This is a genomic window from Pseudomonas fluorescens (assembly GCF_000967965.1).
In the GTDB taxonomy this organism is placed as follows: domain Bacteria; phylum Pseudomonadota; class Gammaproteobacteria; order Pseudomonadales; family Pseudomonadaceae; genus Aquipseudomonas; species Aquipseudomonas grandcourensis.
Map to the genome: position 1 here is coordinate 1 of NZ_LACC01000013.1, position 56,715 is coordinate 56,715.

The window sequence follows — 56,715 nt, forward strand, 5'->3', positions numbered from 1 at the left end:
CCATTGCCTGAGCGTGCATTTCGGGATCGACCCTACGTTCTCCCATCATGACTTCTACGGGGTCGCCCGGGATCATGCGAATCAACGCGAAAGTCAGCAAGGTGATGCCGAAGAACGTGGGGATCAGTAACCCCAGTCGGCGGGCAATAAAACTAAACATCGTGTGTTGTACCTCATCAGCCGGTTAGGCGTGCCCGGCATGCCTGGGTCAGGAATGCCGGGAGTTTTCTTATTACTTCACCTGGGTGGTGGCGAAGTTATTCGTGGTGAGGGGGCTAATGTGATAGCCCTCTACGTTGTTGCGCATTGCGGTAAACATTCTAGTGTGTGCCATGCTGATCCACGGCTGGTCCTGGTTAAAAATAACCTGGGCCTGTTCGTAGAGCGCTGCACGCTCGGCCGGGTCGGTTTTTTCGCGAGCCTGGTCGATCAGCGCCTGGAACTTGTCATTGCACCAGCGGGCGTAGTTTTCTCCGTTCTTGGCGGCTTCACAACTGAGCATAGGCGTCAGGAAGTTATCCGGGTCGCCGTTATCGCCCGCCCATCCGGCGGAAACCATGTCGTGCTCGCCGTTTTTGGCGCGTTTGAGCATTTCGCCCCATTCCATCACGCGAATGTCGATCTTGATCCCGACCTTGGCCAGGTCGGCTTGCATCATCTGCGCGCCGAGCATCGGGTTCGGGTTGGTCGGACCGCCACCGTTACGGGTGAACAGGGTGAAGGTGGTGCCTTCCGGTACGCCGGCTTCCTTGAGCAGGGCGCGAGCCTTGTCCAGGTCATGGGCCGGGTTCTTCAGGCTGTGGTTGTAGCCCAGCAGGGTGTCCGGGTACGGGTTGACCGCGGCGGTTGCATTGCCCTTGCCGAACAACGCATTGACGTACGCCTCTTTGTCGAAGGCGATGTCGATGGCTTTGCGCACCCGCACATCACTCATGTACTTGTGCGTGGTGTTCATGGCGACGTAGGAAACGGTCATCGCGTTCAGTTCATCGACTTTCAGCTTGTCGTCTTTCTTGATGCTCGGGATGTCATCCGGTTTTGGATACAGCGCGACCTGGCACTCGTTGGCCTTGAGCTTCTGCAGGCGCACGTTGTTGTCGGTGGCGATGGCCAGGATCAGCGAGTCTGCCGGTGGCTTGCCACGGAAGTACTCCGGGTTGGCCTTGAAGCGTACCTGGGCGTCCTTGTTGTAGCGCTGGAAGACGAACGGGCCGGTGCCGACTGGCTTGTTGTTCAGGTCGCCGGTTTTGTTGGCCTTGAGCAACTGATCGGCGTACTCGGCGGAGTAGATCGAGGAGAAGGCCATGGCAATGTCGGCCAGGAAAGGCGCTTCACGGCGGGTCAGGGTGAACTTGACCGTGTTGTCGTCGACTTTCTCGACGCTCTTGAGCAGCTCCTTGAAGCCCATGCTTTCAAAGTACGGGAAGCCTACGCTCGACAGCTTGTGCCACGGATGATTCGGGTCCAGCTGGCGCTGGAAGCTCCAGACCACGTCGTCGGCATTCATGTCGCGGGTCGGCTTGAAGTAGTCGGTGGTGTGGAACTTGACGCCTTTACGCAGATGGAAGGTGTAGCTCAGGCCGTCTTCGCTGATGTCCCAGGAATCGGCCAGTGCCGGAATCACGTCGGTGGTTCCGGGCTTGAAGTCTGCCAGGCGGTTGAAGATGGTTTCGGCCACGGCATCGGCGGTGACTGCAGTCGTGTACTGGACCATGTCGAAGCCTTCGGGGCTGGCCTCGGTGCAAACCACCAGGGGCTTGGCCGAAACGCCGACAGCGACACTGAGCAACGCGGCCGCGATGGCCGCACGTAGGGGAAGCATTTTCATCAAGAACCCTCTGCAATCAGTTAAAGGACAAAAGCCGAACGGCCGATTCGTCATTGAATCAGCCGTCAGGCGCGTGCATTACAGGATGTTGAACGGAACCGTGGTCACGAGACGGAACTCGTTGATGCTGCCGTCAGCCTGGTTTTCGCTGGCACGGTGAGCGGTGTAGGTGCCGCGGATCGTGGTGGCCTTGAGCGGGCCGCTCTGCACGGCGTAGGTCGCGCCGATGCCGTATTCATAGTGGGTTTCGCCATCCTGGGACTGGATGCCGTCGTAACCCTTGCCTGCCACGCCGCCGTTGCCGGTGTAGTGAGTACCGTCGATACCCCAGCCGCGAGCCTGGTAGATGTTGAACTTCAGGCCTGGCACGCCGTATTCGGCCATGTTCAGACCGTAGGCAACCTGGAACGATTTTTCGTTCGGGCCGTTGAAGTCCGACAGCAGGGAGTTGGCCAGGTAGATGCCGTTGGTTTCGTGCAGGTAGTCGAAGTACTCGTTACCGTTCACTTCCTGGTACGAGAAGGTCAGGGTGTGGGCCTGGTGGGTCAGGCCGAACGACAGGGAGTAGGTGTCGTTGTCGATATCGCCGATCAGGGCTTTACCGGTTTCCTTGGTTTTGTAGTAGTTCAGGCCGGTGGTCAGGCTCAGTACCTGGCTGTCGCCCAGTACGTGAGAGGCGCCGAAATAGTACTGGTTCCAGATGTCTTCAGCCTGGGTCGCCCAGAGGCTGGTGGTCAGGCTGGCGAGCGGGTTGTAGGTGATACCGCCGGTGTAGATGTGGTCGGTTTCGACGATGCCGTTGGCGTATTCGGTGCGGAATTTGCGCTGGCTTTCTTCGGTACGCGGTGAGTTGCGGTCGAAGGTGGCGAGGTCGAAGGCCAGGTTGTTCAGCTCTTCGCTGTGGATGGCCACACCTTCGAAGCTCGAAGGCAGTGCACGGTTACCGATCACGTCGACCATCGGGCTGCTGAAGTTCATGCGGCCGGCGGTCAGGGTGCTGTTGGAAATACGGGCCTTGACGTTGGCCAGGCCCAGTTTGCTCCACTGGCCTTGAGCGTCGCCGCCTTCCTTGGTCAGGGTACGGTTGTTGCCCGCGCCAGGACGAGAGCCCGGTGCTCCGCCGTTGTTGGACGCAAGGTCTTTGCGGTCCCGGTCCAGGGCAACGGCATTGTAGGCGGCGACTTCAGTGCTGAAACCGACAGTGCCTTCGGTGAAGCCCGAGTTGTACTTGAGGATGGTGCCCTGGACCCAGTTGATCCGGCGATCGGTCGGGGTCGAAACGCCGTCCTTCTTGTAGGCGAACTTGGCGCCGCGTTGCAGTTGCTCGTTGGCGTACCAGTTACGCGTGGTGCCGGTGATCGACTGGCCTTCGACAAAGCCGGTGGCTTCGCTTTGGGCGCTTTTCTCGTTCACGGTAACCGGGGTGAAAGCCTGGCTTTGGGTTTCTGCGTAAGCCGTGGCGGTTACGCTGCTTATGGCCAAGGCCAATAACGCGGTGCTGCTCAGTTTCATGGGTAAAGCTCCTTACTTTCTTTTTTTATGCCGGTCTTTTTTTGTGATCCGGCTATTGGTTTAGAACTCATTCACGGCATCGCAAACGTTTGCTGTCAGCCAAATTGGCAAAAGACGGCAAAGCGTCTGCGTGAGGGCGGAAAATCCGCCCCCCGGCATTTCTGGCTAATCGGCTATTTTTCTATGCTGACACCCGAGAAAACGTTGCGACCGAACGGGCTCACCTTGAACCCTTCGATTTTGGCGCTCAGCGGCTGGTTGACCGTTGAGTGGGCGACTGGCGTGATCGGCACTTGCTGCTTGAGCAACTGCTGCGCCTGTTTGTAGAGCAGGGTGCGCTGGTCGCGGTCGGTGACGACCTTGGCCTGCTTGATCAGCTTGTCGTAAGCCGGATCACACCACATCGAGTAGTTGTTACCGCCAATGGCGTCGCAGCTATAGAGCGTGCCCAGCCAGTTGTCCGGATCACCGTTGTCACCGGTCCAGCCAATCAGGCTGATGTCGTGTTCGCCATTCTTGGTGCGCTTGATGTACTCGCCCCACTCATAGCTGACGATCTTGACCTTGAGGCCGATTTTCGCCCAGTCAGCCTGGAGCATCTCGGCCATCAACTTGGCGTTGGGGTTGTACGGACGCTGGACCGGCATGGCCCAGAGGGTGATTTCGGTGCCTTCCTTGACGCCGGCAGCCTTGAGCAACTCCTTGGCTTTTTCCGGGTTGTAGGCGGCGTCCTTGATGGTCTCGTCGTAGGACCATTGGGTCGGCGGCATGGCGTTGACCGCCAGTTGCCCCGCGCCCTGGTAGACGGCATTGAGAATGCCTTGTTTGTTCACCGCCATGTCCAGCGCCTGGCGTACTTCGAGCTGGTCGAAGGGTTTGTGGCGCACGTTGTAGGCGATGTAGCCGAGGTTGAAACCAGGCTTCTCGATCAGTTGCAGGGCCGGGTCGCTCTTCAGTGCGGTTACATCGGCAGGGCGTGGATGCAAGGTGATCTGACACTCGCCGGCCTTGAGTTTCTGCACGCGCACCGAGGCGTCGGTGTTGATGGCGAAAATCAGGTTGTCGAGCTTGACCCGGCTCGGGTCCCAGTAATGCTTGTTGCCGGTGTAACGGATGTTCGAGTCTTTCTGGTAGCTCTTGAACACGAACGGCCCGGTGCCGATCGGCTTCTGGTTGATGTCGCTCGGCTTGCCTTCGGCCAGCAGCTTGTCGGCGTACTCGGCCGAAAGGATGGCGGCGAAGCTCATGGCGATGTTCTGGATGAACGCGGCGTCCACACTATTGAGCGTAAAGACCACGGTCAGCGGCCCGGTCTTTTCGACCTTGGCGATGTTCTTGTTCAGGCTCATGCCGTTGAAGTACGGAAACTCTGTCGGATAAGCCTTACGGAAGGGGTGTTGCGGATCGAGCATGCGATTGAAGGTGAACAGCACGTCATCGGCGTTGAAGTCGCGGGTCGGCGTGAAGTATTTGGTGGTATGAAACTTTACCCCTTCGCGCAGGTGAAACGTGTATTTGAGGCCGTCCTCGGAAATATCCCAGCTCATGGCCAGGCCCGGTACGACGTTGGTCGCGCCTTTTTCAAACTCTGCCAACCGGTTGTACAGCGGCTCGGCGGCGTCGTTGTCGGTCGCAGTGGTGTACTGCGCCGTGTCGAAACCGGCGGGGCTGCCTTCGGAGCAGAACACCAGGCTGTTGTTGGCGGCCTGGGTGATGGAAGTGGCGGCCAACAGGCCGGTGCCCAGCAATGCGGATAAAACCAAGGTATGGCGCATAACGCTCCCTCTTTTCTCAAAGTGTTGTCAATGAGCCGCCGTCCCGTCCGCGGACGTAGGGGCATCACTGATTTCAAGCCATGCACACAGCAGTAACCGATGACCCACGCGTGCACTGGTCAGATCCCGACGGTATGAGCCATGGGTCCGGCAGTAAATGCGTAGAGTCCTAAAGACTCGTAGGAAATGGCAACGCGTCCTCGCCCGATGCTGTAGTCAGCTGCGGATTAGGATGTAGGCGAATTCCTGCTTTCTCGGAAGATAAAGCAACGGCGACGTCAGGAACGCCGCCGTTGCAAAACCTTATTTGCTGACGCTGACGCCGTAGAAGGAGTTCAAGCCAAATGGGCTGATCTTGAAGTCCTGCACGTTGGCGCGCATGGGTTGGAACACCGTCGAGTGAGCGATAGGTGTCATAGGCACAGCGTCTTTGAGGACGTGTTGCGCCTGTTTGTACAGTTCGGTGCGTTTGCCTTGGTCCGAAGTGCGCTTGGCTTGCTTGACGATGTCGTCAAACTTCTTGTCGCACCATTTGGAGAAGTTGTTGCCTTCCAGCGAGTCGCAGCCGAACAGTACGTTCAGCCAGTTGTCCGGATCACCATTGTCACCGCTCCAGCCAATCAGCATCGCCTGGTTCTCGCCACCTTTGGAGCGCTTGATGTACTCGCCCCACTCGTAGCTCTGGATCTTGACCTTGAGGCCGATCTTGGACCAGTCGGACTGCAGCATTTCTGCCATCAGCTTGGCGTTCGGGTTGTATGGACGCTGTACCGGCATCGCCCATAGAACGATTTCGGTGCCCTCTTTCACGCCGGCTTCCTTGAGCAGCTCTTTGGCTTTCTCAGGGTTGTACGGCGCATCCTTGATGGTGGTGTCGTAGGACCACTGGGTCGGAGGCATGGCGTTGACGGCCAGCTGGCCGGCGCCCTGATACACGGAGTCGATGATCTGTTGCTTGTTGACCGCCATGTCCATTGCCTGGCGTACCTTCAGGTCAGCCAACGGGTTCGCATCCGTTTGCCCCTTGACCTTGGGCATCACGTTGTAGGCGATGTAACCGAGGTTGAAACCAGCCTGGTCAGGCAGTTTCAAGTCCTTGTCTTCCTTGAGCGCCTTCAGGTCGGCCGGACGAGGGAACAGGGTGACCTGGCACTCGTTCTTCTTCAGCTTCTGGATACGTACCGACGGGTCGGTGGTGATGGCGAAGATCAGGTTGTCGATCTTCACGTCGTCAGGCTTCCAGTAGTCCTTGTTCCCGGTGTAGCGGATGTTGGAGTCTTTCTGGTAGCTCTTGAACACGAACGGGCCGGTGCCGATCGGCTTCTGGTTGATGTCGGCAGTCTTGCCTTCCTTGAGCAGTTGGGCAGCGTACTCGGCGGACTGGATCGAGGCGAAGCTCATGGCCATGTTCTGGATGAACGCGGCATCAACGTCTTTGAGGGTGAACTTGACCGTGTGGTCGTCGACTTTATCGATCTTGGTGATGTTGGTATCCATCCCCATGTCGGTGAAGTACGGGAATTCGGTCGGGTACGCTTTGCGGAACGGGTCATCCTTGTTAATCATGCGATTAAAGGTGAACAGCACGTCGTCGGCGTTGAACTCACGAGTCGGCTTGAAATACGGGGTAGTGTGGAACTTGACGCCTTCACGCAGGTGGAAGGTGTAGCTCAGGCCGTCATCGGAGATGTCCCACTTGGTCGCCAGCCCAGGAATAACGGCGGTGCCGCCGCGCTCGAACTGGGTGAGGCGGTTGAACATGGTTTCTGCAGAGGCGTCGAAGTCGGTTCCGGTGGTGTATTGACCTGGATCGAAACCGGCCGGGCTCCCTTCGGAGCAGAACACCAGGTTAGTCGCTGCTTGGGCGAACGGTGCGCTGGCTAACAAGCTTGCGCCAACTAAGAACGGAATGACCGCGTGTTTAAGCATGGTGGCCTCATGATTTGTTGTCATTTTTGGAATTAGAGGACGACCTCGTGAGTCGTGCCTGCGGATACTTATGCAGGGGCCATACCCAATGCAAGATCCAGAGTGACTACAAGCCTTAAACGGTGGCACGAACGTACCTTAATGTCGCATTTGTGTAATTCCTGACGTATTTGACCGTTTGCGCGGCGTTTTTACGGTGCAAATGACGCACTTTCAAGGTGCATCCCGAACGCTGAGTGCTCCCGATCAGGGCGAGGTGTTACTTATTTATACCCCGTTTTGGGCGGTGGGTATGGCGTGAATAAGAGTGGTTATTGTTGCACCGATGGTGGCCAATCAATTTCAGTTGCACCCGGTGCAACTGCCGGCTTTTTCCGGTGGTCTCTCCAGTTATAGCTCATGCCTGAAAACTGCCCAAAAAAAACGGCGATCATCTGAGTGATCGCCGTCTTTTGTTTACGGGCTATCGATTCAAGGCATCAGCACTTCAATCGAGCCATCCGCGGTCATGCTGACCTGGCTGGTGCCGGCCTCGACATCCGGCGTCACCGGGGCGCTATCCATGGCGGCGGCTTTCATCATCATTGGAGCGCGCAGGTAAGGCTGTGGATAACCGTTGCTGTTGAGGTTCAGGTTGACGATTTTGTAGCTCTTGCCGCCCAGGGCGTCGGTGGCCAGTTGGGCGCGGGCCTTGAAGGCGGTCACGGCGTCCTTGAGCAGGGCGTCTTCGCTGGCCTTGCGCGTCGGGGTGGCGATGGCGAAGTCCATGCCACCCATTTTCAGGTCGGTGAGCAGTTCGCCGGTCAGCTTCGACAGCGCGGCGAAGTCCGAACTCTCCAGGCGCAATTCGGCGCGCTCGCGCCAACCAGTGATTTTCTGGCCCTTGGTGTCGTAGATCGGATAGCTGTTACGGCTGCCCTGGCGCAGGGTGATGTTCTTGACTTGCTTGGCCTGGGCCAGTGCCTTGTTCATGGTGGTGCTGACATCGGCGGCGAGTTTGGCAGGGTCGGTGTTCTGTTCTTCGGTGTAGAGGGTCACGATCATCAGGTCGCGGGCCACTTCCTGACTGACTTCGGCGCGCAGGGAAATCTGGTTGTAATGTAGCTCGTCGGCGGCCAGGGCCGGGAGGCTGGCGACGGTGCCAACGCTCAGGGCGAGGAGGGCGGCGCTGCGGCGGAATGTGTGCATGAAGGCTCCTTGAAAGGTGCGCAGGGGTATGATCCGGGCCTGCGTGAAACCATCAGACTCTATGGAGCAGCCGCAAGTTTCAAGCTGCAAGCCACAAGTAAAAGCTTGCGGCTTGCAGCTGCTTCACTGTGGCCGTTTGCCGCACTTTTGCCTGTCAGCCCCCGCGCTTGGTTATACTCCCTGCGATCCGCCTGGAGCGCTCATCAGGAGAGCTCATGCTCGCCCCCGTTCAAATCACTTCCGCCACTCGCCAGAACCTCTGGCGGCTGACGTTCATCCGCACGTTGGTGCTGGCCGCCCAGGCCGGTTCTGTTGGCCTGGCCTACTGGCTCGAATTGCTGCCACTGCCCTGGTTTCAATTGGCGGCGACGCTCGCATGTTCAATGCTGCTGTGCGTGTTCACGGCGATTCGCCTGCGCACCTCGTGGCCGGTGACCGAGCTCGAATACGCCGTGCAACTGGCCTGCGACCTGTTTATCCACAGTGCCTTGCTGTATTTCTCCGGCGGCTCGACCAACCCCTTCGTCTCCTATTACCTGGTGCCGCTGACCATTGCCGCGGTGACGTTGCCATGGCGTTATTCGGTGATCCTGTCTGGTATCGCGCTGATGATGTACACGCTGTTGCTGGCGCAGTTCTACCCGCTGCAAACCTTCCCGATTGCCCGGGAAAACCTGCAGGTGTACGGGATGTGGTTGAGCTTCGCCCTTGCCGCCGCAGTGATCACCTTCTTCGCCGCACGCATGGCCGAAGAGCTGCGTCGTCAGGAAGAGCTGCGCGCCATTCGTCGCGAAGAAGGCCTGCGCGATCAGCAACTGCTGGCCGTCGCCACCCAGGCGGCCGGCGCGGCCCATGAACTGGGCACGCCGCTGGCGACCATGAGTGTGCTACTCAAGGAAATGCGTCAGGACCACCATGATCCGATGTTGCAGGACGACCTGAGCGTGCTGCAGGATCAGGTCAAGCTGTGCAAGCAAACCTTGCAACAACTGGTGCGCGCCGCCGAGGCCAATCGTCGGTTGGCGGTGGAGATGCAGGACGTCACCGATTGGCTCGATGAAGCCCTCAATCGCTGGCACCTGATGCGCCCGGAAGCCAGTTATCGCTTCCAGCGCCTCGGCCAGGGCCCGGTCCCCCGCATGGCGCCGCCGCCGGACCTGACCCAGGCTTTGCTGAATCTGTTGAACAACGCTGCCGATGCCTGCCCCGAAGGGCTGCAAGTGACGCTGGACTGGGATTGGGAAAACCTCACCATCAGCATTCGTGACCATGGCGCCGGTGTGCCGCTGGCCATCGCCGAGCAAATCGGCAAACCGTTTTTTACCACCAAGGGCAAAGGTTTCGGCCTGGGCCTGTTTTTGAGCAAGGCCAGCGTGACACGCGCCGGCGGCTCAGTGAAACTCTACAGTCATGAGGAAGGTGGCACGCTCACCGAGCTGCGCCTGCCCCGTGTCGCCCGAGGAGACGAACATGAGTGAAGAGATCCAAGTCGAAGGCGAAGAACTGCCGCATTTGTTGCTGGTCGATGACGACGCCACATTCACCCGCGTCATGGCCCGTGCCATGGCCCGCCGTGGTTTTCGCGTCAGCACTGCCGGTTCCGCCGAGGAAGGTCTGGAACTGGCCAAGGCCGATCTGCCGGATTACGCCGCCCTGGACCTGAAGATGGACGGCGATTCCGGCCTGGTGCTGCTGCCAAAATTGCTGGAAATGGACCCGGAAATGCGCGTGGTGATCCTCACCGGTTATTCGAGCATTGCCACTGCCGTCGAGGCGATCAAGCGCGGTGCCTGCAACTACCTGTGCAAGCCGGCGGACGCCGACGACGTGCTGGCGGCGCTGCTGTCCGAGCACGCCGACCTCGACAGTCTGGTGCCGGAAAACCCGATGTCCGTGGACCGCTTGCAGTGGGAGCACATCCAGCGCGTGCTGACCGAGCACGAAGGCAATATCTCCGCCACGGCCCGTGCCCTGGGCATGCACCGCCGCACCCTGCAGCGAAAACTGCAGAAGCGTCCGGTTCGCCGCTGAACCAGCGCTGAACGAATGCGGGCCGTATCTCGCGACAAACCGGACCGATCATCTATGATCGGTTCGTGTGCGTACTTTTCTCTATCGAGCCTTATCCATGAATCAGAACGCTGAGTATTCCGCGGTCAACGACGCCGTGCGCGGGCAGTTTTTTCGCAAAGTGTGGGCGATGATCACGCCTTACTGGCGCAGTGAAGAGAAGGTCAAGGCCTGGACGCTGCTGATCGCGGTGATTGCGCTGTCGCTGATCAGCGTGGGGATCTCGGTGTGGTTCAACACCTGGTACAAGGACTTCTACAACGCCCTGCAAAAGAAGGACGAGGCGGCGTTCTGGCAACTGATCCTGTACTTCTGCGCGATTGCGGCGGTGGCGATCGTCGGCGCGGTGTACCGGCTGTACCTGACGCAGATGCTAACGATCCGCTGGCGGGCGTGGCTTACTGAAAAGCACTTTGCACGCTGGTTGGGTGACAAAAATTACTACCAACTGGAGCAGGGCGGTTACACCGATAACCCGGACCAGCGGATTTCCGAAGACCTCAACAACTTCACTTCCAACACCCTTGAACTGGGTATCGGGCTGCTGCGCAATATCGTCAGCCTGGTGTCGTTTTCGATCATTCTGTGGGGCGTGTCGGGCAGCATTGAAGTATTCGGTATCACCATTCCCGGCTACATGTTCTGGTGTGTGCTGGTTTACGCGGTGGTCGGCAGTTGGCTGACGCATTTGATCGGTCGTCGCCTGATCGGCCTGAACAACCAGCAACAACGCTTCGAAGCCGACCTGCGTTTCTCCATGGTGCGAATTCGCGAGAATGCCGAAAGCATCGCGTTGTACAACGGCGAACCGAACGAAAACCGTCGGTTGAGCAGCCGCTTCGGGATGGTCTGGCATAACTTCTGGGACATCATGAAAGTGTCCAAGCGCCTGACGTTCTTCACCGCCGGTTACAGCCAGGCCGCCATCATCTTCCCCTTCATGGTTGCCGCGCCGCGTTACCTTTCCGGCAAGATCGAACTGGGCGAGCTGATGCAAATCAGCTCGGCATTCGGCAATGTGCAGGAAAGCTTCAGCTGGTTTATCAGTGCGTACCAGAGCCTCGCTTCCTGGCGCGCCACCTGCGATCGTCTGTTGAGCTTCCACCAGGCCATGCGTGACAACGAAGAGCGTGCGCCGGCCATCGACGTACAGAATTCGGGCTCGGCGCTGAAGGTGCACAACCTCGGTCTCGACCTGGCTGAAGGTCGTCACCTGCTGACCAACGCCGACATGACCGTGAAGGAGGGCGAGCGTGTAATGCTCAGCGGTCGTTCCGGCAGCGGCAAGTCGACCCTGCTGCGGGCGATGGGACATCTGTGGCCAACCGGCCACGGCAGCATTCGCCTGCCATCGGCGCGCTACCTGTTCCTGCCGCAAAAACCGTATTTGCCGATTGGCACCCTGCGTGATGTCCTCAGTTATCCACAGCCCGGCGATACCTATCCGAAGGAGCGCTACGCGCAGGTGCTGGAAACCTGCCGCTTGCCGCACCTGATTGCCCGTCTCGACGAAGCCAACCACTGGCAGCGCATGTTGTCGCCAGGTGAGCAGCAGCGCCTGGCCTTCGCCCGTGCGCTGCTTTATGCACCGCAATGGCTGTATATGGACGAAGCCACCTCGGCGATGGACGAAGAAGACGAGGCCACGCTGTATCAGGCGCTGATCGACGAGTTGCCGGGGCTGAGCATCGTCAGTGTCGGCCATCGCAGCAGCCTGAAGCGCTTCCATCCGCGGCACATTCGTATCGAGAATGGCCATCTGGTGGATCAGGCTGTGACCGCCTGAAGACCTTGGATCCCTGTGGGAGCGAGCCTGCTCGCGATGCGGAGTGTCAGACATTTAAATATTGAATGTCGTACCGCTATCGCGAGCAGGCTCGCTCCTACAAGGTGATCGTACAACCGCGTTGCGCTATGATGCGCTTTCAGCCGCCGAATTTTTCGAGACAGATGTTCACCATGGAAAACCCGAACGACGCACCACGCCTCCCACGCAAGCGCCGCAGCCTCGCTCAGGAACTGGTGACGGTGCTGTCCGAGCAGATCCGGGACGGTCATCTCAAGCGTGGCGACAAGTTGCCCACCGAGTCGGCCATCATGGATGCCCATGGCGTCAGCCGCACGGTGGTGCGCGAGGCGATTTCCCGTTTGCAGGCGGCAGGGCAGGTGGAAACCCGCCACGGCATCGGCACCTTCGTGCTCGATACGCCGAGCCCGTGCGGTTTCCGTATCGACCCGGCGACCGTGGTGACCTTGCGCGATGTACTGGCGATCCTGGAACTGCGCATCAGCCTGGAAGTGGAGTCCGCCGGGCTGGCGGCGCAACGTCGCAGTCCGGAACAGTTGGCCAACATGCGCGCCGCCCTCGATGCGTTGAATGAAAGCGCCGCTCACGCCAGTGACGCCGTGGCTTCGGACTTCGCCTTCCACCTCGAAATCGCGCTGTCCACCGGCAACCGCTACTTCACCGACATCATGACCCACCTGGGCACCAGCATCATTCCGCGCACACGGCTGAACTCCGCGCGCCTGGCCCATGACGACCAGCAGCACTACATGGGTCGCCTGAGCCGTGAGCACGAAGAAATCTACGACGCCATTGCCCGTCAGGATTCCGATGCGGCGCGGGCCGCCATGCGTTTGCACCTGACCAACAGCCGTGAGCGGTTGCGTCATGCCCATGAAGAGGCTGAGGCGCAGCGGGGGTAAGTAATTTGCCCTTGTCCTCCATCGTCTGAACTACCGCTATCGCGAGCAGGCTCGCTCCTACAGTGGATCTCGCAACACTGAAGATCACTGTAGGAGCGAGCCTGCTCGCGATAGGGCCGTAACCTATAAAACAAATCCAGTAGTTTTCCCGCATCTTCCGACAACGTATCTCTCAAGCGACCGTTTATCACGGTGCTCGCAACTGTCCTTCTTCCGCTGAAACCCGCTAAAAATCAGGCCAACAGCCTTTCTTGTCGAACAATTTTCATCCCCTGGCGATGAAATGCAGTTGACGGTTGTATTTTAAGTTGTACGATGACCTACAACTTCAGCGCAGGCTGAACGGTTTTCTCACACAACGTCGTTATCCAGGGTGTTCGAATAATGAATCCACAAGAACTGAAGTCCATCCTCTCTTCCGGTCTGCTGTCTTTCCCCGTTACCGATTTCAATGCCCTGGGCGACTTCAATCGCGCGGGTTACATCAAGCGTCTCGAATGGCTGGCCCCATACGGCGCCTCGGCACTGTTCGCCGCGGGCGGCACCGGTGAGTTCTTCTCTCTGGCGGCCAGCGAATATTCGGAAATCATCAAGACTGCGGTCGACACTTGTGCCACCAGCGTGCCAATCCTGGCCGGTGTGGGCGGTTCGACCCGCCAGGCCATCGAATACGCACAGGAAGCCGAGCGTCTGGGCGCCAAGGGCCTGTTGCTGCTACCGCACTACCTGACCGAAGCCAGCCAGGACGGCGTTGCCGCCCACGTTGAAGCCGTGTGCAAATCGGTCAACATCGGCGTGGTGGTCTACAACCGTAACGTCTGCCGCCTGACCGCGCCGCTGCTGGAACGTCTGGCCGAGCGCTGCCCGAACCTGATCGGCTACAAGGATGGCCTGGGTGATATCGAGTTGATGGTGTCGATCCGTCGCCGCCTCGGTGATCGCTTCAGCTACCTGGGTGGCTTGCCGACCGCCGAAGTCTACGCCGCGGCCTACAAGGCCCTGGGCGTACCGGTCTACTCCTCGGCGGTGTTCAACTTCATCCCGAAAACCGCGATGGATTTCTACCACGCGATCGCTCGTGAAGATCACGCCACCGTTGGCAAGATCATCGACGACTTCTTCCTGCCGTACCTGGACATCCGTAACCGCAAGGCCGGTTATGCCGTGAGCATCGTCAAGGCCGGGGCAAAAATTGCCGGCTACGACGCAGGTCCTGTGCGTGCACCGCTGACCGATCTGACCGGCGAGGAGTATGAAATGCTCGCTGCGTTGATCGACAAGCAGGGTGCGCAGTAACACATCCGATTAAGTAAGGCCGCTGAGCAATCAGCGGCCTTTTGCGTGAGGAGATCTCAAAGTGGCAGATGCAAAGTGTTTCGATAACTACATCAACGGCGAATGGGTTGCCGGTGGCGACTATTCGACCAACATCAACCCGTCCGAACTGAGCGACGCCATCGGCGACTACGCCAAGGCTGATCTGGCTCAGGTCCACGCCGCCATCGACGCCGCCCGTGCCGCGTTCCCGGCCTGGTCCACTTCCGGCATTCAGGCGCGTCACGATTCCCTGGATAAAGTCGGTACTGAAATCCTCGCCCGTCGCGAAGAGCTCGGCACCCTGCTGGCCCGGGAAGAGGGCAAGACCCTGCCTGAAGCCATCGGTGAAGTGACCCGCGCCGGTAACATCTTCAAGTTCTTCGCCGGTGAATGCCTGCGTCTGTCCGGCGACTACCTGCCTTCGGTGCGTCCGGGCGTCAACGTTGAAGTCACTCGCGAAGCCCTGGGCGTGGTCGGTCTGATTACCCCATGGAACTTCCCGATTGCCATCCCGGCATGGAAAATCGCCCCGGCCCTGGCCTACGGCAATTGCGTCGTGCTCAAACCCGCGGACCTGGTTCCAGGTTGCGCCTGGGCCCTGGCCGAAATCATCTCCCGCGCAGGCTTCCCGGCCGGTGTGTTCAACCTGGTGATGGGCAGCGGTCGTGTGGTTGGCGATGCGCTGGTCCACAGCCCGAAAGTCGACGGCATCAGCTTCACCGGTTCCGTGGGCGTGGGTCGTCAGATCGCCGTCAGCTGCGTATCGCGCCAGGCCAAGGTCCAGCTGGAAATGGGAGGCAAGAATCCGCAGATCATTCTCGACGACGCCGACCTCAAGCAAGCGGTCGAGCTGTCGGTACAGAGCGCGTTCTACTCCACCGGCCAGCGTTGCACCGCTTCCAGCCGCTTTATCGTCACCGCTGGCATCCACGACCAGTTCGTCGAAGCCATGGCCGAGCGCATGAAGTCGATCAAGGTCGGCCATGCATTGAAGGCGGGTACCGATATCGGTCCGGTGGTCTCGCAAGCGCAGCTTGAGCAGGACATGAAGTACATCGACATCGGCCAGTCCGAAGGTGCGCGTCTGGTCAGCGGCGGTGGTCTGGTGACGTGCGACACCGAGGGTTACTTCCTCGCGCCAACCTTGTTTGCCGACAGCGAAGCTTCGATGCGCATCAGCCGGGAAGAGATCTTCGGCCCGGTGGCCAACATCGTCCGCGTGGCCGATTACGAAGCTGCGCTGGCCATGGCCAACGACACCGAATTCGGGCTGTCGGCGGGCATCGCTACCACGTCCCTGAAGTACGCCAACCACTTCAAACGCCACTCCCAGGCCGGGATGGTGATGGTCAACCTGCCGACCGCCGGTGTGGATTACCACGTTCCGTTCGGTGGGCGTAAAGGTTCATCCTATGGATCACGTGAGCAAGGTCGCTATGCGCAAGAGTTTTACACGGTCGTAAAAACTGCCTACATCGGATCGTAACCCCGCTGCACCCGCGCAAGGTCCTTGCCTAAGGCCTTGCGCGGCACATGACTCTTGAATGTTTTACCCGCATAAAAATAATCAGTGGGAGTACATCTACATGCAATCGACCAAGCCGACTCACGTCCGCTATTTGATCCTGCTCATGCTGTTTCTGGTGACCACGATCAACTACGCCGACCGCGCTACCATCGCAATCGCCGGCTCCAGCCTGCAAAAAGACCTCGGCATCGACGCCGTTACCCTCGGCTACATCTTCTCCGCATTCGGTTGGGCCTACGTGGCCGGGCAAATCCCCGGTGGCTGGCTGCTGGACCGCTTCGGCTCGAAAAAAATCTATGCACTGAGCATCTTCACCTGGTCGCTGTTCACCGTGCTGCAGGGCTATGTCGGCGAGTTCGGCATGTCTACCGCAGTGGTCGCGCTGTTCATGCTGCGCTTTTTGGTGGGCCTGGCCGAAGCGCCATCCTTCCCCGGCAACGCGCGCATCGTGGCGGCCTGGTTCCCGACCGCTGAACGCGGTACTGCCTCGGCTATCTTCAACTCCGCGCAGTACTTCGCCACCGTGCTGTTCGCACCGCTGATGGGCTGGATTGTCTTCACCTTCGGCTGGCAGCACGTGTTCATTGTCATGGGCGTGATCGGCATTGTGTTCTCGCTGATCTGGCTGAAAGTTATCCACAGCCCGCGCCAACACCCGATGATCAACGATGCCGAGTTCAAGCACATCGCCGACAATGGTGGCATGGTCGACATGGATCAGGACAAGGCCAAACGCAGCGAAGGTCCGAAATGGGACTACGTGCGCCAGTTGCTGACCAACCGCATGATGCTGGGCGTGTACCTGAGCCAGTATTGCATCAACGCCATCACTTATTTCTTCCTGACCTGGTTCCCGGTGTACCTGGTGCAGGAACGCGGCATGACCATTCTCAAGGCCGGTTTTATCGCCTCCTTGCCGGCGATCTGCGGCTTCATCGGTGGTGTGCTCGGCGGGGTGATTTCCGATTACCTGCTGCGCAAGGGCCATTCCCTGACCTTCGCCCGCAAAGCGCCGATCATTGCCGGCCTGCTGGTGTCCAGCAGCATTGTGGCTTGCAACTATGTGGACATCGAATGGATGGTCGTGGGCTTCATGGCTCTGGCGTTCTTCGGTAAAGGCGTGGGCGCGCTGGGCTGGGCCGTGGTCTCCGACACCTCGCCGAAGCAGATCGCCGGTCTGAGTGGCGGCCTGTTCAACATGTTCGGCAACATCGCCTCGATCACCACCCCGATCGTCATCGGTTACATCATCAGCTCCACCGGTTCGTTCAAATGGGCGTTGGTGTTCGTCGGTTGCAACGCTTTGGTCGCGGTGTTCAGCTATCTGGTGATCGTGGGCCCGATCAAGCGCGTGGTGCTAAAAGAGCCGCCAGCGAACGGTACTGAAGCCCCTGGCAAATTGTCTCAAGCGCATTCCTGAGGAGCGGCGTCATGCAGTTGATTGAACATTCCGACTCGCCGCGCTACATCCGCCTGCACGAGCGGGATAACGTAGTGATCGTGGTCAATGATCAGGGTGTACCGGCCGGTACCAAGTTTGCGGACGGCCTGGTTACCGTGGACTTCGTGCCACAGAGCCACAAGGTCACCCTGGAAGACATTCCCGAAGGTGGCCAGGTGATTCGTTACGGCCAGGTCATTGGCTATGCCTTGCAGCCGATTCCCCGCGGCAGTTGGGTCAAGGAAGATCAACTGCGCATGCCGACCGCGCCACCGCTGGACAGCCTGCCGCTGTCCACCGATGTGCCGGCCGCGCAGGCACCGCTGGAAGGCTTCACTTTCGAGGGTTATCGCAACGCCGACGGCACCGTCGGCACGCGCAACATTCTCGGCATCACTACCACCGTGCAGTGCGTGACCGGGGTGCTCGATCATGCGGTCAAGCGCATCAAGGACGAGTTGTTGCCCAAGTACCCGCACGTCGACGACGTGGTGGCGCTGACCCACAGCTACGGCTGTGGCGTGGCTATCACTGCGACTGACGCGTACATCCCGATCCGCACCGTGCGCAACCTGGCACGCAACCCCAACCTGGGCGGCGAAGCCTTGGTTATCAGCCTGGGCTGCGAGAAATTGCAGGCCGGGCAGGTGATGCACGACAACGACAGCTCGGTGGACCTGAGCGAGCCATGGCTGTACCGCTTGCAGGATTCCAGTCACGGCTTCACCGAGATGATCGAGCAGATCATGGAACTGGCCGAGACACGCTTGAAGAAGCTCGATCAACGTCGCCGGGAAACCGTGCCGGCGTCCGAGCTGATCCTTGGCATGCAATGCGGCGGCAGTGATGCGTTCTCCGGCATCACCGCCAACCCGGCGCTCGGTTATGCCTCGGACCTGCTGCTGCGGGCCGGTGCGACGGTGATGTTTTCCGAAGTCACCGAAGTGCGCGATGCCATTTATCTGCTGACCTCCCGTGCGGAAAACCAGGACGTCGCCCAGGAACTGGTGCGGGAAATGGACTGGTACGACCGTTACCTGGCCAAGGGCGAGGCGGATCGCAGTGCCAACACCACGCCGGGCAACAAGAAGGGCGGGTTGTCGAACATTGTCGAGAAATCCCTGGGATCGATCGTCAAGTCCGGCAGCAGCGCGATCAACGGCGTGCTTGGCCCTGGCGAGCGTTTCAAGCGCAAAGGCCTGATCTTCTGTGCGACCCCGGCCAGTGACTTTGTCTGCGGGACGCTGCAACTGGCGGCGGGGATGAACCTGCATGTGTTCACTACCGGTCGCGGCACGCCTTACGGGCTGGCCATGGCGCCGGTCGTGAAGGTTTCGACCCGGACCGAACTGGCGCAACGCTGGCCGGACCTGATCGACATTGACGCCGGGCGCATTGCCACCGGCCGTGCATCGATCGAGGAGCTGGGCTGGGAGCTGTTCCACTACTACCTGGACGTGGCCAGCGGCAAGAAACAGACCTGGGCCGAGCAGCACAAGCTGCATAACGACATCACCCTGTTCAACCCGGCGCCGATTACCTGATACCGCGTTATCGTTCATCGCGAGCAATCTCGCTCCCATATTTGGAATGCATTCCCCTGTGGGAGCGAGCTTGCTCGCGATGGCGGTCGACCAGACGCCAACGTCCTTGGTGGCTTATCATTAGCCCCCTAACGACGCTCACCCCCAAGGTCCTCCCGGCATGCTGGCAATTTTCCTCGAAACCCTGAACATCACCGCGCCGGTGTTTGCCATGCTGTTTCTGGGTGTGCTGCTCAAGCGCATCGACTGGATCAACGACAACTTCATCCATACGGCGTCGGCCCTGGTGTTCAACGTCACCATGCCGGCGTTGCTGTTTCTGGGCATCCTGCATGCCGACCTGCACGCGGCATTGCAGCCGGCGCTGCTGATCTATTTCTCCCTCGCGACCCTGGTGTGTTTTGCCATCGCCTGGGGCTGGGCGATCTGGAAGTGCCCGCGGGAAGATCGGGGGATCTACACCCAAGGTGCCTTTCGCGGTAATAACGGGGTCATCGGCCTGGCGCTGGCGGCAAGCATGTATGGCGACTACGGGATTTCCCTCGGGGCGATCCTCGCGGCGCTGGTGATCCTGTTCTACAACACCCTCTCGACCATCGTGCTGGCGGTGTACAGCCCGGTGATCAAGTCCGATCCGTGGAGCATCTGCAAAAGCGTGTTCAGCAATCCGCTGATCATCAGTGTGATTGCGGCTGCACCCTTCGCCTATTTCAAGATCGGCTTGCCGGGCTGGCTGGAAACCTCAGGCCAGTACCTGGCGCAAACCACCTTGCCGCTAGCGCTGATCTGCATCGGCGGCACGCTGTCCCTGGCAGCACTGCGCAAAAGCGGCAGCATGGCGCTCAGTTCAAGCCTGGTGAAGATGATCAGCTTGCCGGTACTGGCGACACTGGGGGCGTGGTTGTGGGGCTTTCGTGGGGCGGAGTTGGGAATTCTGTTCCTGTACTTCGGCAGCCCGACCGCCGCAGCCAGTTTCGTCATGGCCCGGGCGGCGGATGGCAATCACGAGCTGGCGGCGGCGATTATCGTGATCACCACGCTGATGGCGGCGGTCACCACCAATGTCGGGATCTTCTTTTTGCAGTGGGGTGGGTGGATCTGACCCTGGAATTCGTGGAGTTCTTCAGGGCGCCATCGCGAGCAAGCTCGCGATGGCGCCAGATCAGGCAGCCTGAATTTCAATGACTCACTCCGGCTTCTGGTAACTGTCGATCACTTCCTGCGCCGCCCGAAACGCATCGATCGCCGCCGGCACACCGGCATACACCGCGCAATGCAGCAGCGCCTCGCGAATCTCATCCACAGTGCAGCCGTTGTTCAGCGCACCGCGCACATGTCCTTTCAATTCCTGCGGGCACTTGAGTGCAGTCAGGGCGGCAAGGGTGATCAGGCTGCGGGTTTTCAGCGGCAGGCCTTCGCGATTCCACACGCCGCCCCAGGCGTGTTCATTGACGAAATCCTGCAGCGGCTGGGTGAATTCGGTGGCATTGCCCAGTGCGCGGTCGACAAAGGCGTCGCCCATCACTTGGCGGCGGACTTCAACGCCGGGTTTTTTATTCTCGGTCATGGGGCTTCCCTCTTATGGTGTTGGCGATGCCAGGCGCGTAGCGACGTAAACAGCAAAAACGCCACCAACGCCGGCAGGACGAAAAACAGCATCAAGTGTTCCAGCTTGCCGGCCAGTGGCATGCCGGTGGTGAACGACACCACGTGCAGCCCATACGCCAGGTACAAACCCAGAAACAGCAGGCCTTCGGCGCGGGTCACCCGGTAGCCGGAGTAGAACACCGGCAGGCACAGCGCCGCGACGCCGAGCATCACCGGCAGGTCGAAATCCAGGGCGTTGGGCGACACCGACAGCGGCGACGGCGCCACCAGCGCGGTAAAGCCGAGCACGCCCAGGAGGTTGAACAGGTTGCTGCCAATCACGTTGCCCACGGCAATCTCGCGCTCACCGCGCATTGCCGCGATCAACGAAGTGGCCAGCTCAGGCAGTGATGTGCTGACGGCGACGATGGTCAGGCCGATGATCCGCTCCGACAACCCAAGATCGGTGGCGACCGCAACCGCTGCACCCAGCAGCAAGTGCCCGGCGTACACCAGCATCGCCAGCCCGGCGATGATCATCAGCACGCTGCTCAGCCATGACGCTTGCACGGCGTGATCATGGCTCGATACCGGGCGTGCCGAGTGTCGTGACTGGCGCAGCAACAAGCCCAGGTAAATCGCCAGTGCTGTCAGCAACATCACGCCGTCGGCACGGGTCAGTTCTTCATTCCAGGCGAGTACGAACACCAACAGGCTGGCGCCGATCATCAATGGAATATCCAGGCGCACCAATTGCCGGGAAACCCGCAAAGGAATGATCAGCGCGGACAACCCGAGGGTGACGAGGATGTTGAAAATGCTGCTGCCGATCACACTGCCGACGGCGATGTCGGCATTGTGCGCCAGGGTCGCTTGCAGGCTGATCGCCATCTGCGGTGCGCTGCTGCCGAGGGCGACGATGGTCAGGCCGATGATCAGTGGTCGTACGTGCAACCGCGCGGCGATGCGTACGGCGGCGCGCACCATCAATTCGGCGCCGACAATCAGCAGGAACAATCCGCTGACTAATTCGATCACACTGATCAGGGGTAAATCGGCTAGTCCGAAAATGGTCGGGGCTCCATCGGTCAGTCGTCGAGGGCTTGCACGCGAACCCGTGCGGTGCCGCTGCTCAGCATGCCCAGGCGCTCGGCGGCTTCCCGGGACAGGTCGATCAGGCGGCCACGGGTGTGCGGCCCGCGATCATTGATGCGTACCACGCAGGATTTGTCGTTATTCAGATTGGTGACCTTCACCCGTGTACCAAAGGGTAGCTGGCGATGGGCGGCGGTCATGGAATTCATGTTGAAACGCTCGCCGTTGGCGGTGCGTTTGCCTTGGTGTTTGGCGCCGTAGTACGAAGCCACGCCGGTTTTATCGTAGCCGTGCGGATCGACGGTGTCGGTGCTGGCGCAACCAGCCAACAGAGAGAGCAGGGCGCAGGCGCCGAACAGACGTTTCATTCAAGGTTTTCCCGAAACAATTGTGGGAGTAGAGCCAATGTGGCGAGGGGCTTGCCCCCGTTGGACTGCGCAGCAGTCCCAAAATTTCGAACACGATTTGTCAGATACAAACCGAATCCGGAAATTGGGGCCGCTTCGCGACCCAACGGGGCGATGCGGCGTTCCGACAAGCCCCCTCGCCACAAAAGCTCGCTCCCACAGGAGATGGAGCCAGATTTAAGAGCTGGCTCCATCCTCATCAGCCTTCGAGCTTGCTTTTGAGCAGTTCGTTGACCTGTTGCGGGTTGGCCTTGCCTTTGGAGGCTTTCATGGCCTGGCCGACGAAGAAGCCGAACATCTTGCCGCGCTTGGTTTCGTCTGCCGCGCGGTATTGTTCGACCTGCTCGGCGTTGGCCGCGAGCATTTCGTCCAGCACCGCCGAGATGGCACCGGTGTCGGTCACTTGCTTGAGGCCGCGCTTGTCGATGATCTCGTCCGCGCTGCCTTCGCCGTTGGCCATCGCTTCAAACACCACCTTGGCGATCTTGCCGGAGATGGTGTTGTCCTTGATGCGCAACAGCATGCCGCCCAGAAGCTCTGCGGAAACCGGAGACTCTTCGATGTCCAGGCCTTGCTTGTTGAGCAGGCTGCCCAACTCGACCATCACCCAGTTCGCCGCCAGTTTGGCGTCGCCGCCGATGCTCGCGACTTTCTCGAAGTAGTCGGCTTGCTCGCGGCTGGTGGCCAGGACGCTGGCGTCATAGACCGACAGACCAAATTGCTCCTGGAAACGCTCGCGTTTTTGCGGTGGCAATTCCGGTAGGGTGGCGCGCACGTCGTCGAGGAACGAGTTCTCGATGACCACCGGCAGCAGGTCCGGATCGGGGAAGTAACGGTAGTCGTTGGCTTCCTCTTTGCTGCGCATCGGACGGGTTTCGTCCTTGTTCGGATCGTACAGGCGCGTCTGCTGGATCACCTTGCCGCCGTCTTCGATCAATTCGATCTGACGCTGGATTTCGCTGTTGATCGCCTTCTCGATGAAGCGGAACGAGTTGACGTTCTTGATCTCGCAGCGGGTGCCGAATTCGACCTGGCCTTTCGGGCGGATCGACACGTTGCAGTCGCAACGCAGCGAGCCTTCGGCCATGTTGCCGTCGCAGATGCCCAGGTAGCGCACCAGCGCGTGGATCGCCTTGACGTAGGCCACGGCTTCCTTGGCGCTGCGCATGTCCGGCTCGGAAACGATTTCCAGCAGCGGCGTGCCGGCACGGTTCAGGTCGATGCCGCTGGCGCCGCTGAATTCTTCGTGCAGGCTCTTGCCGGCGTCTTCTTCCAGGTGCGCGCGGGTGATGCCGACACGTTTGACCGTGCCGTCTTCCAGGGCGATGTCCAGATGGCCCTTGCCGACGATCGGCAACTCCATCTGGCTGATCTGGTAGCCCTTGGGCAGGTCCGGGTAGAAGTAGTTCTTGCGGGCGAACACGTTGTGCTGGCCGATCTCGGCGTCAATCGCCAGACCGAACATCACCGCCATGCGCACTGCTTCCTGGTTCAGTACCGGCAGAACGCCAGGCATGCCCAGATCGATCAGGCTGGCCTGGGTGTTCGGCTCGGAACCGAACGTGGTGGAACTACCGGAAAAGATTTTCGACCGGGTGGTGAGCTGGGTGTGAATCTCCAGCCCGATCACGACTTCCCATTGCATGTGTGTCTCCTCAGAAGCCGGTTGGGGTGCGGGTGTGCCAGTCAGTGTTCAACTGGTACTGGTGCGCAACGTTGAGCAAGCGGCCTTCCTGGAAATACGGGGCGAGCAGTTGCACGCCGACCGGCAGACCGTCGACAAAACCTGCTGGCATGGACAGGCCCGGCAAACCCGCGAGGTTGGCGGTGATGGTGTAGACGTCTTCCAGGTACGCAGCGACCGGGTCGCTGTTCTTGGCGCCAAGCTTCCAGGCCGGGTTCGGCGTGGTTGGGCCGAGGATGATGTCGACCTCATTGAAGGCCGCCATGAAGTCGTTCTTGATCAAACGACGAATCTTCTGCGCCTTCAGGTAGTAGGCGTCGTAGTAACCGGCGGACAGCGCGTAGGCACCGACCATGATCCGGCGCTGTACTTCCGGGCCGAAGCCTTCGCCACGCGAGCGTTTGTACAGGTCTTCGAGGTTTTTCGGGTCTTCGCAGCGATAGCCAAAGCGCACGCCGTCAAAACGCGACAGGTTGGACGAGGCTTCCGCCGGGGCGATCACGTAGTACGCAGGGATCGCGTGCTGCATGTTCGGCAGGCTGATTTCCTTGATTACGGCGCCGAGCTTTTCCAGCTCCTTGACGCTGTTGTGGATCAGCTCGGCGATGCGCGGGTCGAGACCGGCGCTGAAGTATTCCTTCGGCACGCCGATGCGCAGGCCTTGCAGCGAACCGTTGAGGCTGGCGCTGTAGTCCGGCACGGGCTCATCGATGCTGGTTGAGTCGTTCGGATCGAAGCCGGCCATACCTTGCAACAATATTGCGCAGTCTTCGGCGGTGCGTGCCATCGGGCCGCCCTGGTCGAGGCTGGACGCGTAGGCAATCATGCCCCAGCGCGAAACACGACCGTAGGTCGGTTTCAGGCCGGTGAGGTTGGTCAGGGCCGCAGGCTGACGGATCGAACCGCCAGTGTCGGTGCCGGTGGCTGCCGGCAACAGACGAGCGGCAACCGCCGCAGCGGAGCCGCCGGACGAACCGCCCGGCACGTGTTCCAGGTTCCACGGGTTTTTCACCGCGCCGTAGTAGCTCGACTCGTTGGCCGAACCCATGGCGAATTCGTCCATGTTGGTCTTGCCCAGGGTCACGGCCCCGGCAGCGGCCAGCTTGGCGACGACGGTGGCGTCGTACGGTGCCTTGAAGTTGTCGAGCATCTTCGAGCCGCAGCTGGTGCGAATGCCCTGGGTGCAGAACAGGTCTTTGTGGGCGATCGGCGCGCCGAGCAGGGCGCCGCTCTCACCATTGGCCCGGCGGGCGTCAGCGGCTTTCGCCTGCGTCAGCGCCAGGTCTTCGGTGAGGCTGATGAAACTGTTGAGCTGTGGATCGAGCTGGACGATGCGCGCCAGCAGGACCTTGGTCAGCTCTTCGGAGGAAAACTTTTTATCGGCGAGTCCGCGGGCGATCTCGGCCAGAGTCAATTGATGCATTGCAGGCTCTTTCCCTATTAGTCGATGACTTTCGGAACCAGGTACAGGCCGTTTTCGACCGCTGGTGCGATGGACTGGTAGGCCTCGCGGTGATTGGTCTCGGTCACGACGTCTGCGCGCAGGCGCTGGTTGGCTTCCAGTGGGTGGGCCAGCGGTTCGATACCGTCGGTATTGACCGCCTGCATTTCGTCGACCAGCCCGAGAATGCTGTTGAGGGCCGAAGTGATGTGTGGAAGATCGGCATCATTGAGGCCAAGGCAGGCCAGATGAGCGATTTTTTCCACGTCGGAGCGTTCAAGCGCCATAGGGATTCTCCAGTGGAAAACAAAACGGACGGCGTCCGTGTGTTAGATTGTCGGAACACTACCGCACTTCTACGGTCATAAGGCCGCGATTGTGGGGCTTGGTGCACAGAAAAGCGGCCAATTTAACATATTGGCGCCTTGCCCAAAATCCCTGTCGTTGTTAGAGTTTGCCGCACTTTTTTACCCACGCGTTGCCTAGGGTCCCTTTCCCATGTTCAAGAAACTGCGTGGCATGTTTTCCAGCGATCTTTCCATTGACCTGGGCACTGCCAACACCCTTATTTACGTGCGCGAGCGCGGTATCGTCCTGAATGAGCCCTCCGTTGTGGCCATTCGGACACACGGTAACCAGAAAAGTGTCGTTGCTGTCGGCACCGAAGCCAAGCGCATGCTGGGCCGTACGCCGGGCAACATTGCTGCCATTCGTCCGATGAAGGACGGCGTGATCGCCGACTTCAGCGTTTGCGAAAAAATGCTGCAGTACTTTATCAACAAGGTTCACGAAAACAGCTTCCTGCAGCCTAGCCCTCGCGTGTTGATCTGCGTTCCGTGCAAATCCACCCAGGTTGAGCGTCGTGCCATCCGTGAATCGGCCCTTGGTGCCGGTGCCCGTGAAGTATTCCTGATCGAAGAGCCAATGGCCGCTGCGATCGGTGCCGGCCTGCCGGTAGAAGAAGCTCGCGGTTCGATGGTCGTGGATATCGGTGGCGGTACCACTGAAATCGCGCTGATCTCCCTGAACGGTGTGGTTTACGCCGAATCCGTCCGCGTTGGCGGCGACCGCTTCGACGAAGCGATCATCACCTACGTGCGTCGCAACTACGGCAGCCTGATCGGTGAGTCCACCGCCGAGCGCATCAAGCAGGAAATCGGTACCGCCTACCCGGGCGGCGAAGTTCGCGAAGTCGACGTTCGTGGCCGTAACCTGGCCGAAGGCGTTCCACGTGCATTCACCCTGAACTCCAACGAAGTGCTGGAAGCTCTGCAAGAGTCCCTGGCTACCATCGTTCAGGCCGTGAAAAGCGCCCTGGAGCAATCGCCGCCAGAACTGGCTTCCGACATCGCCGAGCGTGGCCTGGTACTGACCGGTGGTGGCGCCTTGCTGCGTGACCTGGACAAATTGCTGGCCCAGGAGACTGGTCTGCCGGTGATCGTTGCCGAAGACCCGCTGACCTGCGTTGCTCGCGGCGGTGGCCGTGCATTGGAAATGATGGATAAACACACCATGGACCTGCTTTCCAGCGAGTAAGTCGCCGGATTGCCTCTATGCTGTTGAGCGCGCAGGCGGCACTTTGCAGTGCTGCCTGTTCGCGTTTATCTTCTGTCAGTCTGCATCCAGGCCGGATTGCCGCCGTATGAATAAACAGAACATTTGCCTGGGAGGAGCGGCTTATTAAACCGCTTTTCACCAAGGGCCCTTCACTGGGCGTGCGCCTGTTGGTGCTGGTCGTGCTATCGGTCGCGCTGATGGTGGTCGATGCCCGTTTCAGTCTGCTCAAGCCTGCACGCAGCCAGATGTCGCTGGTGCTGATGGACGCTTACTGGATCACCGACCTGCCTGGACGATTGTGGGAAGGCGTTGCCAGTCAGTTTGGCAGCCGGACCGAGCTCGTCGCCGAAAACGAAAAACTCAAGACCGAGAACCTGCTGTTGCAGGGGCGCATGCAGAAGCTGGCCGCCCTGACCGAGCAGAACGTTCGGCTGCGCGAGTTGCTCAACTCTTCGGCCCTGGTCAACGAGAAGGTCGAAGTGGCCGAGTTGATCGGCATGGACCCCAACCCCTTCACCCATCGCATCATCATCAATAAAGGTGAGCGCGACGGCGTGGTCCTCGGTCAGCCGGTACTCGATGCCCGTGGCCTGATGGGCCAGGTGGTCGAGTTGATGCCTTACACCTCCCGCGTCTTGCTGCTGACCGATACCACCCACAGCATTCCGGTGCAGGTGAACCGTAACGGTTTGCGGGCGATTGCCAGCGGCACCGGCAACCCGGAGCGTCTCGAGTTGCGGCATGTGGCCGATACCGCCGACATCAAGGAGGGCGACTTGCTGGTCAGCTCCGGCCTCGGTCAGCGTTTCCCGGCCGGTTATCCGGTGGCGACGGTCAAGGAAGTGATTCACGATTCCGGCCAGCCGTTTGCCATTGTCCGCGCCGTTCCGACCGCCGCCTTGAACCGTAGCCGTTACCTGCTGCTGGTGTTCAGCGACAACCGGACTGCCGAGGAGCGCGTCAACGCTGCCGCCCAGGCCCAGGAAAGCCTGGATGCACAGGGTGGTGGACCGATCATTCCGGCGACGGTTCCGAAACTGGTCAGCCCTGCGGTCCCCGCTGCACCGGCCGCCGCACCGGCGATTCCTGCCACGGCGGTGCCTGCGGCCACCGCGCCAGCCAAGCCAGCCAAGCCAGTCACCACGCCAGCCAAGCCTGCGGCAGCTAAACCGCCGGCGGCGCAACCCGCTGCCGCGAAGCCTGCCGCCAAACCGCCAGTCTCCGCGCCGGCCACTCCAGTGGAGAGAGAATAATGGGCGGTGTAAAAGCATCCCGAAACGGCTGGATAGTCTGGCTGACGTTCGCCGTCGGCCTGCTGCTGAGCGTTTCACCTCTGCCGCAATTCATGGAAATACTGCGCCCGCTGTGGCTGGCCTTGTTGCTGGCATTCTGGGCGTTGAACCTGCCGCAGACCGTCGGGATGGTGACGGCGTTTTGCCTGGGGCTGGCTGAAGACGTGCTCTACGGTACCTTGCTGGGTCAGAATGCCTTGATCCTGACACTCATCACCTATCTGGTGCTGGCGCTGCAGCAACGCCTGCGGATGTTCCCGATGTGGCAGCAGAGCCTGGTGATCCTGGTGATCTTCGGCCTCGCCCAGCTGGTACAACTGTGGCTCAGTGCCTTGACCGGCAATCGTCAGCCGACGCTGGCGCTGGTGCTGCCGGCACTGGTCAGCGCATTGCTCTGGCCCTGGATCAGTTTCGGTTTGCGCGGACTGCGTCGACGCTACAAAATCAATTAATTCGCTCAGGCATTGGACAGGGAGAGGTCTTGATGAAACGGTTGTACCTCGCCTCTGGTTCGCCGCGTCGACGTGAACTGCTCACGCAGATCGGTGTTCCGTTCTCCGCCATCAGTGCGGATATCGATGAAACTCCTTTAGCTCAAGAATCCCCGTCGGCCTACGCCGAGCGCCTGGCGCGTGGCAAGGCCGAGATCGGGCGCGGCAGCATCGTGTCTGACGAACCGTTCTGCGTGCTCGGCGCCGATACCGCCGTGGTGCTCGATGGAAAAATTCTCGGCAAACCAGTTGATCAAGCGGATGCGTGCGCCATGCTGATGATGCTGTCAGGGTGTGAGCATGAAGTCCTGACCGCGATTGCCGTGCTCGATGGCGAACGTTGCGAATCCCGGGTTGTCACCAGTCGCGTGCGTTTTCGGGATATCGGCCGTGAAGAAGCCGTGGCCTACTGGGCCAGCGGTGAACCGCGGGACAAGGCGGGCGGTTATGGCATTCAAGGACTGGGTGCGGTGTTTGTCGCCGGGCTCGATGGAAGTTATTCAGCGGTGGTCGGACTGCCGCTTTGCGAAACCGCGGAACTGCTCGGCCATTTCGGCATACCCTGTTGGCAACCCCGGAACGCGCTTTAAGCGTCTTCCTGAACAGATGCGGCCATTATCGTGAACATGCCTGAACGAGACCCTGCCATGAGTGAAGAGATCCTGATCAACATCACGCCGATGGAGTCGCGCGTGGCGGTGGTCGAAAACGGTGTCCTGCAAGAGGTCCACGTCGAGCGTACGCAAAAGCGCGGGATCGTCGGCAACATCTATAAAGGCAAAGTCGTGCGGGTATTGCCGGGAATGCAGGCGGCATTCGTCGATATCGGCCTGGACCGTGCCGCGTTCATTCATGCGTCGGAAATTTCCCTGCGTGAAGGCCCCGCGGTCGAGAGCATCAGTGCACTGGTGCACGAAGGCCAGAGCCTGGTGGTGCAAGTGACCAAGGACCCAATCGGTTCCAAAGGCGCACGCCTGACCACCCAGCTTTCGATTCCTTCGCGTTACCTGGTGTACATGCCGCGCACCGCTCACGTCGGCATTTCCCTGAAGATCGAAGACGAAGCCGAGCGCGAACGCCTCAAGCAAGTGGTCACCGACTGCGTGGCCAAGGAAGGGATCAAGGAGGCCGGCGGTTTCATCCTGCGCACGGCAGCCGAAGGTGCCGGTGCGGATGAAATCCTCATGGACATCCGTTACCTGCGCCGTCTCTGGGATCAGATCAACGCCCAGATCAAAACCATCAGTGCGCCTAGCGTGATCTACGAAGACCTCGGTCTGGCGCTGCGCACCCTGCGTGACCTGGTGAGCCCGAAAATCGAGAAGATCCGCATCGACTCCCGGGAAACTTTCCAGAAAACCACGCAATTCGTCGCCGAACTGATGCCCGAGATTGCCGACCGCCTGGAGCATTACCCGGGCGAGCGGCCGATTTTCGACCTGTATGGCGTCGAAGACGAAATCCAGAAGGCACTCGAGCGCAAGGTCCCGCTCAAGTCCGGCGGTTATCTGGTGGTCGATCCGGCGGAAGCCATGAGCACCATCGACGTCAATACCGGGGCATTTGTCGGCCATCGCAATCTCGAAGAGACCATCTTCAAGACCAACCTCGAAGCCGCGACGGCCATCGCCCGTCAATTGCGCCTGCGTAACCTGGGCGGAATCATCATCATCGACTTCATCGACATGGAAGATGAAGAACACCAGCGCCAGGTGTTGCGCACCCTCGAAAAGCAACTGGAACGCGATCACGCCAAGACCAACATCATCGGTATCACTGAGTTGGGCCTGGTGCAGATGACCCGCAAGCGCACCCGCGAAAGCCTTGAACAAGTGCTGTGTGAGCCGTGCAATGCCTGTCAGGGGCGGGGCAAGCTCAAGACCCCGGAAACCGTCTGCTACGAAATCTTCCGTGAAATCCTGCGCGAGGCTCGCGCCTATCAGGCGGAAGGCTATCGTGTATTGGCAAACCAGAAAGTGGTGGACCGCCTGCTCGACGAAGAGTCGGGCAACGTCGCGGAGCTCGAAGGGTTTATCGGGCGTACCATCCGTTTTCAGGTCGAAACCATGTATTCCCAGGAACAATACGACGTGGTGTTGCTCTGAAGCATTTCGTTTTGATTGTTCGAGAAGGGCTGGCCTCAGCTTTTTGCAAAACTTTTGCCATGGGAGCCACCTGACATGGATCGTCTGACACGCATTTTGGCCGCACTGACCCGCTGGGGTCTGGGCCTGTGCGCGTTGGTTTTGGTGTTGATGGCGCTCTACGTCAGCCTGGGCCGGGAGCTGACGCCCTTAGTCGCCGAGTACCGTGCCGACATCGAAACCAAAGCCAGCGATGCCTTGGGCATGCCGTTGCAGATCGGCGAGCTCGAAGGCAACTGGAGTGGATTCGCCCCCATATTGATGGCCCGCGACGTGACGGTCGGCGAGGGCGCCAATGCCTTGCGCCTGGATCAGGTGCGCGCGGTACCGGACCTTTGGGCCAGCCTGTTGGCCCGTCAGGTACGCATCGCTCATCTGGAATTCAGCGGCCTGAAGATCAACCTCAAGCAAGCTGAGGACGGTCAGTGGGCGCTGGAAGGTTTGCCGGTGCAGCAGGACCAGCCAACCGATCCGGAACAACTGCTCAATCGCATGCAGATGATCCAGCAACTGTCGGTGCTCGACAGCCAGGTGACCTTGCAGCCGTTTGGCGAATCGCCGCTGACCCTGACTTATGTCGGCCTGAATCTGAAAACCGGGGCGTCACGGCAGCGGCTCGACGCACGACTGACCCTGCCTGACGGGCAACCGGTGGCCATGAGCCTGCGTACCCGTATTCGCGCCAGCGAATGGAAGGACGGTGAAGCCGAGGCCTACCTGAGCCTGCCGCAAAGCGACTGGTCGAAGTGGTTGCCTGAACATCTGACCCAAGAGTGGAATTTTTCCGAGATCAAGGCTGGTGGCGAGCTGTGGGTGACCTGGGGCAAAGGCACCTTGCAAAGCGCTGCAGTGCGATTGAACGCGCCACAACTCAAGGGCGCGTACGATGAGCGCAAGCCGATCCAGATCGATAACCTGGCGCTCAATGGATACTTCCAGCGCAGTGCCAAAGGCGCGTCGGTGACTCTGGACTCCCTGGCGATGAACCTTGGCGAGACCCGCTGGGAGACGCATTTGCAGCTCACGCAAAGCGCCGCCACTGATAAAACCGTAGAGCTCTGGCAGCTGCAAGCCGACCGGGTTGATCTCACTCCACTTACCCCGCTGCTCAACGCCCTGGCGCCGTTGCCAGAAGGTTTGGCCACGGTCGTCGAGCGGCTCAAAGTCACGGGTAGCCTGCGTAACGTGCTGGTCGACTTCCGCCCCAATGCCACTGACGACAGCAAGTTCGGGTTCGCCGCCAACCTTGATCAGGTAGGCTTCGACGCCTATCACGGTGCTCCGGCGGCGCGGAATGTCAGTGGCAGCATCAGCGGTGACCTGGGGCAAGGCGAGCTGCGCATGGACAGCAAGGATTTCATGCTGCACCTGGACCCGATTTTCGCCAAGCCGTGGCAGTACATTCAGGCCAATGCGCGGCTGACCTGGAAACTCGATAAAGAAAGTTTCACCCTGATCGCGCCGTATCTGAAAGTGCTGGGCGAGGAAGGCAAGATCGCCGGCGACTTCCTGATTCGCCTGCATTTCGATCACACCCAGGAAGACTACATGGACCTGCGGGTCGGCATGGTGGACGGCGACGGTCGCTACACCGCCAAGTACTTGCCGACGGTCCTCAGCCCGGCGCTGGACGAATGGCTGCGCACGGCGATACTCAAGGGCGCGGTGGATCAGGGTTTCTTCCAGTATCAGGGGTCGCTCAACCACGGTGCCGCGGATGTCGATCGCAGCATCAGCCTGTTCTTCAAGGTTCACGATGCCGAACTGGCCTTCCAGCCGGGCTGGCCCCATGTCAGCAAGGTCAGCGGCGATGTGTTTGTCGAAGACAGCGGCGTGCGGATTCTGGCCAGCAAGGGCCAGTTGCTCGACACCCAGGTCAACGATATCTACGTCAACATTCCCCATGTGCCGGCCGGGCAGAACTCTCATTTGTTCCTCGATGGCGGATTTGCCGGCGGTTTGGGCGATGGCCTGAAAATCCTCCAGGAAGCGCCGATCGGCACCGGGGCAACCTTTGCCGGCTGGGAAGGTGAGGGTGACCTGCAGGGTAAGTTGAAGCTGGATATTCCCCTGGCGAAAGGCGAGGAGCCGAAGATCCTCGTCGATTTCAAGACCGCCAAGGCACGCTTGAAACTGGCCGAACCTGTGCTGGAACTGACCCAGCTCAAAGGTGATTTCCGCTTCGATAGCGGCAAAGGCCTGAGCGGGCAGAACATCAGCGCCCGGGCGTTCGACAAGCCGGTCACTGCACAGATTTTTGCCGATGGCAGCCCGGGCAAGCTCAATACCCGGGTGGCCGCGTCAGGGCAGGTCGAGGTCAAGAAACTGACCGACTGGCTGAAGGTGACCCAGCCTCTGCCGGTGAGTGGCGTAATCCCTTATCAACTGCAACTGACCCTGGACGGCGCCGACAGCCAGTTGAGGGTCAATTCCAACCTCAGGGGCGTGGCCGTCGATTTGCCTGCACCGTTTGGCATGACCTCCGAGACTGGGCGCGACACAACGTTCCGCATGACCTTGCAGGGCGACGAGCGGCGCTATTGGCTCAACTACGGGGACCTGGCGAGTTTCATGTTCGCGGCCCCGGCCAACAATTTCGCCGATGGTCGCGGGGACTTGTTCCTCGGTGGCGGCGAGGCCGTGTTGCCTGGCACCAAAGGCCTGCGGATACGGGGCGTGCTGTCGGAGCTGGACGTTGGCCCGTGGAAGGACCTGGTGGATAAATACGCCGGACAGGACCCCGGCGGAAGTGCCAAGCAATTGCTCAGCGGCGCGGATTTCAAGGTGGGCAAGCTCAGCGGTATCGGTACCACACTCGATCAGGCTTCGATCCAGCTGACGCGCAAGCCTTCCGCCTGGGCGCTGCAACTCGACAGCCAGCAGATCAAGGGCAGCGCCAGCCTTCCCGATTCGAAGGCCACGCCAATCACGATCAATCTGCAAACCGTGCGCCTGCCTGCACCGGACCCGACCGTGCTGGCCGATGAAAACTCGCCGGATCCACTGGCGTCGGTGGACCCGACGAAAATCCCCGCGATGGACATCATCATCAATCGGCTATTCCAGGGCCAGGATCTGGTGGGGGGCTGGTCGCTGAAGATTCGTCCGACGCCCAAGGGCATCGTGTTCAACTCCCTGGATTTGGGCCTCAAGGGCATGCTGTTGGTGGGCAGCGGTGGCTGGGAGGGTGTGCCGGGTGCCAGCAACAGCTGGTACAAGGGCCGCATCAGCGGCAAGAACCTGGCCGACGTGCTCAAGGGCTGGGGTTTTGCACCGAGCGTCACCAGCCAGGACTTCTATATGGATGTCGATGGCCGCTGGCCCGGCTCGCCGGCCTGGGTGGCGACCAAGCGTTTCTCCGGCTCGCTCGATGCGACGCTCAATCAGGGCCAGTTCGTCGAAGTTGAGGGCAGTGCCCAGGCGTTGCGGGTATTTGGCTTGCTCAACTTCAACTCCATCGGCCGGCGCCTGCGCCTGGACTTCTCCGACCTGTTCGGCAAAGGTCTGAGTTATGACCGGGTGAAGGGGCTGCTGGTCGGGACCAATGGTGTGTACGTCACCCGTGAGCCAATTCGGCTGACGGGTCCGTCGAGCACTATTGAACTCGACGGCACCCTGGACATGGTGGCCGATCAGATCGATGCGAAACTGATGGTGACCTTGCCGGTGACCAACAACCTGCCGATTGCCGCACTGATCGTCGGTGCACCCGCGGTCGGCGGGGCGCTGTTCCTGATCGACAAGCTGATCGGTGACCGCGTCTCCCGTTTCGCCAGTGTGAAGTACACCGTCCAGGGGCCGTGGAAAGAACCGAAAATCATCTTCGACAAGGCTTTTTGAGATCCTTTTGAAAAGGCGCTCGGCAAGTCTATGGAGTAGCATGGCCGCATACGATTCCAGGAGTGCGCCATGTCTGTAGCGGTGATTCAAATGGTCAGCCAGAGCGATGTGCTGGCCAACCTGGCCCAGGCCCGTCGGCTGCTCGAGCAAGCGGCCGTCGGTGGCGCGAAACTGGCCGTATTGCCGGAAAACTTCGCCGCCATGGGCCGGCGTGACATTGCCGACATCGGGCGCGCCGAAGCACTGGGCGAAGGCCCGATCCTGCCGTGGTTAAAACAGACCGCACGCGACCTCAAGTTATGGATTGTGGCCGGCACATTGCCGTTGCCGCCGGTGGATCAGCCAACGGCCAAAGTGCATGCCTGTTCGTTGCTGGTCGATGACCAGGGCGAAACGGTGGCGCGCTACGACAAGCTGCACCTGTTCGACGTCGACGTGGCCGACAATCGCGGCCGTTATCGGGAATCCGATGACTATGCTTATGGCAGTGGGGTCGTGGTGGCGGACACACCGGTTGGGCGGGTTGGCCTGACGGTCTGTTACGACTTGCGCTTCCCGGAACTGTACAGTGAATTGCGCGCGGCCGGCGCGGAGCTGATTACTGCCCCTTCGGCCTTCACGGCGGTCACCGGCGCGGCGCATTGGGATGTGCTGATTCGTGCGCGAGCCATAGAGACGCAATGTTACGTGCTCGCGGCTGCCCAGGGCGGGACGCATCCGGGGCCGCGGGAAACCTTCGGGCATGCCGCCATCGTCGACCCGTGGGGGCGTGTGCTGGCACAACAGGATCAAGGCGAGGCCGTGCTGCTGGCCGAACGCGACAGCAGCGAACAGGCGTCCATCAGGGCGCGGATGCCGGTGTCCAGTCACCGGCGCTTTTTCTCGCAGGGCGCCCAGCGACCTGCATCAGAACGACGAATTTAAGGCGTAAAGCATATGAGCGAGTTGTTGTCCTCAGTCAGTGAACACCTGCTGGCGCCCGGTGGCGTCACGATCGAGAGCCTGCAAGGCGTGCTCGGCGATCTGGCCGGGCCGGGCATCGATGCGGCCGACCTGTATTTCCAGGGGCAGATTTCCGAGTCCTGGGCGCTGGAAGACGGCATCGTCAAGGAAGGCAGCTTCAACCTTGACCAAGGTGTGGGCGTGCGCGCGCAATCGGGCGAAAAAACCGGCTTTGCCTACAGCAATGCCATCACCCTGGAAGCCCTTGGCGCGGCGGCGCGTGCCGCCCGTTCGATTTCCCGGGCCGGACAACACGGCACCGTACAGGCATTCACCAGCCAGGATGTCGCGCAGTTGTATGCGCCGGACAATCCCCTGGAAGTGCTGACCCGTGCCGAGAAGGTCGATTTGCTCAAGCGAGTCGACGCCGCGACCCGCGCCCTCGACCCGCGCATCCAGCAGGTCACCGTGAGCATGGCCGGTGTCTGGGAGCGGATTCTGGTGGCTTCCACCGACGGCGGCCTGGCGGCGGATGTGCGCCCGCTGGTGCGTTTCAACGTCAGCGTGATCGTCGAGCAGAACGGTCGCCGCGAGCGTGGCGGTCATGGCGGTGGTGGTCGGACCGATTACCGTTATTTCCTCGGCGAAGACCGCGCCATGGGCTATGCCCGTGAAGCGTTGCGCCAGGCGCTGGTCAATCTCGAAGCCATCCCGGCACCGGCCGGTACCTTGCCGGTGGTGCTCGGTTCCGGTTGGTCGGGCGTGCTGTTGCACGAAGCCGTTGGTCATGGTCTGGAGGGCGACTTCAACCGCAAGGGCAGTTCGGCCTACAGCGGGCGCATGGGTGAGATGGTTGCGTCGAAGCTTTGCACCATTGTCGATGACGGCACCCTGGCCGGTCGCCGTGGCTCGTTGAGCGTCGATGACGAAGGCACGCCGACCGAGTGCACCACGCTGATCGAAAACGGCGTGCTCAAAGGCTACATGCAGGACAAGCTCAACGCCCGCCTGATGGGCGTGGCGCGCACCGGTAACGGTCGTCGCGAATCCTACGCGCACTTGCCGATGCCGCGCATGACCAACACCTACATGCTAGCCGGCGAAAGCGACCCGGCGGAAATCATCGCCTCGGTGAAGCGCGGCATCTACTGCGCCAACCTGGGTGGCGGTCAGGTGGACATCACCAGCGGCAAGTTCGTGTTCTCCACCAGCGAGGCGTACCTGATCGAGGACGGCAAGATCACTGCTCCGGTCAAAGGCGCGACGCTGATCGGCAACGGGCCGGAAGCCATGAGCAAGGTGTCTATGGTTGGTAATGATCTGTCGCTGGACAGCGGCGTGGGCACGTGTGGCAAGGATGGGCAGTCGGTGCCGGTGGGTGTCGGCCAGCCAACGCTGAAGATTGATGCGATCACCGTGGGTGGCACGGGCTCGTAAGAGGTGAGGCTGCGGGTGAGCTGCGAGGCAGCTCACCCGATTCGAGAATTAACGCAGACCGCGTTGAGTCTCGTCCAGCTCACGGATGTACTTGAAGATTTTACGGCTGGAAGCAGGAGGCTTGTTTTGCGCAAGCTCATGCTGGGCCTGACGGATCAGGGAACGCAATTGCTGGCGGTCCGCGTCCGGGTAGTCGACGACGAATTTTTCCAGAACGGCATCGTCGCCGGCGATCAGACGATCGCGCCAGCGCTCCAGGTTATGGAAGCGTTCGTTGTATTGACGGGTGGAGGCATCGAGTTGATCGAGCAGAACCAGAATGGCGGCAGTGTCCTGATCGCGCATCAGTTTGCCGATGAACTGAAGGTGCCGTTTACGCGCGATGTTCGCGGTGTGCTTGGGCGCATCGGCCAGAGCCCGACGCATTCCGTCGGTCAAGGGCAGTTTTGCCAGCAAGTCAGGCTTGAGTGTTGTAAGGCGCTCGCCAAGGTCAACCAGAGCATGCAGCTCGCGTTTAACCTGGGATTTGCTTTTTTCTCCCGTATCGAGGGAGTCGTCGTAAGAATCAACCATGGTGGCCGTCCGCAAAGAAACGCCGCCATGATAACCAGTCGGGGGCCGCTTGTCCGGCCCGGTCGCTCGATGACCGTTACCGAAAGCAGAATTTGAGTGGAGAACAGCATGAGTGCAGTTGAAAGCGTCGGCCCACAAGCGTTGCCGGCACTGCAGGAACAAGTCGAGCAGATCATCGCTGAAGCCAAACGCCAGGGCGCCAGTGCCTGTGAAGTGGCAGTGTCCCTGGAGCAGGGCTTGTCGACCACGGTGCGCCAGCGTGAAGTCGAAACCGTTGAATTCAACCGCGATCAGGGTTTCGGCATCACCTTGTACGTTGGCCAGCGCAAAGGCTCCGCCAGCACCTCGGCCAGTGGACCGGAGGCGATTCGCGAAACAGTCGCCGCTGCACTGGCCATCGCCAAGCACACCTCGGAAGACGAAGCCTCGGGCCTTGCGGATGCCGCGCTGATGGCGCGGGATATTCAGGATTTCGACCTGTTCCACCAATGGGACATCACTCCGGAACAAGCCATCGAACAGGCCCTGGCCTGCGAAGCCGCGGCGTTTGCCGCCGACAGCCGGATCAAGAACGCCGACGGCACCACCCTTAGCACCCATCAGGGCTGCCGCGTTTATGGCAATAGCCACGGGTTTATCGGCGGTTACGCGTCGACTCGTCACAGCTTGAGCTGCGTGATGATCGCCGAGGCCGATGGCCAGATGCAGCGCGATTACTGGTACGACGTGAACCGCCAGGGCAATCTGCTGGCCGACCCGGTCAGCATCGGCCAGCGCGCTGCTCAACGGGCGGCAAGCCGTCTGGGCGCACGTCCGGTGCCGACTTGCGAGGTGCCGGTGCTGTTTTCCGCAGAGTTGGCCGGGGGGCTGTTCGGCAGTTTCCTGTCGGCGATTTCCGGCGGCAGCCTGTATCGCAAGTCTTCGTTCCTTGAGGGCACACTCGGGCAGAAGCTGTTTCCGGAGTGGCTGACCATCGACGAGCGTCCGCATCTGATGCAGGCATTGGGCAGTGCGGCGTTCGATGGCGATGGCCTGGCAACCTACGCCAAACCGTTCGTCGAAAAAGGCGAGTTGGTGTCGTACATCCTCGGCACCTATTCCGGCCGCAAGCTCGGCATGCCGAGCACGGCTAACGCCGGCGGCGTGCACAACCTGTTCGTCACCCATGGCGACGAAGACCAGGCCGCCTTGCTGCGGCGCATGGGGCGCGGTTTGCTGGTGACCGAATTGATGGGGCAGGGCCTAAACATGGTGACCGGCGATTACTCCCGTGGTGCGGCGGGTTACTGGGTCGAGAACGGTGAAATCCAGTTTGCGGTGCAGGAAGTGACCATCGCCGGGAACATGCGCGACATGTTCAAACAGATCGTTGCCGTGGGTAATGATCTTGAGTTGCGCAGCAACATTCGCACCGGTTCGGTGCTGATCGAGCGGATGACGGTGGCGGGCAGCTAAGCCAGGGCCGCTGTACAAAAAGGCGCGCTACCCAATGGGAGCGCGCCTTTTTTATTGACCACAACACAGGTCCTCCTGTGGGAGCGAGCTACTGGCGGGGGGCGATACTGCTGGGGGGGCGCGAAGTCAGTCCCGAATCGCGCGGCAATGGTCATGACCAGCTTGCCAGCCTTGGGCTGCTGATGGGGTTCTGTTTGATGATGGTGATGGATACGGCGCTGGCTTTATTTGTGGCAAAGAGCCTTTGTGGCGAGGGGGTTTACCCCCGTTCGGCTGCGTAGCAGTCGTAAATCCGGCGAACACAGGATCCACGTTGAATCTCGATTGCAGTTTTTTGGGGCGGCTTCGCCACCCAACGGGGGCAAGCCCCCTCGCCACAGGTTACTCGCCTTCGTCGAAGAAATTGTTGATCAACGCCACCAGCGCATTCAGCGCTTCCTGTTCCTGCTCGCCTTCTGTGCTCAAGTGGATCGTGGTGCCTTTGCCGGCGGCCAGCATCATCATCGCCATGATGCTTTTGCCATCGACCATGGACTCTGGCGTACGGCCGGCCCGGATCTGGCACGGGAACTGACCCGCCACCCCAACGAATTTTGCAGAAGCGCGAGCGTGCAGGCCCAACTTATTGATGATTTCGATTTCCAGAGCAGGCATCGCGATGTGAATCCTTTAGCTGAGGTCGCGGTGGCGGACCTGGACGTTCTTCAGGGTTTTTTGCAGCGCCTGCCCCAGACGCTCGGTCAGGTAGACGGAACGGTGATGTCCGCCAGTGCAGCCAATGGCAATGGTGACGTAGGCGCGGTTGCTGGCGGCAAAACGAGGCAGCCACTTTAGCAGGTATGTGGAAATGTCCTGGAACATCTCTTCGACATCCGGCTGTGCAGCCAGATAGTCGGCAACCGGTTGGTCGAGCCCGGACTGCTCGCGCAATTCCGGTTTCCAGTAAGGGTTGGGCAGGCAGCGCACATCGAACACCAGGTCGGCGTCCACCGGCATGCCACGCTTGAACCCGAAGGACTCCACCAGGAACGCAGTGCCCGGCTCGGGCTGATTCAGCAGACGCAGTTTGATGGCGTCACGCAACTGGTACAGGTTCAGGCTGGTGGTGTTGATCTTGAGATCGGCGAGGTCGGCAATCGGCCCGAGCAGGTCGCTCTCGACGCTGATGGCTTCGGCCAGCGAGCGGTTGGCGTTGCTCAGTGGGTGACGTCGGCGGGTTTCCGAGAAGCGCTTGAGCAGGGTTTCTTCGTCGGCGTCCAGATACAGCACATCGCACTGGATGTGGCGGCTGCGGACTTCTTCGAGCAGCTCGGGGAAGCGTGACAGGTGGCTGGGCAGGTTGCGCGCGTCAATGGAAACGGCGACCAGCGGCTGTAACAGCTCGGTATGAACCAGGGCGCGTTCGGCCAGCTCCGGCAGCAAGCCGGCTGGCAAATTGTCGATGCAGTAGTAGCCGTTGTCCTCAAGAACGTCGAGGGCGGTACTTTTACCTGAGCCGGAACGGCCACTGACGATGATCAAGCGCATGATTACTGACCGTTCTGCTCGTCCAGGACAACCTGATACAGGGCTTCGTTGCTTGCAGCACTACGCAGCTTTTCGCGAACTTCCTTGCGGTCGAGCATGCTGGCGATCTGTCGCAGCAGCTCAAGGTGCGCATCGGTGGCGGCTTCCGGGACCAGCAGCACGAACAGCAGGTCAACCGGCGCGCCATCGATGGCGTCGAAATCGATAGGGGCGTCCAGGTGCATCAATGCACTGATGGGCGAAACACAGCCCTTGAGACGGCAATGTGGAATGGCGATGCCATTGCCAAACCCGGTGGAGCCGAGTTTTTCACGGGCAATCAGTGCCTCGAAGACATCTTGCATCTCCAGGGCCGGCACTTCGCGGGCGATCAGATTGGCAATTTGTTCGAGGGCTTTCTTTTTACTGCCTCCCGGCACGTTCACCAGGGAACGGCCGGGGGTCAGGATACTTTCAAGTCGGATCATGGGTAGGGAGTGTTAACGACCGGTTGCGCCCTGGAGGAGGCTCTGGGTCTTTTCCTTATGCTTTTTGAGTTGTTTATCCAGCTTGTCGGTGAGTGCGTCGATCGCGGCGTACATATCGGTATGCTCCGCGTTGGCGACGACTTCATTCCCGGGAATATGCAGCGTGGCTTCGATTTTCTGCTTCAGTTTTTCGACGGTCATCGTGACCTGCACATTAGTGATCTTGTCGAAATGTCGCTCCAATCGTTCGAGTTTTTCGCCGATGTAGGTGCGAAGAGGTTCGGTCACTTCCAGTTGGTGTCCACTGATGTTGACTTGCATACAGCTTCTCCTTCGTTGCCAGTGCATAAAGCGGTAGATCAGATGATCTACCACTGGAACGCTGTGGCGTGGCTCTACATCAACCGCTTGCGTTCGCTCGAAGGCGCGATCCCGAGGGATTCGCGGTACTTGGCGACGGTGCGGCGAGCCACCTGAATGCCTTGTGCCTCCAGTAAACCAGCGATCTTGCTGTCACTCAACGGCTTTTTCTGATTTTCCGCGGCAACCAGTTTTTTGATGATCGCCCGGATCGCCGTGGACGAGCATTCGCCGCCTTCGGAGGTGCTTACGTGACTGGAGAAAAAGTACTTCAGTTCATAAATGCCCCGGGGGGTGTGCATGAACTTCTGGGTGGTCACCCGTGAAATCGTCGATTCATGCATGCCGACCGCTTCGGCGATGTCATGCAGGACCAGCGGCTTCATGGCTTCGTCGCCGTACTCCAGAAAGCCGCGCTGATGCTCGACGATCTGGGTGGCAACCTTCATCAGGGTTTCATTGCGGCTTTGCAGGCTCTTGATGAACCAGCGGGCCTCCTGCAACTGATTGCGCATGAAGGTATTGTCGGCGCTGGTGTCGGCGCGGCGCACGAAACCTGCGTACTGGGCGTTGACCCGCAGCCGTGGCACCGACTCCTGATTGAGCTCCACCAGCCAGCGCTCGTTGTCCTTGCGCACGATGACGTCAGGAACGACGTACTCGGCTTCAGTGGACTCGATTTGCGAGCCCGGGCGCGGGTTGAGGCTCTGGACCAGTTCGATGACCTGGCGCAGCTCGTCTTCCTTGAGCTTCATGCGACGCATCAACTGGCTGTAATCGCGGCTGCCCAGCAGGTCAATGTAATCGGTGACCAGGCGCTTGGCCTCGGCCAGCCAAGGGGTCTTGGCAGGCAACTGGCGCAATTGCAGCAGCAGGCATTCGCCCAGGTTGCGGGCGCCGATGCCGGCGGGCTCGAATTGCTGGATGCGGTGCAGGACGGCTTCGATTTCGTCCAGTTCGATGTCCAGTTCCGGGTCGAAGGCTTCGAGGATTTCCTCTAGGGTTTCGTCCAGGTAGCCCTGATTGTTGATGCAGTCGATCAGGGTCACGGCGATCAGGCGATCGGTGTCGGACATCGGGGCCAGGTTCAGTTGCCACAGCAAATGGCTCTGCAGGCTTTCGCCGGCCGAGGTGCGGGTGGTGAAGTCCCACTCGTCATCATCATTGCTGGGCAGGCTGCTGGCGCTGGTCTGGTAAACGTCTTCCCACGCGGTGTCGACGGGGAGTTCGTTTGGGATACGCTCGTTCCAGTCACCTTCATCGAGGTTATCAACCGTCGGGGCGCTTTCCTGGTAGGAGGGCTCCTGGATGTCAGTGTTGGGCTTTTGTTCGGCGTTGTCGGCCAAGGGGTCGGAATTGTCGAAGTCGTCGCCTTCTTCCTGGCGTTCGAGCATCGGATTTGACTCCAGGGCCTCCTGGATTTCCTGTTGCAGGTCCAGGGTCGACAATTGGAGCAGGCGGATGGCCTGTTGCAGCTGCGGTGTCATCGTCAGCTGCTGGCCCATTCTCAAGACTAGCGATGGTTTCATGGCTGGGGCTTAACACCTTATTCGCCGGCGCACATGCGCCATCCACTACAGGGCGCCGGGGCGCCAAACTTAAGCAAATTATATGCCTGAAACTAAAGGGTTTGCCTAGAGCGCTGTAACAATAAAAAACTATAAAGCTGTGTTGCTGCGCTGCCCTTGTTGAGGGCTGACCACGCTTGTCGGCACGAGGCGCCGGTGAGTGGCTGGTCAGGTGCCCGGGCAACTGCCCGGGCACGGCTCAGCGATTACAGGCGGAACTCGTGGCCCAGGTACACTTCCTTGACCAGGTTGTTGGCCAGGATGGTCTCTGCGTCGCCTTCGGCGATCAGTTGGCCGTCATTGACGATATAGGCGGTTTCACAGATATCCAGGGTTTCACGAACGTTGTGGTCCGTGATCAGCACGCCAATGCCTTTGGCCTTGAGGTGGTAAATGATCTGCTTGATGTCGCCGACCGAAATCGGGTCCACGCCGGCGAAGGGTTCGTCGAGGAGGATGAATTTCGGGTTGGTGGCCAGGGCGCGGGCGATTTCCACGCGACGGCGCTCGCCACCGGACAGGCTCATGCCCAGGTTGTCGCGGATGTGGCTGATGTGGAATTCCTGCAGCAGGCTTTCCAGCTCTTTGCGACGACCTGCCTTGTCGAGTTCCTTGCGGGTCTCGAGGATGGCCATGATGTTGTCGGCCACCGACAGTTTGCGGAAGATCGATGCTTCCTGCGGCAAGTAGCCGATACCGGCCTTTGCGCGACCGTGCATCGGCTGGTGGCTGACGTCCAGGTCATCAATCAGGACGCGGCCCTGGTCGGCTTGCACCAGGCCGACGATCATGTAGAAGCAGGTGGTCTTGCCGGCGCCGTTCGGGCCAAGCAGGCCGACGATCTGGCCGCTGTCGATGGACAGGCTGACATCACGCACGACCTGGCGGCTCTTGTAGCTCTTTGCCAGATGCTGAGCTTTCAGAGTTGCCATTACTGGGCCTTTTTCTCGTCGGTTTTCTTCTTCGGCTGGATCACCATGTCGATACGCGGGCGCGCCTCGGTGACCTTGCTGCCTGTGGCGCGACCGGCGCTGGCGAGCTTCTTGTTCGTGTCGTAGACAATTTTCTCGCCTTGGGTGACGTTGTTGTCCTTGTCGACAACTTTGGCCTTGTCGATCAGTACGACGCGATTTTGCGCGGCGTGATACTGGATCGTCACGCCCCAACCCTGAACAGGCTTGGTATCGCCAGCCGTTTGCAACTGCTCGAAGTACGCCAGGTTGCCCACCGAGGTCACTACGTCAATGTCGCCAGTCGGGGTGCGGGTGATGGTAACGGTGTTGCCTGTCACCTTCATCGAACCTTGGGTGATGATCACGTCACCCTTATAGGTAGCAATACCTTGCTTGTCGTCCAGTTGGGCGTCGTCGGCCTGAATGCGGATAGGCTGCTGTTGATCTTCCGGCAGAGCCCAGGCGCTCACGCTTCCCAGTGCTGCGCCCAGACTGAGCAAAATCGGGAGGGTTTTAACGAGCCTCATACTGTCCTCTTACGTTCGATAGCAGGTGTATCCTGCTTTCTTTCAAATACGCTTTCATTCCCTTGCCAGTCGATACACCGCCAGCGCCGTCGATTCTAACGTCTTGCTCGGTCTGCGCATATTGCTGCTGCGGGAACACGGTCATGCGGGTGCTGGTGATCAGGGTTTTACGGTTTTTCTCGTCGAAGCGCGTGATGCGCACGTCATCGATCAGTTCGACCTGTGTGCCATCAGGATTGACCTCGCCGTGCAAGCTCTGGACGTGCCACGGAAATTCAGTGCCGCGGAACACGTTCAGGTCGGGGTTGGTCAGCAATGTCACCTCGGTCGCTTTCAGGTGCTCGACCTTGTCGGACACCAGATCATATTGCAGCTTGCCGTCGGGCAGGTACTGCACGCTGTGAGCGTTGATGGCGTAATAGTCGATCGCGCTTTCATCGACCGGCGTTACCGGCTTGTCGAGGAAGCGTTCCGGGCTGATGTTCCAGTAGCCAACCGCGGCGAATATCGCTGCGATGCAACTGTACATCAGGGTGTTGCGAAACTTTTTGCTCAGCATAATGGGCTCACAGGTACGCCGCATTGGCCGCGTCGAGGCGGTCCTGGGCGCGCAGGATCAATTCGCAGAATTCGCGAGCGGCACCTTCACCGCCACGGGCGAGGGTGATGCCGTGAGCGTGTTCACGCACGAAGCTGGCGGCATTGGCCACCGCCATGCCCAGGCCGACGCGGCGAATCACCGGCAGGTCCGGCAGGTCATCGCCGAGGTAGGCCACCTGTTCATAGCTCAGGTTGAGTTGGGCCAGTAGCTCGTCGAGTACCACCAGTTTGTCTTCGCGTCCCTGATACAGATGCGGGATTCCGAGATTTCTGGCTCTCCGTTCGACCACCGGGGTCTTGCGGCCACTGATGATGGCCGTCTGCACGCCGGCAGCCATCAGCATCTTGATGCCCTGGCCGTCGAGGGTGTTGAACGTCTTGAATTCGCTGCCGTCTTCGAGGAAGTACAGGCGCCCATCGGTCAGCACGCCATCGACATCGAACACCGCCAGCTTGATCTGTTTGCCGCGTTGCAGCAGGTCCGCACTCATTACATTACTCCTGCACGCAGCAAGTCGTGCATGTTCAAGGCACCGACCGGGCGGTCTTCGCGGTCGACCACGACCAGCGCGTTGATTTTATGATCTTCCATGATTTTCAGCGCTTCGGCGGCGAGCATCTCGGCGCGGGCAGTCTTGCCGTGTGCAGTCATGACCTGGTCGATGGTGGCGCTATGGATGTCGATGCTACGGTCCAGCGTGCGACGCAAGTCGCCGTCGGTAAAGATCCCGGCCAGCTTTCCATCGGCTTCCAGGATCACGGTCATGCCCAGGCCTTTGCGGGTCATTTCCATTAGCGCGTCCTTCAGCAGGGTGCCGCGCTGTACTTGCGGCAACTCTTGCCCTGCGTGCATGACATTTTCCACCTTCAGCAGCAGGCGTCGGCCCAGGGCGCCGCCGGGATGGGAAAATGCGAAGTCTTCGGCGGTAAAGCCACGGGCTTCCAGCAGCGCGACAGCCAAGGCGTCGCCCATGACCAGGGCGGCAGTGGTCGACGAGGTGGGGGCGAGGTTCAACGGACAGGCTTCGTGCTCGACGTGAACATTCAGGTTGACCTCGGCGGCCTTGGCCAGCGGCGAGTCAGGGTTGCCGGTCACGCTGATCAACTGAATGCCCAGGCGCTTGATCAGTGGCAGCAGGGTCACGATTTCATTGGTGGAGCCCGAATTCGAGAGCGCCAGAATGATGTCGTCGCGGGTAATCATGCCCATGTCACCGTGGCTGGCTTCAGCCGGATGCACAAAAAACGCCGTGGTGCCGGTGCTGGCCAGGGTCGCGGCAATCTTGTTGCCGATGTGCCCCGACTTGCCCATGCCGACCACGACCACGCGACCTTTGCTGGCCAGAATCATCTCGCAAGCGCGTACGAAATCTGCGTCGATATGGGGTAGCAGGCCTTGCACGGCTTCTACCTCGAGGCGGATGGTGCGTTGTGCTGATTGAATCAGGTCGCTGGATTGGCTCATGTCAGAAATCGTATAGCCTGATGAAAAGGCGGCGATTATAGCGGTTATGATCGAATCCCTCACGCTTGTTCGTAGCGCATTGTCATCCTTGTTGCCGGAAACCTTCTAAACGGGGCTTTCTACCTGTGATGCAGTTGAACATGACCTGGCTTTGGTCTTGGGCGCGCAGCCTTTGCAGTGATATAGTTCGCCGCCAGTTCGGCCTGCCCGGGAGGTATGTGCTTTCGTGAGAAAGCCAGGCGTCCGAGTGAGAGGCTGCATCGCAAGGAGTTTAGATGAGTGCCGATAACGCCTACGCGGTCGAGCTGAAGGGACTGTCCTTCAAGCGCGGTGCGCGCAGCATTTTCAATAATGTCGATATCCGTATCCCGCGCGGCAAGGTCACCGGCATCATGGGGCCTTCCGGGTGTGGCAAGACCACGCTCTTGCGTCTGATGGGCGCCCAGTTGCGGCCCACCAAGGGCGAAGTCTGGGTCAACGGTCAGAACCTGCCGAAGCTGTCGCGCAGCGACCTGTTCGATGCGCGCAAGCATATGGGCGTGCTGTTTCAGAGCGGCGCACTGTTTACCGACCTCGATGTTTTCGAGAACGTCGCGTTTCCGCTACGGGTTCATACGCAACTGCCGGAAGAGATGATCCGCGACATCGTTCTGCTCAAACTGCAGGCCGTGGGCTTGCGCGGAGCCATCGAACTGATGCCCGACGAGCTTTCCGGCGGCATGAAACGCCGTGTTGCGCTGGCTCGGGCGATTGCGCTCGACCCGCAGATCCTCATGTACGACGAGCCCTTTGTCGGCCAGGACCCCATCGCAATGGGCGTTCTGGTGCGGCTCATCCGGTTGCTCAACGATGCGCTGGGCATCACCAGCATCGTGGTATCCCACGACCTGGCCGAGACCGCGAGCATTGCCGATTACATTTATGTGGTGGGCGATGGTCAGGTGTTGGGGCAGGGTACGCCGGACGAATTGATGAACTCGGATGAACCGCGCATTCGCCAGTTCATGACCGGTGAACCCGACGGCCCGGTTCCGTACCACTTTCCAGCGACGGATTACCGCGCAGATCTTCTGGGGAAGCGCTGATGCGCAGAATTTCATTGATAGAACGCGTTCGTCGCTTCGGCCAGGCCGGCATCGATGTGTTGGCGGTGTTCGGGCGTTCGAGCTTGTTCCTGTTCCATGCCTTGCTTGGTCGGGGCGGCATCGGTGGCGGTTTCGGGCTGCTGGTCAAGCAGTTGCATTCGGTGGGCGTGATGTCCCTGGTGATCATCGTGGTCTCCGGGGTGTTCATCGGCATGGTGCTGGCGCTGCAGGGCTTCAACATTCTTTCCAGCTATGGTTCAGAACAGGCTGTCGGGCAGATGGTTGCCCTGACGCTGCTGCGTGAACTTGGGCCGGTGGTGACCGCCTTGCTGTTCGCCGGGCGCGCAGGTTCGGCGTTGACCGCCGAAATCGGCAACATGAAGTCCACCGAGCAGTTGTCCAGCCTGGAAATGATCGGGGTCGACCCGCTCAAGTACATCATCGCGCCACGCTTGTGGGCCGGTTTCATTTCCCTGCCGGTGCTGGCGATGATTTTCAGCGTGGTGGGGATCTGGGGCGGCTCGTGGGTGGCGGTCGACTGGCTGGGAGTCTACGAAGGTTCCTACTGGTCGAACATGCAGAACAGTGTGACGTTCACCGATGACGTGCTCAACGGGATCGTCAAAAGCATTGTCTTTGCCTTTGTGGTGACCTGGATCGCCGTATTCCAAGGCTATGACTGCGAACCCACTTCCGAGGGGATCAGTCGTGCCACTACCAAGACCGTTGTGTATGCCTCGTTGGCAGTACTCGGCCTGGACTTTATTCTGACCGCCTTGATGTTTGGAGATTTCTGATGCAAAACCGCACCCTGGAAATCGGTGTCGGCCTTTTCTTGCTGGCTGGCATCCTGGCTTTGCTCCTGTTGGCGTTGCGGGTCAGTGGCCTGTCCCCGACTCCGAGCACCGACACATATAAACTTTACGCCTACTTCGACAATATCGCCGGTTTGACGGTCAGAGCAAAGGTGACCATGGCCGGTGTGACCATCGGCAAGGTCACGGCCATCGATCTGGATCGCGACAGTTTCACCGGTCGGGTGACCATGCAGCTGGAAAAACGCATCGATAATCTGCCGGCGGACTCCACTGCATCTATCCTGACTGCTGGCCTGTTGGGCGAGAAGTACATCGGTATCAGCGTGGGCGGGGAAGACACCCTGCTCAAGGATGGTGGAACCATCCATGACACGCAGTCATCGCTGGTGCTCGAAGACCTGATCGGTAAATTCCTGCTCAATACCGTTAGCAAAGAAGCTAAATGAGGAACAGTTAAATGATCTCTACCTTGCGACGTGGCCTGTTGGTAATGCTCGCGGTGTTTCCGTTGGTGTCCCATGCCGTAGCGGCGCCTTCGGCGCACGATCTGGTGCAGGACACAACCAACCGTATGCTCGCGGACCTGGCGGCAAACAAAGAGAAGTACAAGCAGGACCCGCAGGACTTCTATACGGCGCTGGACAACATCGTCGGGCCGGTTGTGGATGCCGAGGGTATTTCCAAGAGCATCATGACGGTCAAATACTCGAAGAAAGCTACGCCTGCGCAGATGAAAACCTTCGAAGTAAACTTCAAGAAGGGCCTGTTCCAGTTCTATGGCAATGCCTTGCTTGAGTACAACAACCAGGGCATCACCGTTGAACCGGCCAAAGACGAGTCGGGCGACCGTACCAGCGTTGGCATGACCGTCAAGGGCAGCAGCGGCGCGATCTACCCAGTGTCCTACACGCTGGAAAAGATCAACGGCGAGTGGAAACTGCGTAACGTCATCATCAACGGCATCAACATTGGCAAGCTGTTCCGCGATCAGTTCGCCGATGCGATGCAGCGCAATGGCAACGACCTGGACAAGACCATCAATGGTTGGGCCGGGGAAGTCGCCAAGGCCAAGGAAGCCACCGACAAGAAGCCAGAGCAGTCAGCCCAATGAGTGAGTCGGCAGTCCAGATGGACGAAGCGGGCGAGCTGCGACTCAGTGGTGTGCTGGATTACCGCACCGGCCCTGGCCTGCGCGAGCAGGGCAAGGCGCTGATCAAGGCCAGCAAGGCTGCGGCGCTGGTGGTCGATTGCTCGGCGGTGACCAAGTCCAGCAGTGTCGGTTTGTCGTTGCTGCTGTGCTTTATCCGCGATGCACAGGCGGCCGGCAAGGCCCTGAGCATCCACGGGATGCCGGAAGACATGCGTGAAATCGCTCAGGTCAGTGAGCTGACCGAGCTGTTGGCGCATCCCTAACCCGCATCTATGAACAAGCCCCCCGTCCGAGTCCTGCTTGGCGGGGTTCGCAGGCGCGGGGCTTTTTTGTATGATGTCCGACCCGCGCGCACAGGGCGCCGATTGAGGTTGAGCATGCAGGCCAACGAAGTTAAGAGCTTTCTTGAAGGAAAGCTGCCCGGAACGAAAGTAGAAGTCGAGGGCGAAGGCTGCAATTTCCAGCTGAACGTGATTAGCGATGAACTGGCGGCATTGAGCCCGGTCAAGCGTCAGCAGCAGGTCTATGCCCATTTGAACCCGTGGATCACCGATGGCAGCATCCATGCGGTCACTATGAAATTTTTCAGCAGCGCGGCCTGGGCCGAGCGCACCTGAGCCCAAGGGCGTCGAGATTCTTATGGATAAATTGATTATTACTGGTGGTGCTCGTCTTGACGGCGAAATCCGCATCTCCGGGGCAAAGAACTCTGCCCTGCCGATCCTGGCCGCCACTTTGCTGTGCGATGGCCCGGTGACCGTGGCCAACCTGCCGCACCTGCACGACATCACCACCATGATCGAGCTGTTCGGGCGCATGGGCATTGAGCCTGTGATCGACGAGAAACTCTCCGTCGAAATCGACCCGCGCACCATCAAGACCCTGGTCGCACCGTACGAACTGGTTAAAACCATGCGTGCGTCGATTCTGGTGCTCGGTCCGATGGTTGCCCGTTTCGGTGAAGCCGAAGTCGCCTTGCCTGGCGGTTGCGCCATCGGTTCGCGTCCAGTTGACCTGCACATCCGTGGCCTGGAAGCCATGGGCGCAGTCATCGACGTCGAAGGCGGCTACATCAAGGCCAAGGCGCCTGAAGGCGGCCTGCGCGGCGCGCACTTCTTCTTCGACACCGTCAGCGTGACCGGTACCGAAAACATCATGATGGCCGCGGCCCTGGCAAAAGGCCGCAGCGTCCTGCAAAACGCCGCTCGCGAGCCTGAAGTGGTCGACCTGGCGAACTTCCTGAACGCCATGGGTGCCAAGGTTTCCGGCGCCGGTACCGATACCATCACCATCGATGGCGTCGAGCGACTGCACACCACTACTTATAAAGTAATGCCCGACCGTATCGAAACCGGCACCTACCTGGTGGCGGCGGCGGTGACCGGTGGTCGCGTGAAGGTCAAGGATACCGATCCGACCATCCTCGAAGCCGTTCTGGAAAAACTCCGTGAGTCCGGTGCCGAAATCACCTGCGGCGAAGACTGGATCGAGCTGAACATGCACGGCAAGCGTCCGAAAGCCGTCAATGTGCGGACCGCTCCGTACCCGGCGTTCCCGACCGACATGCAGGCGCAGTTCATCTCCCTCAACGCCATTGCCGAAGGCACCGGTGCTGTGATCGAGACGATCTTCGAAAACCGCTTCATGCACGTCTACGAACTGCACCGCATGGGTGCCAAGATCCAGGTTGAAGGCAACACCGCCATCGTCACCGGCACCGAAAAACTCAAGGGCGCGCCAGTGATGGCGACCGACCTGCGTGCTTCGGCCAGCCTGGTGATCTCGGCCCTGGTCGCCGACGGCGACACGCTGATCGACCGCATCTACCACATAGACCGTGGCTACGAGTGCATCGAAGAAAAACTGCAGATGCTGGGCGCCAAGATCCGTCGCGTTCCGGGCTAGTACCTGCTGCATGGGCATAAGGACATGCCCGTTGATTTGTTGAAGTCGAGCCGTTTTCGGCTCGATGTGTGTCCGGCGCCATTTGCGACCGGGCATGAGTACCTTGATAAGGACTGACGTTTCCCATGTTGACCATCGCACTGTCCAAGGGCCGCATCCTTGACGACACCCTGCCGCTTCTGGCTGAAGCGGGCATCGTGCCGACCGAGAATCCGGACAAGAGCCGCAAGCTGATCATTCCCACGACCCAGGAAGATGTACGCCTGCTGATCGTGCGTGCTACCGATGTGCCGACCTATGTCGAACATGGTGCTGCCGACCTCGGTGTCGCCGGTAAAGATGTGCTGATGGAATATGGCGGCCAGGGCCTGTACGAGCCACTGGACCTGCAAATTGCCCAGTGCAAGTTGATGACGGCCGGCAAGGTCGGTGCGGTCGAGCCCAAGGGTCGCCTGCGCATCGCCACCAAGTTCGTCAACGTTGCCAAGCGTTATTACGCCGAACAGGGTCGTCAGGTCGACATCATCAAGCTGTACGGCTCGATGGAGCTGGCACCGCTGATCGGCCTTGCCGACAAGATCATCGACGTGGTCGACACCGGTAACACGCTGCGGGCCAACGGCCTGGAGCCACAGGATTTCATTGCTGCCATCAGCTCCCGGCTGATCGTCAACAAAGCTTCGATGAAGATGCAGCACGCCCGTATCCAGGCGTTGATCGACACCTTGCGCAAGGCAGTGGAGTCTCGACACCGCGGCTGATTCACCTGCGCGACGTTAAGTCGCGCCCGTCTATCCGCCTCATAGCCAGAATTCTCAGGTGCCCAAGCGGAAACGACTGCTAAGTTAGGGCGCCTGAGTTTTTGCCATTCCTATGAGGCTCTCGCTATGACCGCACCGACTGCAATTCGCCGACTCAACGCTGCTGACCCGGATTTCGCGCATCATCTGGATCATCTGCTGAGCTGGGAAAGTGTGTCTGACGACTCGGTCAATCAGCGGGTGCTGGACATCATCAAGGCCGTGCGTGAGCGTGGCGACGCGGCACTGGTGGACTTTACCCGCCAGTTCGACGGCCTGGACGTGAAGTCCATGGCCGACCTGATCCTGCCGCGCGAGCGTCTGGAACTGGCGCTCACCCGCATCTCCGTGCCTCAGCGTGAAGCCCTGGAAGTCGCTGCGGCTCGTGTGCGCAGCTACCACGAAAAACAGAAGCAGGATTCCTGGAGCTACACCGAGGCCGACGGCACCGTGCTGGGCCAGAAAGTCACGCCGCTGGATCGCGCCGGTCTATATGTGCCAGGCGGCAAGGCATCGTACCCGTCGTCGGTATTGATGAACGCGATTCCGGCCAAGGTCGCCGGCGTCACCGAAGTGGTCATGGTGGTACCGACCCCGCGGGGTGAAATCAACGAGCTGGTGCTGGCCGCTGCTTGCATCGCCGGTGTCGACCGCGTGTTCACCATCGGTGGCGCTCAAGCCGTTGCTGCGTTGGCTTACGGCACCGAAAGCGTGCCGAAGGTCGACAAGGTCGTCGGTCCGGGCAACATTTATGTCGCCACCGCCAAGCGCCACGTGTTTGGCCAGGTCGGTATCGATATGATCGCCGGTCCCTCCGAGATCCTCGTGGTGTGCGACGGCCAGACCGATCCGGACTGGATCGCCATGGACCTGTTCTCCCAGGCCGAGCACGACGAAGACGCCCAGGCGATTCTTGTCAGCCCCGACGCCGAGTTCCTCGACAAGGTCGCCGCCAGCATCGCCAAGCTGATGCCGACCATGGAGCGCGCCGCGATCATCGAAACCTCGATCAATGGCCGTGGTGCACTGATCAAGGTTCGCGACATGGAGCAAGCCATCGAAGTGGCCAACCGCATCGCGCCGGAGCACCTCGAATTGTCCGTTGCCGATCCACAGGCCTGGCTGCCGAAAATCCGCCACGCCGGCGCGATCTTCATGGGGCGTCACACTTCCGAAGCCCTGGGCGACTACTGCGCAGGTCCTAACCACGTATTGCCGACTTCCGGTACTGCGCGCTTCTCTTCGCCGCTGGGTGTGTACGACTTCCAGAAGCGTTCGTCGATCATCTTCTGCTCTGAGCAGGGCGCGTCCGTACTGGGCAAGACCGCTTCCGTGCTGGCCCGTGGCGAGTCGCTGACCGCCCACGCTCGCAGTGCCGAATATCGCATCGTTGACGAGCTCTTTAATGAAGAGCAGGGGGAGTGAGCATGAGTAAATTCTGGAGCCCGTTCGTCAAGAATCTGGTGCCTTACGTGCCGGGCGAACAGCCGAAACTGGCGAAACTGGTGAAGCTCAACACCAACGAAAACCCGTACGGTCCATCGCCGAAAGCCTTGGCTGCGATGCAAACCGAACTCAATGACAATCTGCGCCTGTACCCGGACCCGAACAGCGACCTGCTCAAGCAAGCCGTTGCCAGGTACTACGGCGTACAGAGCAATCAGGTGTTCCTCGGCAACGGTTCCGATGAAGTGCTGGCGCACATCTTCCACGGTTTGCTGCAGCACGATCAGCCGCTGCTGTTCCCGGACATCAGCTACAGCTTTTACCCGGTCTACTGCGGGTTGTACGGCATCACCTTCGACGCGGTGCCGCTGGACGAGCAATTCCAGATCAACCCGGCGGACTACGCCAAACCGAACGGCGGGATCATCTTCCCTAACCCGAACGCACCGACCGGCTGCCTGTTGGCGCTGGAGGCGGTGGAGCAGATTCTCAAGGCCAGCCCGGATTCGGTGGTGGTGGTCGACGAGGCCTACATCGACTTCGGCGGCGAGACGGCAATCACCCTGGTGGACCGCTATCCGAACCTGCTGGTGACCCAGACCCTGTCCAAGTCCCGTTCCCTGGCCGGTCTGCGGGTAGGCCTGGCGGTGGGGCATCCGGACCTGATCGAGGCGCTGGAGCGGATCAAGAACAGCTTCAACTCCTATCCGCTGGATCGTATGGCGAATGTCGGCGCTGCCGCAGCGTTCGACGATCGCGAGTATTTCGACAAGACCTGCGCGTTGGTGATCGAGAATCGCGAGAAGGTCGTTGCACAGCTAAAGGAGAAGGGTTTTGAAGTGCTGCCATCGGCGGCGAACTTCATTTTCGCCCGTCACCCCCAGCACGATGCGGCGGGGCTTGCGGCGAAGTTGCGCGAGCAAGGCGTGATCGTCCGGCACTTCAAGCAGGAGCGGATCGCCCAGTTCCTGCGGATCTCCATCGGCACGCCAGAGCAGAATCAGGCGCTGATCGACGGCCTCGGCGACCTGTAAACCACCGCTGCCCCCTGTAGGCGCGAGCAAGCTCGCTCCTACAAGGGTTTGTATTAGCCGCTTACTCTTCTTCTTTATCCTTGACCGGAGCCGGCGGTGGGCGCAGGCCGACTTCCGCCGTCAGTTTGAGCTCCTTGCCGTTGCGCATCACCTGGATCGCGACCTTGTCGGTCGGCTTGATCCGCGCCACCTGATTCATCGAGCGACGGCCATCACCGGCCGGTTCGCCATCGATGGAAAGAATCACATCACCCAGTTGCAGGCCGGCCTTCTGTGCCGGACCATCGCGGAAAATCCCCGCCACGACAATGCCAGGGCGTCCGGACAAACCGAACGACTCGGCCAGTTCCTGGGTCAGCGGCTGCACTTCGATACCCAGCCAGCCACGAATCACCTGGCCGTGCTCGATGATCGACTTCATCACTTCCATCGCCAGCTTCACCGGGATCGCGAAACCAATGCCCTGGGAGCCCCCGGACTTGGAAAAGATTGCCGTGTTGATGCCGGTCAGGTTGCCGATGGCATCCACCAGCGCACCACCTGAGTTGCCGGGGTTGATCGCCGCATCGGTCTGGATGAAGTCTTCGTAGTTGTTCAGGCCCAGTTGGTTGCGCCCGGTGGCGCTGATGATGCCCATGGTCACAGTCTGGCCGACGCCGAACGGGTTGCCGATGGCCAATGCAACGTCGCCGATGCGGATGTTGTCGGAACGCCCCACGGTGATCGATGGCAGGTTTTTCAGGTCGATTTTCAGAACCGCGAGGTCAGTCTCCGGGTCGCTGCCGATCACCCGTGCCAGGGTTTCCCGGCCGTCCTTGAGGGCCACCACGATCTGGTCGGCACCGCTGGTCACGTGGTTGTTGGTCAGGATGTAGCCTTCCGGGCTCATGATCACGCCGGAACCGAGGCTCGACTCCATACGTTTCTGCTTGGGCGAATTATCGCCGAAGAAGCGACGGAACTGCGGATCTTCGAACAACGGATGGTTGGGTTTGTTGATGACTTTGGTGGTGTACAGGTTCACCACCGACGGCGCCGCGGTGGATACCGCTTCGGCATAAGACACCGGGCCCTGCTGCATGCTGGTGGTTTGCGGCGCTTGTTGCAGATTGACGTCGAGGCTCGGGAGCCCGACCCACTGCGGGTAACGCTGGATTATCAAAAGAGCGACAAGCACGCCGGCCAACAGCGGCCAGCCGGAAAAACGCAGCGCCTTGAGCATTAAGCAGTTCCTGAGAGAGTTGCAGGCGGTATGAGACCGCTCATAATGACGCGCATTATACGAGGCCGCACGCGCCTCTGAACGGGATATTTAGGAGTCTTTTATGGCCGTCGCCCTGTGCACCCTGGTCGAAGAAGCCGACCGCTACCTCAACAGCGCCAGAATCGCTGATTACTGCCCCAACGGCCTGCAGGTCGAGGGGCGGCCGCAAGTGATGCGCATTGTCAGCGGCGTCACCGCCAGCCAGGCCTTGCTCGATGCGGCCGTGGAAGCCAATGCCGACCTGGTGTTGGTGCATCACGGCTACTTCTGGAAAGGCGAGAACCCGTGCATCACCGGCATGAAGCAGCGCCGCTTGAAGACCCTGCTCAAGCACGATATCAGCCTGTTGTCCTATCACCTGCCGCTGGACCTGCACCCGGACGTCGGCAATAACGTGCAGCTCGCACGGCAGCTCGACATCACCGTCGAAGGCCCACTGGACCCGGACAACCTGAAGATTGTCGGCCTGGTTGGCTCGCTGAATGAGCCGATGATGCCCCGGGATTTCGCTCGCCGCGTCCAGGAAGTGATGGGGCGTGAGCCGCTGTTGATCGAAGGCAATGCCATGATCCGCCGCGTCGGCTGGTGCACCGGTGGTGGCCAGGGTTACATCGATCAAGCCATTCTGGCAGGCGTCGATCTGTACCTCAGCGGCGAGGCCTCCGAGCAAACCTTCCACAGCGCCCGGGAAAACGACATCAGCTTCATCGCCGCCGGTCACCATGCGACCGAGCGCTACGGCGTTCAGGCGCTGGGGGATTATCTGGCCCGTCGGTTTGCGCTGGAGCACATCTTCATCGATTGCCCGAATCCGATTTGAGGTACACCATCGATCAAAATGTGGGAGCGGGCTTGCTCCGGGCGGCGTTCCGACGAAGGCGGCGTGTCATTCAACCTGATGCTGACTGATCCACCGCCTTCGCGAGCAAGCCCGCTCCCACAAAGGGTCTGCGATGCCCA

At 60.2% G+C, this 56,715-nt stretch carries 52 protein-coding genes and 1 pseudogene; 29 read left to right on the forward strand and 24 right to left on the reverse strand.

Annotated features, from left to right (window positions below):
• The 6 genes and pseudogenes from VC35_RS29495 to VC35_RS11235 all read right to left on the reverse strand — a co-directional run.
• Positions 1-160, reverse strand: a pseudogene (locus VC35_RS29495) (peptide ABC transporter permease); the annotation flags it as partial.
• A gap of 72 nt (positions 161-232) precedes the next feature.
• Positions 233-1,828 (reverse strand): ABC transporter substrate-binding protein, encoded by a 1,596-nt coding sequence (locus tag VC35_RS11215; protein WP_046040000.1) that lies wholly within the window; start codon positions 1,826-1,828, stop codon positions 233-235.
• 78 nt (positions 1,829-1,906) lie between these two features.
• A complete protein-coding gene (locus tag VC35_RS11220; protein ID WP_046040001.1) occupies positions 1,907-3,340 on the reverse strand; it encodes an OprD family porin in 1,434 nt (477 codons plus the stop codon).
• A 173-nt stretch (positions 3,341-3,513) separates the two neighbouring features.
• Positions 3,514-5,115 carry an ABC transporter substrate-binding protein gene (locus VC35_RS11225; protein ID WP_046040002.1) on the reverse strand — a complete coding sequence of 534 codons (1,602 nt, stop codon included), beginning with the start codon at positions 5,113-5,115 and terminating at the stop codon, positions 3,514-3,516.
• Positions 5,116-5,418: 303 nt separating this feature from the next.
• Positions 5,419-7,044 carry an ABC transporter substrate-binding protein gene (locus VC35_RS11230; RefSeq protein WP_046040003.1) on the reverse strand — a complete coding sequence of 542 codons (1,626 nt, stop codon included), beginning with the start codon at positions 7,042-7,044 and terminating at the stop codon, positions 5,419-5,421.
• 471 nt (positions 7,045-7,515) lie between these two features.
• Positions 7,516-8,232, reverse strand: coding sequence for an SIMPL domain-containing protein (locus tag VC35_RS11235; RefSeq protein ID WP_046040005.1), 717 nt, complete (start codon positions 8,230-8,232; stop codon positions 7,516-7,518).
• Positions 8,233-8,447: 215 nt separating this feature from the next.
• On the opposite strand from VC35_RS11235, the gene VC35_RS11240 reads away from it, so the two are divergent.
• From VC35_RS11240 to VC35_RS11280, 9 genes are all read left to right on the forward strand, one after another.
• On the forward strand, positions 8,448-9,710 hold the full coding sequence (locus tag VC35_RS11240; protein WP_046040007.1) for an ATP-binding protein: 1,263 nt from the start codon (positions 8,448-8,450) through the stop codon (positions 9,708-9,710).
• Complete coding sequence (locus tag VC35_RS11245; RefSeq protein ID WP_007973041.1) at positions 9,703-10,263, forward strand: response regulator transcription factor; 561 nt, start codon at positions 9,703-9,705, stop codon at positions 10,261-10,263. The genes VC35_RS11240 and VC35_RS11245 overlap by 8 nt, the downstream gene beginning before the upstream one ends.
• 97 nt (positions 10,264-10,360) lie before the next feature.
• A complete protein-coding gene (locus VC35_RS11250) occupies positions 10,361-12,088 on the forward strand; it encodes an ABC transporter ATP-binding protein/permease (protein WP_046040009.1) in 1,728 nt (575 codons plus the stop codon).
• A gap of 173 nt (positions 12,089-12,261) precedes the next feature.
• The gene (locus VC35_RS11255; RefSeq protein ID WP_185754768.1) at positions 12,262-13,011 is read left to right on the forward strand and encodes a FadR/GntR family transcriptional regulator; all 750 of its coding nucleotides are present in this window, start codon (positions 12,262-12,264) and stop codon (positions 13,009-13,011) included.
• A 384-nt stretch (positions 13,012-13,395) separates the two neighbouring features.
• The gene (kdgD, locus tag VC35_RS11260) at positions 13,396-14,307 is read left to right on the forward strand and encodes a 5-dehydro-4-deoxyglucarate dehydratase (RefSeq protein WP_046040011.1); all 912 of its coding nucleotides are present in this window, start codon (positions 13,396-13,398) and stop codon (positions 14,305-14,307) included.
• A gap of 61 nt (positions 14,308-14,368) precedes the next feature.
• Positions 14,369-15,814, forward strand: a complete 1,446-nt coding sequence (locus VC35_RS11265) for an aldehyde dehydrogenase family protein (protein ID WP_046040013.1) — start codon at positions 14,369-14,371, stop codon at positions 15,812-15,814.
• A 100-nt stretch (positions 15,815-15,914) separates the two neighbouring features.
• Positions 15,915-17,276, forward strand: coding sequence for an MFS transporter (locus VC35_RS11270; RefSeq protein ID WP_046040284.1), 1,362 nt, complete (start codon positions 15,915-15,917; stop codon positions 17,274-17,276).
• Between the two features lie 11 nt (positions 17,277-17,287).
• On the forward strand, positions 17,288-18,841 hold the full coding sequence (gene garD / locus VC35_RS11275; protein ID WP_046040015.1) for a galactarate dehydratase: 1,554 nt from the start codon (positions 17,288-17,290) through the stop codon (positions 18,839-18,841).
• A 160-nt stretch (positions 18,842-19,001) separates the two neighbouring features.
• Positions 19,002-19,943, forward strand: a complete 942-nt coding sequence (locus VC35_RS11280; RefSeq protein ID WP_046040017.1) for an AEC family transporter — start codon at positions 19,002-19,004, stop codon at positions 19,941-19,943.
• An 84-nt stretch (positions 19,944-20,027) separates the two neighbouring features.
• Here VC35_RS11280 and VC35_RS11285 read toward each other — a convergent pair whose 3' ends face one another.
• From VC35_RS11285 to gatC, 6 genes are all read right to left on the reverse strand, one after another.
• A complete protein-coding gene (locus VC35_RS11285) occupies positions 20,028-20,408 on the reverse strand; it encodes a carboxymuconolactone decarboxylase family protein (RefSeq protein WP_046040018.1) in 381 nt (126 codons plus the stop codon).
• Positions 20,405-21,466, reverse strand: coding sequence for a calcium/sodium antiporter (locus tag VC35_RS11290; RefSeq protein ID WP_046040020.1), 1,062 nt, complete (start codon positions 21,464-21,466; stop codon positions 20,405-20,407). Before VC35_RS11290 ends, VC35_RS11285 begins: the two co-directional genes overlap by 4 nt.
• Before the next feature lie 50 nt (positions 21,467-21,516).
• A complete protein-coding gene (locus tag VC35_RS11295) occupies positions 21,517-21,891 on the reverse strand; it encodes a septal ring lytic transglycosylase RlpA family protein (RefSeq protein ID WP_046040022.1) in 375 nt (124 codons plus the stop codon).
• A 238-nt stretch (positions 21,892-22,129) separates the two neighbouring features.
• On the reverse strand, positions 22,130-23,575 hold the full coding sequence (gene gatB, locus VC35_RS11300) for an Asp-tRNA(Asn)/Glu-tRNA(Gln) amidotransferase subunit GatB (protein WP_046040024.1): 1,446 nt from the start codon (positions 23,573-23,575) through the stop codon (positions 22,130-22,132).
• A gap of 10 nt (positions 23,576-23,585) precedes the next feature.
• Entirely contained in the window at positions 23,586-25,037 is a 1,452-nt protein-coding gene (gene gatA, locus VC35_RS11305; RefSeq protein ID WP_046040025.1) for an Asp-tRNA(Asn)/Glu-tRNA(Gln) amidotransferase subunit GatA, read from the reverse strand.
• A gap of 17 nt (positions 25,038-25,054) precedes the next feature.
• Positions 25,055-25,342, reverse strand: coding sequence for an Asp-tRNA(Asn)/Glu-tRNA(Gln) amidotransferase subunit GatC (gene gatC / locus VC35_RS11310; protein ID WP_046040026.1), 288 nt, complete (start codon positions 25,340-25,342; stop codon positions 25,055-25,057).
• Positions 25,343-25,553: 211 nt separating this feature from the next.
• Between gatC and mreB the strand changes: the two genes are divergently transcribed.
• The 8 genes from mreB (at position 25,554) to tldD (ending at position 36,758) form a co-directional block, all read left to right on the forward strand.
• A complete protein-coding gene (gene mreB, locus VC35_RS11315; RefSeq protein WP_002555108.1) occupies positions 25,554-26,591 on the forward strand; it encodes a rod shape-determining protein MreB in 1,038 nt (345 codons plus the stop codon).
• A 143-nt stretch (positions 26,592-26,734) separates the two neighbouring features.
• Positions 26,735-27,865 carry a rod shape-determining protein MreC gene (gene mreC, locus VC35_RS11320; protein ID WP_080925297.1) on the forward strand — a complete coding sequence of 377 codons (1,131 nt, stop codon included), beginning with the start codon at positions 26,735-26,737 and terminating at the stop codon, positions 27,863-27,865.
• Positions 27,865-28,356 (forward strand): rod shape-determining protein MreD, encoded by a 492-nt coding sequence (mreD, locus tag VC35_RS11325; RefSeq protein WP_007970244.1) that lies wholly within the window; start codon positions 27,865-27,867, stop codon positions 28,354-28,356. Before mreC ends, mreD begins: the two co-directional genes overlap by 1 nt.
• A 32-nt stretch (positions 28,357-28,388) precedes the next feature.
• The gene (locus tag VC35_RS11330) at positions 28,389-28,985 is read left to right on the forward strand and encodes a Maf family protein (protein ID WP_046040029.1); all 597 of its coding nucleotides are present in this window, start codon (positions 28,389-28,391) and stop codon (positions 28,983-28,985) included.
• A gap of 57 nt (positions 28,986-29,042) precedes the next feature.
• Positions 29,043-30,500, forward strand: coding sequence for a ribonuclease G (gene rng / locus VC35_RS11335; RefSeq protein ID WP_008018726.1), 1,458 nt, complete (start codon positions 29,043-29,045; stop codon positions 30,498-30,500).
• A 75-nt stretch (positions 30,501-30,575) separates the two neighbouring features.
• Positions 30,576-34,379: a YhdP family protein gene (locus tag VC35_RS11340; protein ID WP_046040032.1), complete on the forward strand. Its 3,804-nt coding sequence runs from the start codon at positions 30,576-30,578 to the stop codon at positions 34,377-34,379.
• A gap of 69 nt (positions 34,380-34,448) precedes the next feature.
• The gene (locus VC35_RS11345; RefSeq protein ID WP_046040034.1) at positions 34,449-35,303 is read left to right on the forward strand and encodes a carbon-nitrogen hydrolase family protein; all 855 of its coding nucleotides are present in this window, start codon (positions 34,449-34,451) and stop codon (positions 35,301-35,303) included.
• A gap of 12 nt (positions 35,304-35,315) precedes the next feature.
• The gene (tldD, locus tag VC35_RS11350; RefSeq protein ID WP_046040036.1) at positions 35,316-36,758 is read left to right on the forward strand and encodes a metalloprotease TldD; all 1,443 of its coding nucleotides are present in this window, start codon (positions 35,316-35,318) and stop codon (positions 36,756-36,758) included.
• A 48-nt stretch (positions 36,759-36,806) separates the two neighbouring features.
• On the opposite strand, the gene yjgA is transcribed toward tldD, so the two are convergent.
• Positions 36,807-37,331: a ribosome biogenesis factor YjgA gene (gene yjgA / locus VC35_RS11355; protein ID WP_008046139.1), complete on the reverse strand. Its 525-nt coding sequence runs from the start codon at positions 37,329-37,331 to the stop codon at positions 36,807-36,809.
• 108 nt (positions 37,332-37,439) lie between these two features.
• Between yjgA and pmbA the strand changes: the two genes are divergently transcribed.
• Positions 37,440-38,786: a metalloprotease PmbA gene (gene pmbA / locus VC35_RS11360; RefSeq protein ID WP_046040040.1), complete on the forward strand. Its 1,347-nt coding sequence runs from the start codon at positions 37,440-37,442 to the stop codon at positions 38,784-38,786.
• A gap of 381 nt (positions 38,787-39,167) precedes the next feature.
• Here the strand turns inward: pmbA and VC35_RS11365 are convergent, their stop codons facing one another.
• The 10 genes from VC35_RS11365 to VC35_RS11410 all read right to left on the reverse strand — a co-directional run bounded on the left by VC35_RS11365 (position 39,168) and on the right by VC35_RS11410 (position 46,253).
• Positions 39,168-39,440: an HPr family phosphocarrier protein gene (locus VC35_RS11365; protein ID WP_046040042.1), complete on the reverse strand. Its 273-nt coding sequence runs from the start codon at positions 39,438-39,440 to the stop codon at positions 39,168-39,170.
• Positions 39,441-39,455: 15 nt separating this feature from the next.
• Positions 39,456-40,313 carry an RNase adapter RapZ gene (gene rapZ / locus VC35_RS11370; RefSeq protein ID WP_046040044.1) on the reverse strand — a complete coding sequence of 286 codons (858 nt, stop codon included), beginning with the start codon at positions 40,311-40,313 and terminating at the stop codon, positions 39,456-39,458.
• 2 nt (positions 40,314-40,315) lie between these two features.
• Entirely contained in the window at positions 40,316-40,780 is a 465-nt protein-coding gene (gene ptsN / locus VC35_RS11375) for a PTS IIA-like nitrogen regulatory protein PtsN (protein ID WP_008046148.1), read from the reverse strand.
• Between the two features lie 12 nt (positions 40,781-40,792).
• Positions 40,793-41,101 carry a ribosome hibernation-promoting factor, HPF/YfiA family gene (hpf, locus tag VC35_RS11380; RefSeq protein WP_007941242.1) on the reverse strand — a complete coding sequence of 103 codons (309 nt, stop codon included), beginning with the start codon at positions 41,099-41,101 and terminating at the stop codon, positions 40,793-40,795.
• Between the two features lie 74 nt (positions 41,102-41,175).
• A complete protein-coding gene (locus VC35_RS11385) occupies positions 41,176-42,669 on the reverse strand; it encodes an RNA polymerase factor sigma-54 (RefSeq protein ID WP_015093497.1) in 1,494 nt (497 codons plus the stop codon).
• 245 nt (positions 42,670-42,914) lie between these two features.
• On the reverse strand, positions 42,915-43,640 hold the full coding sequence (gene lptB, locus VC35_RS11390; protein ID WP_046040048.1) for an LPS export ABC transporter ATP-binding protein: 726 nt from the start codon (positions 43,638-43,640) through the stop codon (positions 42,915-42,917).
• The gene (lptA, locus tag VC35_RS11395) at positions 43,640-44,188 is read right to left on the reverse strand and encodes a lipopolysaccharide transport periplasmic protein LptA (RefSeq protein WP_046040049.1); all 549 of its coding nucleotides are present in this window, start codon (positions 44,186-44,188) and stop codon (positions 43,640-43,642) included. Before lptA ends, lptB begins: the two co-directional genes overlap by 1 nt.
• Positions 44,175-44,747, reverse strand: a complete 573-nt coding sequence (gene lptC, locus VC35_RS11400; RefSeq protein ID WP_046040050.1) for an LPS export ABC transporter periplasmic protein LptC — start codon at positions 44,745-44,747, stop codon at positions 44,175-44,177. Before lptC ends, lptA begins: the two co-directional genes overlap by 14 nt.
• Positions 44,748-44,754: 7 nt before the next feature.
• On the reverse strand, positions 44,755-45,279 hold the full coding sequence (locus VC35_RS11405) for a KdsC family phosphatase (protein ID WP_007970265.1): 525 nt from the start codon (positions 45,277-45,279) through the stop codon (positions 44,755-44,757).
• On the reverse strand, positions 45,279-46,253 hold the full coding sequence (locus VC35_RS11410; protein ID WP_008046161.1) for a KpsF/GutQ family sugar-phosphate isomerase: 975 nt from the start codon (positions 46,251-46,253) through the stop codon (positions 45,279-45,281). The genes VC35_RS11405 and VC35_RS11410 overlap by 1 nt, the downstream gene beginning before the upstream one ends.
• Positions 46,254-46,528: 275 nt before the next feature.
• Here VC35_RS11410 and VC35_RS11415 point away from each other — a divergent pair, with 275 nt between their 5' ends.
• The 10 genes from VC35_RS11415 to hisC all read left to right on the forward strand — a co-directional run bounded on the left by VC35_RS11415 (position 46,529) and on the right by hisC (position 54,491).
• The gene (locus tag VC35_RS11415) at positions 46,529-47,338 is read left to right on the forward strand and encodes an ATP-binding cassette domain-containing protein (RefSeq protein ID WP_008001295.1); all 810 of its coding nucleotides are present in this window, start codon (positions 46,529-46,531) and stop codon (positions 47,336-47,338) included.
• Positions 47,338-48,135 (forward strand): lipid asymmetry maintenance ABC transporter permease subunit MlaE, encoded by a 798-nt coding sequence (gene mlaE / locus VC35_RS11420; protein WP_046040051.1) that lies wholly within the window; start codon positions 47,338-47,340, stop codon positions 48,133-48,135. The genes VC35_RS11415 and mlaE overlap by 1 nt, the downstream gene beginning before the upstream one ends.
• On the forward strand, positions 48,135-48,602 hold the full coding sequence (gene mlaD, locus VC35_RS11425; protein ID WP_007970271.1) for an outer membrane lipid asymmetry maintenance protein MlaD: 468 nt from the start codon (positions 48,135-48,137) through the stop codon (positions 48,600-48,602). The genes mlaE and mlaD overlap by 1 nt, the downstream gene beginning before the upstream one ends.
• Positions 48,603-48,613: 11 nt before the next feature.
• Positions 48,614-49,267, forward strand: coding sequence for an MlaC/ttg2D family ABC transporter substrate-binding protein (locus VC35_RS11430; RefSeq protein ID WP_046040052.1), 654 nt, complete (start codon positions 48,614-48,616; stop codon positions 49,265-49,267).
• The gene (locus VC35_RS11435; RefSeq protein ID WP_046040055.1) at positions 49,264-49,569 is read left to right on the forward strand and encodes an STAS domain-containing protein; all 306 of its coding nucleotides are present in this window, start codon (positions 49,264-49,266) and stop codon (positions 49,567-49,569) included. The genes VC35_RS11430 and VC35_RS11435 overlap by 4 nt, the downstream gene beginning before the upstream one ends.
• 114 nt (positions 49,570-49,683) lie before the next feature.
• Positions 49,684-49,923, forward strand: coding sequence for a BolA family protein (locus tag VC35_RS11440; protein ID WP_020796650.1), 240 nt, complete (start codon positions 49,684-49,686; stop codon positions 49,921-49,923).
• 22 nt (positions 49,924-49,945) lie between these two features.
• The gene (gene murA / locus VC35_RS11445; protein ID WP_046040062.1) at positions 49,946-51,211 is read left to right on the forward strand and encodes a UDP-N-acetylglucosamine 1-carboxyvinyltransferase; all 1,266 of its coding nucleotides are present in this window, start codon (positions 49,946-49,948) and stop codon (positions 51,209-51,211) included.
• A 125-nt stretch (positions 51,212-51,336) separates the two neighbouring features.
• Positions 51,337-51,972, forward strand: coding sequence for an ATP phosphoribosyltransferase (gene hisG, locus VC35_RS11450; protein ID WP_008018703.1), 636 nt, complete (start codon positions 51,337-51,339; stop codon positions 51,970-51,972).
• A gap of 126 nt (positions 51,973-52,098) precedes the next feature.
• Positions 52,099-53,436, forward strand: coding sequence for a histidinol dehydrogenase (gene hisD / locus VC35_RS11455; RefSeq protein WP_046040064.1), 1,338 nt, complete (start codon positions 52,099-52,101; stop codon positions 53,434-53,436).
• 2 nt (positions 53,437-53,438) lie between these two features.
• Positions 53,439-54,491 (forward strand): histidinol-phosphate transaminase, encoded by a 1,053-nt coding sequence (hisC, locus tag VC35_RS11460; protein WP_046040066.1) that lies wholly within the window; start codon positions 53,439-53,441, stop codon positions 54,489-54,491.
• Positions 54,492-54,552: 61 nt separating this feature from the next.
• On the opposite strand, the gene algW is transcribed toward hisC, so the two are convergent.
• The gene (gene algW / locus VC35_RS11465; RefSeq protein WP_046040068.1) at positions 54,553-55,713 is read right to left on the reverse strand and encodes a Do family serine endopeptidase AlgW; all 1,161 of its coding nucleotides are present in this window, start codon (positions 55,711-55,713) and stop codon (positions 54,553-54,555) included.
• 103 nt (positions 55,714-55,816) lie between these two features.
• Between algW and VC35_RS11470 the strand changes: the two genes are divergently transcribed.
• Positions 55,817-56,575, forward strand: coding sequence for a Nif3-like dinuclear metal center hexameric protein (locus tag VC35_RS11470; protein ID WP_046040070.1), 759 nt, complete (start codon positions 55,817-55,819; stop codon positions 56,573-56,575).
• The last annotated feature ends 140 nt before the right edge of the window (positions 56,576-56,715 follow it).

Bases quoted from the DNA above. Each gene is read 5' to 3' on its own strand.
- rng (WP_008018726.1), top strand. From the start codon at position 29,043: ATGAGTGAAGAGATCCTGATCAACATCACGCCGATGGAGTCGCGCGTG.
- lptA (WP_046040049.1), bottom strand. From the start codon at position 44,188: ATGAGGCTCGTTAAAACCCTCCCGATTTTGCTCAGTCTGGGCGCAGCA.
- VC35_RS11250 (WP_046040009.1), top strand. From the start codon at position 10,361: ATGAATCAGAACGCTGAGTATTCCGCGGTCAACGACGCCGTGCGCGGG.
- pmbA (WP_046040040.1), top strand. From the start codon at position 37,440: ATGAGTGCAGTTGAAAGCGTCGGCCCACAAGCGTTGCCGGCACTGCAG.
- VC35_RS11470 (WP_046040070.1), top strand. From the start codon at position 55,817: ATGGCCGTCGCCCTGTGCACCCTGGTCGAAGAAGCCGACCGCTACCTC.
- garD (WP_046040015.1), top strand. From the start codon at position 17,288: ATGCAGTTGATTGAACATTCCGACTCGCCGCGCTACATCCGCCTGCAC.
- hisD (WP_046040064.1), top strand. From the start codon at position 52,099: ATGACCGCACCGACTGCAATTCGCCGACTCAACGCTGCTGACCCGGAT.
- murA (WP_046040062.1), top strand. From the start codon at position 49,946: ATGGATAAATTGATTATTACTGGTGGTGCTCGTCTTGACGGCGAAATC.
- lptB (WP_046040048.1), bottom strand. From the start codon at position 43,640: ATGGCAACTCTGAAAGCTCAGCATCTGGCAAAGAGCTACAAGAGCCGC.
- VC35_RS11285 (WP_046040018.1), bottom strand. From the start codon at position 20,408: ATGACCGAGAATAAAAAACCCGGCGTTGAAGTCCGCCGCCAAGTGATG.
- VC35_RS11410 (WP_008046161.1), bottom strand. From the start codon at position 46,253: ATGAGCCAATCCAGCGACCTGATTCAATCAGCACAACGCACCATCCGC.
- VC35_RS11235 (WP_046040005.1), bottom strand. From the start codon at position 8,232: ATGCACACATTCCGCCGCAGCGCCGCCCTCCTCGCCCTGAGCGTTGGC.
- VC35_RS11280 (WP_046040017.1), top strand. From the start codon at position 19,002: ATGCTGGCAATTTTCCTCGAAACCCTGAACATCACCGCGCCGGTGTTT.
- VC35_RS11345 (WP_046040034.1), top strand. From the start codon at position 34,449: ATGTCTGTAGCGGTGATTCAAATGGTCAGCCAGAGCGATGTGCTGGCC.
- VC35_RS11225 (WP_046040002.1), bottom strand. From the start codon at position 5,115: ATGCGCCATACCTTGGTTTTATCCGCATTGCTGGGCACCGGCCTGTTG.
- VC35_RS11270 (WP_046040284.1), top strand. From the start codon at position 15,915: ATGCAATCGACCAAGCCGACTCACGTCCGCTATTTGATCCTGCTCATG.
- VC35_RS11385 (WP_015093497.1), bottom strand. From the start codon at position 42,669: ATGAAACCATCGCTAGTCTTGAGAATGGGCCAGCAGCTGACGATGACA.
- VC35_RS11405 (WP_007970265.1), bottom strand. From the start codon at position 45,279: ATGAGTGCGGACCTGCTGCAACGCGGCAAACAGATCAAGCTGGCGGTG.
- VC35_RS11215 (WP_046040000.1), bottom strand. From the start codon at position 1,828: ATGAAAATGCTTCCCCTACGTGCGGCCATCGCGGCCGCGTTGCTCAGT.
- VC35_RS11415 (WP_008001295.1), top strand. From the start codon at position 46,529: ATGAGTGCCGATAACGCCTACGCGGTCGAGCTGAAGGGACTGTCCTTC.
- VC35_RS11440 (WP_020796650.1), top strand. From the start codon at position 49,684: ATGCAGGCCAACGAAGTTAAGAGCTTTCTTGAAGGAAAGCTGCCCGGA.
- mlaD (WP_007970271.1), top strand. From the start codon at position 48,135: ATGCAAAACCGCACCCTGGAAATCGGTGTCGGCCTTTTCTTGCTGGCT.
- ptsN (WP_008046148.1), bottom strand. From the start codon at position 40,780: ATGATCCGACTTGAAAGTATCCTGACCCCCGGCCGTTCCCTGGTGAAC.
- VC35_RS11435 (WP_046040055.1), top strand. From the start codon at position 49,264: ATGAGTGAGTCGGCAGTCCAGATGGACGAAGCGGGCGAGCTGCGACTC.
- hisC (WP_046040066.1), top strand. From the start codon at position 53,439: ATGAGTAAATTCTGGAGCCCGTTCGTCAAGAATCTGGTGCCTTACGTG.
- VC35_RS11340 (WP_046040032.1), top strand. From the start codon at position 30,576: ATGGATCGTCTGACACGCATTTTGGCCGCACTGACCCGCTGGGGTCTG.
- VC35_RS11430 (WP_046040052.1), top strand. From the start codon at position 48,614: ATGATCTCTACCTTGCGACGTGGCCTGTTGGTAATGCTCGCGGTGTTT.
- VC35_RS11255 (WP_185754768.1), top strand. From the start codon at position 12,262: ATGGAAAACCCGAACGACGCACCACGCCTCCCACGCAAGCGCCGCAGC.
- kdgD (WP_046040011.1), top strand. From the start codon at position 13,396: ATGAATCCACAAGAACTGAAGTCCATCCTCTCTTCCGGTCTGCTGTCT.
- VC35_RS11330 (WP_046040029.1), top strand. From the start codon at position 28,389: ATGAAACGGTTGTACCTCGCCTCTGGTTCGCCGCGTCGACGTGAACTG.
- mreB (WP_002555108.1), top strand. From the start codon at position 25,554: ATGTTCAAGAAACTGCGTGGCATGTTTTCCAGCGATCTTTCCATTGAC.
- VC35_RS11295 (WP_046040022.1), bottom strand. From the start codon at position 21,891: ATGAAACGTCTGTTCGGCGCCTGCGCCCTGCTCTCTCTGTTGGCTGGT.
- mlaE (WP_046040051.1), top strand. From the start codon at position 47,338: ATGCGCAGAATTTCATTGATAGAACGCGTTCGTCGCTTCGGCCAGGCC.
- VC35_RS11240 (WP_046040007.1), top strand. From the start codon at position 8,448: ATGCTCGCCCCCGTTCAAATCACTTCCGCCACTCGCCAGAACCTCTGG.
- tldD (WP_046040036.1), top strand. From the start codon at position 35,316: ATGAGCGAGTTGTTGTCCTCAGTCAGTGAACACCTGCTGGCGCCCGGT.
- hisG (WP_008018703.1), top strand. From the start codon at position 51,337: ATGTTGACCATCGCACTGTCCAAGGGCCGCATCCTTGACGACACCCTG.
- VC35_RS11365 (WP_046040042.1), bottom strand. From the start codon at position 39,440: ATGCCTGCTCTGGAAATCGAAATCATCAATAAGTTGGGCCTGCACGCT.
- VC35_RS11245 (WP_007973041.1), top strand. From the start codon at position 9,703: ATGAGTGAAGAGATCCAAGTCGAAGGCGAAGAACTGCCGCATTTGTTG.
- rapZ (WP_046040044.1), bottom strand. From the start codon at position 40,313: ATGCGCTTGATCATCGTCAGTGGCCGTTCCGGCTCAGGTAAAAGTACC.
- lptC (WP_046040050.1), bottom strand. From the start codon at position 44,747: ATGCTGAGCAAAAAGTTTCGCAACACCCTGATGTACAGTTGCATCGCA.
- hpf (WP_007941242.1), bottom strand. From the start codon at position 41,101: ATGCAAGTCAACATCAGTGGACACCAACTGGAAGTGACCGAACCTCTT.
- mreD (WP_007970244.1), top strand. From the start codon at position 27,865: ATGGGCGGTGTAAAAGCATCCCGAAACGGCTGGATAGTCTGGCTGACG.
- gatA (WP_046040025.1), bottom strand. From the start codon at position 25,037: ATGCATCAATTGACTCTGGCCGAGATCGCCCGCGGACTCGCCGATAAA.
- algW (WP_046040068.1), bottom strand. From the start codon at position 55,713: ATGCTCAAGGCGCTGCGTTTTTCCGGCTGGCCGCTGTTGGCCGGCGTG.
- VC35_RS11230 (WP_046040003.1), bottom strand. From the start codon at position 7,044: ATGCTTAAACACGCGGTCATTCCGTTCTTAGTTGGCGCAAGCTTGTTA.
- gatB (WP_046040024.1), bottom strand. From the start codon at position 23,575: ATGCAATGGGAAGTCGTGATCGGGCTGGAGATTCACACCCAGCTCACC.
- VC35_RS11220 (WP_046040001.1), bottom strand. From the start codon at position 3,340: ATGAAACTGAGCAGCACCGCGTTATTGGCCTTGGCCATAAGCAGCGTA.
- yjgA (WP_008046139.1), bottom strand. From the start codon at position 37,331: ATGGTTGATTCTTACGACGACTCCCTCGATACGGGAGAAAAAAGCAAA.
- gatC (WP_046040026.1), bottom strand. From the start codon at position 25,342: ATGGCGCTTGAACGCTCCGACGTGGAAAAAATCGCTCATCTGGCCTGC.